The organism is Rothia nasimurium (assembly GCF_928381415.1).
In the GTDB taxonomy this organism is placed as follows: domain Bacteria; phylum Actinomycetota; class Actinomycetes; order Actinomycetales; family Micrococcaceae; genus Rothia; species Rothia nasimurium_H.
Genome location: NZ_CAKMSF010000008.1, coordinates 57,672 through 115,342 on the forward strand (window position 1 = coordinate 57,672; position 57,671 = coordinate 115,342).

The 57,671-nt window shown below is 60.5% G+C and carries 48 protein-coding genes and 1 tRNA gene (2 of these 49 cut by a window edge); 36 read left to right on the plus strand and 13 right to left on the minus strand.

Annotation, left to right across the window (positions count from 1 at the left end; translation table 11 throughout):
- Window positions 1–256, minus strand: partial view of an aminopeptidase P family protein gene (locus L7A20_RS10245; RefSeq protein ID WP_237223431.1) — the start only. Its footprint begins 1,295 nt before the window's first position; the window shows 256 of its 1,551 coding nt (coding positions 1–256); it begins with the start codon at window positions 254–256; its stop codon lies beyond the left edge, outside the window.
- 120 nt (window positions 257–376) lie between these two features.
- On the opposite strand from L7A20_RS10245, the gene L7A20_RS10250 reads away from it, so the two are divergent.
- A complete protein-coding gene (locus tag L7A20_RS10250) occupies window positions 377–1,198 on the plus strand; it encodes a PHP domain-containing protein (RefSeq protein ID WP_237223433.1) in 822 nt (273 codons plus the stop codon).
- A gap of 135 nt (window positions 1,199–1,333) precedes the next feature.
- Here the strand turns inward: L7A20_RS10250 and L7A20_RS10255 are convergent, their stop codons facing one another.
- Window positions 1,334–3,019 carry a glycoside hydrolase family 13 protein gene (locus L7A20_RS10255; protein WP_237223434.1) on the minus strand — a complete coding sequence of 562 codons (1,686 nt, stop codon included), beginning with the start codon at window positions 3,017–3,019 and terminating at the stop codon, window positions 1,334–1,336.
- 280 nt (window positions 3,020–3,299) lie between these two features.
- Here L7A20_RS10255 and L7A20_RS10260 point away from each other — a divergent pair, with 280 nt between their 5' ends.
- Window positions 3,300–4,733, plus strand: coding sequence for a GuaB1 family IMP dehydrogenase-related protein (locus L7A20_RS10260; protein WP_237223436.1), 1,434 nt, complete (start codon window positions 3,300–3,302; stop codon window positions 4,731–4,733).
- A gap of 225 nt (window positions 4,734–4,958) precedes the next feature.
- On the opposite strand, the gene L7A20_RS10265 is transcribed toward L7A20_RS10260, so the two are convergent.
- The 4 genes from L7A20_RS10265 to L7A20_RS10280 all read right to left on the minus strand — a co-directional run bounded on the left by L7A20_RS10265 (window position 4,959) and on the right by L7A20_RS10280 (window position 9,227).
- Complete coding sequence (locus L7A20_RS10265) at window positions 4,959–6,578, minus strand: DEAD/DEAH box helicase (RefSeq protein WP_237223439.1); 1,620 nt, start codon at window positions 6,576–6,578, stop codon at window positions 4,959–4,961.
- Between the two features lie 270 nt (window positions 6,579–6,848).
- The gene (locus L7A20_RS10270; protein WP_237185793.1) at window positions 6,849–7,076 is read right to left on the minus strand and encodes a DUF3107 domain-containing protein; all 228 of its coding nucleotides are present in this window, start codon (window positions 7,074–7,076) and stop codon (window positions 6,849–6,851) included.
- Window positions 7,077–7,214: 138 nt separating this feature from the next.
- Complete coding sequence (locus tag L7A20_RS10275) at window positions 7,215–7,871, minus strand: TetR/AcrR family transcriptional regulator (protein ID WP_237223440.1); 657 nt, start codon at window positions 7,869–7,871, stop codon at window positions 7,215–7,217.
- A gap of 63 nt (window positions 7,872–7,934) precedes the next feature.
- On the minus strand, window positions 7,935–9,227 hold the full coding sequence (locus L7A20_RS10280; protein ID WP_237223441.1) for a glutamyl-tRNA reductase: 1,293 nt from the start codon (window positions 9,225–9,227) through the stop codon (window positions 7,935–7,937).
- An 88-nt stretch (window positions 9,228–9,315) separates the two neighbouring features.
- On the opposite strand from L7A20_RS10280, the gene hemE reads away from it, so the two are divergent.
- From hemE to hemL, 8 genes are all read left to right on the plus strand, one after another.
- Complete coding sequence (gene hemE, locus L7A20_RS10285) at window positions 9,316–10,443, plus strand: uroporphyrinogen decarboxylase (protein ID WP_237223442.1); 1,128 nt, start codon at window positions 9,316–9,318, stop codon at window positions 10,441–10,443.
- Window positions 10,444–10,456: 13 nt separating this feature from the next.
- Window positions 10,457–11,911 carry a protoporphyrinogen oxidase gene (gene hemG / locus L7A20_RS10290; protein ID WP_237223443.1) on the plus strand — a complete coding sequence of 485 codons (1,455 nt, stop codon included), beginning with the start codon at window positions 10,457–10,459 and terminating at the stop codon, window positions 11,909–11,911.
- Window positions 11,912–11,969: 58 nt separating this feature from the next.
- Complete coding sequence (gene hemQ, locus L7A20_RS10295; protein WP_423817437.1) at window positions 11,970–12,845, plus strand: hydrogen peroxide-dependent heme synthase; 876 nt, start codon at window positions 11,970–11,972, stop codon at window positions 12,843–12,845.
- A complete protein-coding gene (locus L7A20_RS10300; RefSeq protein ID WP_237223444.1) occupies window positions 12,845–14,146 on the plus strand; it encodes a ferrochelatase in 1,302 nt (433 codons plus the stop codon). Before hemQ ends, L7A20_RS10300 begins: the two co-directional genes overlap by 1 nt.
- A gap of 444 nt (window positions 14,147–14,590) precedes the next feature.
- The gene (gene hemC, locus L7A20_RS10305; protein ID WP_237211870.1) at window positions 14,591–15,598 is read left to right on the plus strand and encodes a hydroxymethylbilane synthase; all 1,008 of its coding nucleotides are present in this window, start codon (window positions 14,591–14,593) and stop codon (window positions 15,596–15,598) included.
- A 4-nt stretch (window positions 15,599–15,602) separates the two neighbouring features.
- A complete protein-coding gene (locus L7A20_RS10310) occupies window positions 15,603–16,424 on the plus strand; it encodes a uroporphyrinogen-III synthase (RefSeq protein WP_237223445.1) in 822 nt (273 codons plus the stop codon).
- 32 nt (window positions 16,425–16,456) lie between these two features.
- Entirely contained in the window at window positions 16,457–17,464 is a 1,008-nt protein-coding gene (gene hemB / locus L7A20_RS10315; RefSeq protein WP_237223446.1) for a porphobilinogen synthase, read from the plus strand.
- A 4-nt stretch (window positions 17,465–17,468) separates the two neighbouring features.
- Window positions 17,469–18,794, plus strand: coding sequence for a glutamate-1-semialdehyde 2,1-aminomutase (hemL, locus tag L7A20_RS10320; protein WP_237204579.1), 1,326 nt, complete (start codon window positions 17,469–17,471; stop codon window positions 18,792–18,794).
- Window positions 18,795–19,025: 231 nt separating this feature from the next.
- Here the strand turns inward: hemL and L7A20_RS10325 are convergent, their stop codons facing one another.
- Both L7A20_RS10325 and L7A20_RS10330 read right to left on the minus strand, forming a co-directional pair.
- Entirely contained in the window at window positions 19,026–20,363 is a 1,338-nt protein-coding gene (locus L7A20_RS10325) for a threonine/serine ThrE exporter family protein (protein WP_237223447.1), read from the minus strand.
- A gap of 143 nt (window positions 20,364–20,506) precedes the next feature.
- Window positions 20,507–21,193 carry a 3'-5' exonuclease gene (locus L7A20_RS10330; protein ID WP_237223448.1) on the minus strand — a complete coding sequence of 229 codons (687 nt, stop codon included), beginning with the start codon at window positions 21,191–21,193 and terminating at the stop codon, window positions 20,507–20,509.
- Window positions 21,194–21,333: 140 nt separating this feature from the next.
- Here L7A20_RS10330 and L7A20_RS10335 point away from each other — a divergent pair, with 140 nt between their 5' ends.
- Window positions 21,334–24,810, plus strand: coding sequence for an ATP-dependent helicase (locus L7A20_RS10335; RefSeq protein ID WP_237223449.1), 3,477 nt, complete (start codon window positions 21,334–21,336; stop codon window positions 24,808–24,810).
- Between the two features lie 10 nt (window positions 24,811–24,820).
- A complete protein-coding gene (locus tag L7A20_RS10340) occupies window positions 24,821–28,501 on the plus strand; it encodes an ATP-dependent DNA helicase (RefSeq protein WP_237223450.1) in 3,681 nt (1,226 codons plus the stop codon).
- Here the strand turns inward: L7A20_RS10340 and L7A20_RS10345 are convergent.
- Window positions 28,490–29,440 carry a phosphotransferase gene (locus L7A20_RS10345; protein ID WP_237209833.1) on the minus strand — a complete coding sequence of 317 codons (951 nt, stop codon included), beginning with the start codon at window positions 29,438–29,440 and terminating at the stop codon, window positions 28,490–28,492. The two genes, L7A20_RS10340 and L7A20_RS10345, sit on opposite strands and share 12 nt — an antisense overlap.
- Window positions 29,441–29,493: 53 nt before the next feature.
- Here L7A20_RS10345 and nudC point away from each other — a divergent pair, with 53 nt between their 5' ends.
- The 3 genes from nudC to L7A20_RS10360 all read left to right on the plus strand — a co-directional run bounded on the left by nudC (window position 29,494) and on the right by L7A20_RS10360 (window position 33,186).
- Window positions 29,494–30,723, plus strand: coding sequence for an NAD(+) diphosphatase (nudC, locus tag L7A20_RS10350; RefSeq protein ID WP_237223451.1), 1,230 nt, complete (start codon window positions 29,494–29,496; stop codon window positions 30,721–30,723).
- 61 nt (window positions 30,724–30,784) lie between these two features.
- Window positions 30,785–32,611 (plus strand): ATP-dependent helicase, encoded by a 1,827-nt coding sequence (locus L7A20_RS10355; RefSeq protein WP_185174401.1) that lies wholly within the window; start codon window positions 30,785–30,787, stop codon window positions 32,609–32,611.
- A complete protein-coding gene (locus L7A20_RS10360; protein ID WP_237223452.1) occupies window positions 32,611–33,186 on the plus strand; it encodes a M48 family metallopeptidase in 576 nt (191 codons plus the stop codon). Before L7A20_RS10355 ends, L7A20_RS10360 begins: the two co-directional genes overlap by 1 nt.
- Before the next feature lie 29 nt (window positions 33,187–33,215).
- Here L7A20_RS10360 and L7A20_RS10365 read toward each other — a convergent pair whose 3' ends face one another.
- Entirely contained in the window at window positions 33,216–34,598 is a 1,383-nt protein-coding gene (locus L7A20_RS10365) for a zinc-dependent metalloprotease (protein WP_237223453.1), read from the minus strand.
- A 161-nt stretch (window positions 34,599–34,759) separates the two neighbouring features.
- Between L7A20_RS10365 and L7A20_RS10370 the strand changes: the two genes are divergently transcribed.
- The 3 genes from L7A20_RS10370 (at window position 34,760) to L7A20_RS10380 (ending at window position 39,271) form a co-directional block, all read left to right on the plus strand.
- Entirely contained in the window at window positions 34,760–35,845 is a 1,086-nt protein-coding gene (locus L7A20_RS10370) for a YlbL family protein (RefSeq protein WP_237223454.1), read from the plus strand.
- 167 nt (window positions 35,846–36,012) lie between these two features.
- Window positions 36,013–39,048, plus strand: a complete 3,036-nt coding sequence (locus L7A20_RS10375) for a UPF0182 family protein (protein ID WP_336603574.1) — start codon at window positions 36,013–36,015, stop codon at window positions 39,046–39,048.
- 146 nt (window positions 39,049–39,194) lie between these two features.
- A tRNA-Met gene (locus L7A20_RS10380) sits at window positions 39,195–39,271 on the plus strand.
- Here L7A20_RS10380 and L7A20_RS12125 read toward each other — a convergent pair.
- Entirely contained in the window at window positions 39,228–39,590 is a 363-nt protein-coding gene (locus L7A20_RS12125; protein ID WP_423817438.1) for a helix-turn-helix domain-containing protein, read from the minus strand. The genes L7A20_RS10380 and L7A20_RS12125 overlap by 44 nt on opposite strands.
- A 111-nt stretch (window positions 39,591–39,701) precedes the next feature.
- Here L7A20_RS12125 and L7A20_RS10385 point away from each other — a divergent pair, with 111 nt between their 5' ends.
- Window positions 39,702–39,932 carry a helix-turn-helix domain-containing protein gene (locus L7A20_RS10385; protein ID WP_237223456.1) on the plus strand — a complete coding sequence of 77 codons (231 nt, stop codon included), beginning with the start codon at window positions 39,702–39,704 and terminating at the stop codon, window positions 39,930–39,932.
- A gap of 30 nt (window positions 39,933–39,962) precedes the next feature.
- Here the strand turns inward: L7A20_RS10385 and L7A20_RS10390 are convergent, their stop codons facing one another.
- A complete protein-coding gene (locus L7A20_RS10390) occupies window positions 39,963–40,304 on the minus strand; it encodes a hypothetical protein (RefSeq protein ID WP_237223457.1) in 342 nt (113 codons plus the stop codon).
- 532 nt (window positions 40,305–40,836) lie between these two features.
- Between L7A20_RS10390 and L7A20_RS10395 the strand changes: the two genes are divergently transcribed.
- The 17 genes from L7A20_RS10395 (at window position 40,837) to L7A20_RS10475 (ending at window position 56,787) form a co-directional block, all read left to right on the plus strand.
- Window positions 40,837–41,034 carry a hypothetical protein gene (locus L7A20_RS10395; RefSeq protein WP_237223458.1) on the plus strand — a complete coding sequence of 66 codons (198 nt, stop codon included), beginning with the start codon at window positions 40,837–40,839 and terminating at the stop codon, window positions 41,032–41,034.
- Between the two features lie 903 nt (window positions 41,035–41,937).
- Window positions 41,938–42,468, plus strand: a complete 531-nt coding sequence (locus L7A20_RS10400) for a hypothetical protein (RefSeq protein WP_237223459.1) — start codon at window positions 41,938–41,940, stop codon at window positions 42,466–42,468.
- The gene (locus L7A20_RS10405) at window positions 42,468–42,743 is read left to right on the plus strand and encodes a hypothetical protein (RefSeq protein WP_237223460.1); all 276 of its coding nucleotides are present in this window, start codon (window positions 42,468–42,470) and stop codon (window positions 42,741–42,743) included. The genes L7A20_RS10400 and L7A20_RS10405 overlap by 1 nt, the downstream gene beginning before the upstream one ends.
- Before the next feature lie 14 nt (window positions 42,744–42,757).
- Complete coding sequence (locus L7A20_RS10410; RefSeq protein WP_237223461.1) at window positions 42,758–43,069, plus strand: hypothetical protein; 312 nt, start codon at window positions 42,758–42,760, stop codon at window positions 43,067–43,069.
- A 94-nt stretch (window positions 43,070–43,163) separates the two neighbouring features.
- Window positions 43,164–44,015, plus strand: a complete 852-nt coding sequence (locus tag L7A20_RS10415; RefSeq protein ID WP_237223462.1) for an RNA polymerase sigma factor — start codon at window positions 43,164–43,166, stop codon at window positions 44,013–44,015.
- A gap of 275 nt (window positions 44,016–44,290) precedes the next feature.
- Entirely contained in the window at window positions 44,291–44,518 is a 228-nt protein-coding gene (locus L7A20_RS10420) for a hypothetical protein (RefSeq protein WP_237223464.1), read from the plus strand.
- Window positions 44,519–44,532: 14 nt separating this feature from the next.
- Window positions 44,533–45,654 (plus strand): transglycosylase SLT domain-containing protein, encoded by a 1,122-nt coding sequence (locus L7A20_RS10425; RefSeq protein WP_237223466.1) that lies wholly within the window; start codon window positions 44,533–44,535, stop codon window positions 45,652–45,654.
- Window positions 45,651–46,328, plus strand: a complete 678-nt coding sequence (locus L7A20_RS10430; RefSeq protein WP_237223467.1) for a hypothetical protein — start codon at window positions 45,651–45,653, stop codon at window positions 46,326–46,328. Before L7A20_RS10425 ends, L7A20_RS10430 begins: the two co-directional genes overlap by 4 nt.
- 12 nt (window positions 46,329–46,340) lie before the next feature.
- On the plus strand, window positions 46,341–46,922 hold the full coding sequence (locus L7A20_RS10435) for a hypothetical protein (protein ID WP_237223468.1): 582 nt from the start codon (window positions 46,341–46,343) through the stop codon (window positions 46,920–46,922).
- Window positions 46,919–48,403 carry a hypothetical protein gene (locus L7A20_RS10440; protein WP_237223469.1) on the plus strand — a complete coding sequence of 495 codons (1,485 nt, stop codon included), beginning with the start codon at window positions 46,919–46,921 and terminating at the stop codon, window positions 48,401–48,403. The genes L7A20_RS10435 and L7A20_RS10440 overlap by 4 nt, the downstream gene beginning before the upstream one ends.
- A 1-nt stretch (window position 48,404) precedes the next feature.
- Entirely contained in the window at window positions 48,405–48,956 is a 552-nt protein-coding gene (locus L7A20_RS10445) for a DUF6668 family protein (protein ID WP_237223470.1), read from the plus strand.
- A gap of 124 nt (window positions 48,957–49,080) precedes the next feature.
- A complete protein-coding gene (locus L7A20_RS10450; RefSeq protein WP_237223471.1) occupies window positions 49,081–49,311 on the plus strand; it encodes a hypothetical protein in 231 nt (76 codons plus the stop codon).
- A gap of 103 nt (window positions 49,312–49,414) precedes the next feature.
- Complete coding sequence (locus tag L7A20_RS10455; protein WP_237223472.1) at window positions 49,415–51,277, plus strand: hypothetical protein; 1,863 nt, start codon at window positions 49,415–49,417, stop codon at window positions 51,275–51,277.
- Window positions 51,278–52,804, plus strand: coding sequence for an SCO6880 family protein (locus L7A20_RS10460; protein WP_237223473.1), 1,527 nt, complete (start codon window positions 51,278–51,280; stop codon window positions 52,802–52,804).
- 109 nt (window positions 52,805–52,913) lie between these two features.
- The gene (locus tag L7A20_RS10465; RefSeq protein WP_237223474.1) at window positions 52,914–54,512 is read left to right on the plus strand and encodes a hypothetical protein; all 1,599 of its coding nucleotides are present in this window, start codon (window positions 52,914–52,916) and stop codon (window positions 54,510–54,512) included.
- A gap of 24 nt (window positions 54,513–54,536) precedes the next feature.
- Window positions 54,537–56,291 (plus strand): type IV secretory system conjugative DNA transfer family protein, encoded by a 1,755-nt coding sequence (locus L7A20_RS10470; protein WP_237223476.1) that lies wholly within the window; start codon window positions 54,537–54,539, stop codon window positions 56,289–56,291.
- Window positions 56,284–56,787: a DUF4913 domain-containing protein gene (locus tag L7A20_RS10475; protein WP_237223478.1), complete on the plus strand. Its 504-nt coding sequence runs from the start codon at window positions 56,284–56,286 to the stop codon at window positions 56,785–56,787. The genes L7A20_RS10470 and L7A20_RS10475 overlap by 8 nt, the downstream gene beginning before the upstream one ends.
- Window positions 56,788–56,881: 94 nt before the next feature.
- Here the strand turns inward: L7A20_RS10475 and mobF are convergent, their stop codons facing one another.
- Window positions 56,882–57,671: the final stretch of a MobF family relaxase gene (mobF, locus tag L7A20_RS10480; protein WP_237223479.1), read on the minus strand. Its footprint extends 4,340 nt past the window's final position; 790 of the gene's 5,130 nt are visible here — the last part of the coding sequence; the start codon falls outside the window, past its right edge; the stop codon is at window positions 56,882–56,884.

The window sequence follows — 57,671 nt, forward strand, 5'->3', positions numbered from 1 at the left end:
CATTTGATCGCACCTTGAGGGGGCCAGCGGGCAGAACCAGGCGCTCGCCGGGGAAGAGCGCAGAAATCTTGGCGCGGCGCTCAGCTGCAAAGGCGGCTACACGGGCGCGGGCCGGGAGCTCGTCGGACGCCGGTGCCCAGTTGGCTGCCATAAAGTCAGTAAAAGCACTGGACTTGGGGGCAGCAGCGCGGTTGGTGACGCGCTCTTCGATGGGCTGGTCGTCGCCAGGGGTGGGGGTGTTATCGCTAGTAGTCATGCCTACCAGTCTAGTGAGCAGGGTAACGGCGCGTCTAGCTGAAGATAGTGGCACCGATACTTAAGGGCGGCTAATGGGTGCTACCTGTTACGGACGGGCCACCGCAGGTAGGCTGGTGCTATGTATGACCTGCACACCCACTCCCGCATTTCTGATGGCACCCAGCCGGTAGCCGAGCTGGTCGCCGACGTAGCCGCCGCCGGGCTTACCGGCTTCGCCCTGACCGACCACGACACTACCGCTGGCTGGGCAGAGGCTGAACAGACAGCCGGACGCCTGGGGCTAGACTTCCTGCCCGGCATGGAAATCTCGTGTTCGGCTCAGGGGGTGAGCATCCACCTGCTCTCCTACCTGCACGACCCGGCAGACCCTGCCCTCCTGGCCGAAATCAGCAGAGCCCGAGACTCCCGCGTAGGCCGCGCCCAGCGTATGGTCGAAAGACTCGCCGAAGACTACCCGATTACCTGGGAGACCGTCCAGGACCAGGTGCACGAGGGCGCTACCGTAGGCCGCCCCCACATCGCCGACGCCCTGGTAGCCCTTGGTGCTGTTGCCAACAGGTCAGAAGCCTTCGAAACCATTCTGACCACCCGCTCAAAATACTACGTACCCCACTACGCCGTGGACCCGGTGAAGGCTGTTGAACTGGTACGTGCGGCAGGGGGTGTTCCGGTCATGGCCCACCCTAAGGCGTCCGCCCGCGGAAAACTCGCCAGCAACGAAACCATCTACGCCATGATCGAGGCAGGGCTCGCCGGCTTTGAGGTCTACCACCGCGACAACCCCGAAGAAGGCCGCGCCTGGCTGCTCGAAACCGCAGCCAAACACGACCTTCTCGTCACAGGATCATCCGACTACCACGGTGCAGGCAAACCTAACCGTCTGGGCGAGAACACCACGCCCGGTAAGACAGTTGAGAGGATTCGTGAGTTGGCTAGATAGCCGGGTTATAGGGCAGGGCAGATACATCCCCGGCGGCGACCCTCTCATAGCTCGCGCCGGGGCGCTCGCTATGATTCACGCCAGCCCCGCGCCAGCCGCCGGGCGATGTACCTGCCCTACCCCCTAGTTCTTCGGCTACTTCCTAAGCCAGAGCGTAGCTGACCCGGGTACGGAACCTGCAGCGAAGGCGTCCGCGGCACCGGGGGCAGAGCCCAGAACGAACTCGGCGTCAGCCAGGTTAGCTGGTAGGGGTGCGGGCTCGGTGCTGAAGTTGGTCAGGTTGACCCAGCCGCCGGGGCGCTCAAAGGCCAGTAGGTCAGCCGAATCGGTGGCGAGCCAGGTCAGTTCCTCGGCGCCCTGGAGCTGACGGCGGGCTGCCAGGGCTGCCCGGTAGAGGTTGAGAGTGGAGTCTTCCTGCTCGTCCTCAACGGCTACAGCGTAGTCGGCGAACCAGACCGGCTGGGGCAGGTGCGGCGCCGTCGAACCAAAGCCGAAGGAGGGGCCGTCCGCCTCCCAGGGCAGGGGTACACGGCAGCCGTCGCGCCCGACGTTGACACCGGGGGAGTTGAAGAAGGTGGGGTCCTGGCGGTCTGCGTCGGGAATCTCGGCGACCTCGTGCAGGCCCAGCTCTTCACCCTGGTAGAGGTAGGCCGACCCGGGTAGGGCTAGCTCGAAGAGGGTAGCGGCGCGGGCGCGGGCTGAACCCAGTTCCCGGTCAAGTTCCTCGGCCGGGCCGCCAGCCAGTAGCCACTCGTGGCCTACCTTCTCGTTGGTCTTACCCTCCACGAAGGGCAGGCCGTAGCGGGTGGGGTGGCGCACCACATCGTGGTTCGACAGCACCCAGGTGCTCGACGAGCCGGATTCGGCTGAGAGTTCCAGGTTCTCTGCCACAATCTTTTGGAACTCGCCCGCTTCGAAGCGGGCGGTGAGCAGGTCAAAGTTGAAGGCCTGGCCCAGGCCCTGGGCGGACGCGTAGGCGGGGCGACGGTCGCGCTCCACCCAGGCTTCTGCCACGGCGGTGCGGGGCGGGGTGTATTCGTTGAAAACGGCCCGCCATTCCTTATAAATCTCGTGCACATCGTCGCGGTCCCACATGGGGTGGGTGCCGTCCTTGGGCAGAGCGTCGAGTTCTGCCTGGCTCGGTAGAACCTCTGGCAGGTCCTTGGCGATACCGTGGGCCACGTCAATGCGGAAGCCATCGACACCGCGATCTGCCCAGAAACGGAAAGTTTCTTTGAAGTCTTCATGGACCTCGGGGTTATGCCAGTTGAGGTCGGGCTGCTCTACAGCGAAGTTGTGCAGGTACCACTGGCCGTCGCCCACCGGCTCCCAAGCGGGGCCGCCGAAGATAGAGGTCCAGTCAGCCGGGGGCAGCTCGCCCTTCTCACCCAGACCGTCACGGAAGATATAGCGGTCACGCGCCGCCGACCCCGGTGCGGACGCCAGGGCCTCCTGGAACCAGACATGCAGGTTGGAAGTGTGGTTGGGCACCACATCAACAATGAGCTTCAGGCCTGCTGCATGCAGGGCGCTTGCCATCTCATCGAAGTCAGCCAGGGTGCCAATTTTCGGGTCAACATCGCGGAAGTCATCGACATCGTAGCCGCCGTCGGCCAGGGCTGAGGGGTAGAAGGGGGAGAGCCAGACAGCATCGACCCCCAGCTGCTTGAGGTAGGGAACCTTGGCAGTGATGCCCTTGAGATCACCGATTCCGTTGCCGTCGGCGTCCGCAAAGGACCGGGGGTAAATCTGGTAGACCACGGCCTGACGCCACCAGGTGGGGTCATCGGCTGCCGGAACCAAGAGGTTTGAATCGCTCATCGTTGAACCTTTCACGGAAGAAACTGTAGGGCGGGGCACCTGCCCCTGCCTACCAGCCTACGCCCCGGCGTCCGCGCACAGGGATGAGAAGAAGCTAGACGGAAAAATTGCCCAAAGCTGGCGCGACAAGACTAAGAAAACAGGTGTAGAGGGTTGCGCCGAATAAAAAATCGGGGTAGGGTAGACCTAATAACTTTTTAAAATAGGCTAAGACTGTGCAAAAATCAGCTCTTGGCGAAATGTTGTGCCCAGAAGCCGCTCATCTTTTAGAGTGGGAAGCATGCGCTTTCTTAACGATATGACTCCCACCACCGACCTGACCTACAACGACGTGTTCATGGTTCCCTCCCGCTCCGCGGTAGGTTCCCGCATGGGCGTAGACCTCTCCACCGCCGACGGAACCGGCACCACCATCCCCCTGGTTGTCGCTAATATGACCGCTGTTTCTGGACGTCGTATGGCCGAAACCGTTGCCCGCCGCGGTGGCATCGCCATCATTCCCCAGGACGTTCCCACCGATATCGTCGCTGAAACCATCAAGCGGGTCAAAAACTCCCACCTGATTTTCGACACCCCCATCACCGTCAAGCCCCACCACACCGCAGGCTACGTGCGCCACCTGCTGCCCAAGCGCGCCCACGGGGCCGCTATCGTTGTGGACGGCGAAGCCCCCATCGGCGTCATTACCCCCAAGGATCTGCGCGGGGCAGACAACTTTGACCAGGTACAAGACCTGATGAGTACCGAACTGCTCACCCTGCCCGACACCGTCACCCCGCGTGAAGCCTTCGATATTCTGCACGAGAAGTCCCGCAAGGTTGCCCCCGTTGTGGATGCTGACGGCAAGCTGGTCGGCGTGCTGACTCGCTCGGCCGCCCTGCGCGCCAGCCTCTACGAACCTGCCACCGACGCCAATGGCAAGCTCCGCATCGGCGTTGCGATTGGCATCAACGGCGATGTAGCAGGTCGCGCCGCCGCCCTGATCGAGGCTGGTGCCGATGTGCTCGTAGTCGACACCGCCCACGGCCACCAGGAAACCATGATCGAGGCCCTCAAGAAGGTCAAAGCCCTCAACCCCTCCATCCCCGTAGCCGCCGGCAACGTGGTCACCGCCGCGGGCGTCCGCGACCTGGCAGAAGCAGGAGCCGACATCATCAAGGTCGGCGTTGGCCCCGGCGCCATGTGCACCACCCGCATGCAGACCGGCGTGGGCCGACCCCAGTTCTCCGCCGTACTGGAATGCGCCGCCGAAGCCAAGAAGCTGGGCGTACACGTCTGGGCGGACGGCGGTATCAAGGACCCCCGCGACGTCGCCCTGGCCCTGGCCGCCGGTGCCTCCAACGTCATGGTCGGTTCCTGGTTCGCGGGCACCTACGAGTCACCCGGCGACGTACTGCAGGACGCCGACGGTCGCCTCTACAAGGAATCCTTCGGCATGGCCTCCCGCCGCGCGGTCATCAACCGCAACTCCAAGACCGAAGCCTTTGAAAAGGCCCGCCGTGAAATGTTCGAAGAGGGCATCTCATCAGCCCGAATCTACCTGCCCGAGGGGCGCGGCGGCGTAGAAGATCAGATCGACTCGATTATCTCGGGCGTCCGCTCATCCTTCACTTACGCCGGTGCTGCCTCCATCGAGGAGTTCGCCGAGCGAGCTGTTGTGGGTATTCAGTCGGCCGCTGGCTACGCAGAGGGCCAGGCCCGCGCTACCCGCTAGGGTAGGGTGACTTGTTCGCTGGCGGTTCCGCATGCTCACGCTCGCTGCCGACCCTCTCGCATGGTTCGCTTCGCTCACAAGGGCGATTCACGCCAGCCGCCGAGCCAGCAGCTTCGCTGCGAGCATGCTTCACCTTCATAAACGAATAAGCTCTTGTGAGTACCATTTAAATCAGAAATGACCAGCTAGTTGCTGGTCATTTCTGATTTAAATGGTACCTAGGGGTTAGCTGTCGCTGCCCTCTACCCGGCGGGTGCGGCGGCGACGGCGGCGCTGGCCTTCACCCTGCTGGCCGCCTTCAGCCGCTTCAGCAGGCTTCTGCTGGCGCTGGCGGCGGGCCGGACGCTCCTGCCCGGCTTCACCCTCAACCCGGCGGGTACGGCGACGGCGCGGCTTAGAATCAGCCTCCCCGCTCTGACCGCCACGCTGATCATCGCGCTTCTGCCCCCGGCCCTCACCGCCAGAGCGTGAGCCCTCGCGGCGCGGAGAACGGGAGCCCGACCGTCCGCGACGATCCCCGCGGCCACCGCGCCCCTGGCGCTTCTCACGAGCAGGTGCGCCACCAAAGTCCTCAGCCTCTTCAGCCTGCAGACCCGCTGCGGTGCGCTCCTCCTTAGGCAGACGGCCCTTGGTTCCCTTGGCAATACCCAGGTCAGTGAAGAGGTGGGGGGAAGAAGAGTAGGTTTCAACAGGCTCATCTACGCCCAGCTCCAGGGCCTTGTTGATCAGCTTCCAGCGGGGTACGTCCTCCCAGTCCACCAGGGTGACGGCGGTGCCTTCCTTCTCCGCGCGGCCAGTGCGGCCCACACGGTGCAGGTAGGTCTTCTCGTCCTCGGGACACTGGTAGTTGATGACGTGGGTGACGTCCTCAACGTCAATACCGCGGGCTGCCACATCGGTTGCAACCAGAATGTCAATCTTGCCGTTGCGGAAGGCCCGCAGGGCCTGCTCGCGGGCACCCTGGTTGAGGTCGCCGTGAATAGCGCCGGCCGCAAAACCTCGGGCGGTCAGCTCATCAGAGAGCTTGGCAGCGGAGCGCTTGGTCTTGGTGAAAATGACGGTGCGGCCCCGGCCCTCGGCGCGCAGAATACGGCCGACCAGCTCGTCCTTATCGAGGGGGTGGGCCCGGTAAATGACCTGGCGAATCGAGGCCTTGGTCATGGTCTCTTCTTCGCCGGATTCGGCGCGGATGTGCATGGGGCGGCTCATGTAGCGGCGGGCCATGGTCAGGACGGGCCCGGGCATGGTTGCCGAGAAGAGCATGGTCTGGCGCACCTCGGGGACGGCTGAGAGAATACGCTCCACATCGGGCAAGAAGCCCAGGTCAAGCATTTCGTCGGCCTCGTCGAGCACCACAATCTTGATCTGGGTGAGGTTGAGGTACTTCTGGCGGTGCAGGTCAATCAGGCGACCCGGGGTGCCCACGATCAGCTCAACGCCCTTTTCCAGTTCTTTGACCTGGGTGTCGTAGGGGCGGCCGCCGTAGAGGGTCGCTACTCGCACGCCGGTCTTTGAGGCAGCAACAGAGAGGTCATCGCCCACCTGGATAGCCAGTTCACGGGTGGGGACGATAATCAGGGCCTGGGGCGCGCCCGGGGCGGGAAGCTGGTTGAAAGCGTCCGAACCCGGGACAGCAACGCTCTGCAAGGCGGGCAGACCAAAGCCCAGGGTCTTACCGGTACCGGTCTTAGCCTGACCGATGATGTCCTGGCCAGATAGGGCCACCGGCAGGGTCAGAGCCTGAATGGGGAAGGGGGAGACGATGCCCTTCTCGGCTAGGGCATCTGCAATGTCTTGGCGCACGCCGTAGTCGGCGAAAGTTTTAGTGGTATCAGGGTTAGTCACGAATCGTGTTCCTTATAGAGTGAGGCCCCGGCCCGGGGCAAACGAGGAAGCCGATCGTGGGTTTTCATGCAACAAAGAAGCTCTATCAACCGCCGGGCGGACGCTTGCAGAGCGTTGGGCGGGAGAGCTAAAGGCAGGTGAGTCTATACGGATGGTACGACCGGGCAACCAAATAACTTCTTTATTCTACCGCCAAGTGCCGTAAATGTAAGAGGGGCCCGGGAGTTTTGCGTCAAACTCCCGGGCCCCTCTGGCTGAGTAAGCCCGGTGTTACTGGCCGATACCGAAGCCGATACGGTGCTTGGTTTCAGCGCCCAGCTCGACATAGCCGATGTTAGCGGCCGGAACCAGGGTGGTGGAGCCCTTAGAATCGGTCAGTTCCAGGATGCCGCCCTGTTCAAGAGCCGCAGCGACCTTGGCGCGGACGTCTGAGGCGGTTTCGTCGGTGTCGATGACGACCTGGCTGGGCACGTTGATAACGCCAATCTTGATTTCCATGAGGTTTCCTTTCGACGGTTCCCTACCTGACTGCAGGGGGTCTCTGCCCACCAGTTTACGTGAGTAGGGGCAGGAAAGGTGCGGGGTTTCGGTCTGAGCTGACAGGGGAGAAAAGGCTGCAACGGCGGGGGGAGAGAGTTACTCCCAATCTTCATCGATGATCGAGATACCGCCCCAGGCCAGCCGGAAGACCGCACGCTCAGCCATTGCAAGCTGCTGGGGTGAGGCGTCGGTGCCGATGACCATGTGGGCAGCTGCCTGCACCATGCCGGTGAGCATGCGGGCCGTCATCAGGGCCTCTTCAAAGGGCATGCCCGCATTGGGCGCTAGTACCTCGGCGATTCGCTTGGCGATGGTGATGTGCATGGTCTCAGTGCGTTCTTGCACCGCGTAGTCGTTCTGAATATCGGATTCAAAAATGACGCGGTAGCCTGCCACATTATTGCGGGCAAAGCTGAAGAAGGCGCCAATGACGCCCTGCACTCGTTCGCGGTTGACCTTGGTGGTGTAGAGGGGCTGCACCAGCTGGGTCATAAGGTTATTGATTTGCTCATCGAGCACGGCCAGGTAGAGGTCGCGTTTGCCCGTGAAGTGCTGGTAGAGCACGGGCTTGGTCACATTAGAGGCAGCAGCGATGTGATCCATGGTGGTGGCGTGGTAGCCCTGGGAGGCAAAAACTCGCACGGCGTTGCCGATAAGCTGCTGGCGGCGTAGGTCTTTAGGGAGGCGGGAGGCCCCGGACGGGTCGATGGGGTCGCCGGGGTCGGAGTCAGCTGAAAATATGGAGGTGGACATCGTTGCTGCCGAACCTTTGGGATGGTGGGCGGACGGGGTCGCGGCTGGTGGGGTGCCTGCCTGCTAGGAGGCGTCGGTTTGGGGCTCGGCCTCTTCGGGGGTTTCTTGCACTTCGATTCCGTAGAGGACTTCGAGGGCCGCTACATAGTCGTCTACCCGGCCTTCGCGTGCCATGTCTCGGGCGCGGACGGTCGGGGTGTGCAGGAGGGACTTGACCATGCGGCGCATTGCGAGTTCAAGCTGTTCAGTTGCTGCGGTGCACCCGTACTGGTTGTGCACCTTAGCGAGCTCGGCGTCGAGCACACTCATGGTGTGTTGTCTGAGAGCAACAATAGCAGCGTCGACGCTGCGCGCTTTCTCTTTGATGGAGAATTCTGCGGCGGCTTCGTCCACAATTGTGCGGGCAGTGTGTACAGATTCTACGGTCTCTTCGGGGGCGGCCAGGCGCACAGATTCGAGGGTAATGAGTTCTACCTCGGGTAGGTCTGCTACCTCGGGGGCGAAGTCGCGGGAGAGCGCTAAATCAAGGATGACGCGCTTGCCGGCGGGGATTTCGATGGGGAGCATGGGGGAGGCGCCACCCGAGCAACCGATGATGATATCGGCCGCTGCCATCTGCTCGTGCAGTTCCCCGTGGGGCACTGCCTGTACCCCGCGTTTGTCGGCAAAAGTGGCTGCACGATCTGAGCGGGAGTATATCCAGATATCGGTCGTCCCCCGAGAGTGCAGGGCAGCTACGGTGGCCCCGGCGTAGGCGCCGGTACCAAAGACCAGAACCCGGCGGTCCTCCCAGGTTTTGTCGGCGATGTCGTCGGCCATATCTAGGGCAACCGACACGATGGAGCGGCCCCGGGAGCCCAGCATTGTTTGCTGACCGACCCGGCGGGCGGTTTGGGCACCGTGTTCAAAGAGGCGCACCAGGTTGCCGGTAGCCCGCCCCTGCTCCTGGGAGAGAGCCAGGGCTCGACGAACCTGGCCGGTAATTTCGCGTTCACCCACAACAGCTGATTCCAGGCCGGAGGCCACGGTGAAGAGGTGGTGGGCAGCATCGGTGTTCACCAGCACATCAAAGCTGTTCTCTACCAGGTCATAGGAGAGCCCGGACCGCTGGGAGATGAGATCAAAAATGTGCTCGGAAGCGGAGGCAACGTCGTTGGCGATATTTTGGTCGGTGGCCCCCGGGTTACTGGGGATTTCTGCGTAGAGCTCTAGGCGATTGCAGGTAGACAAAATCACCTCACCACGAATGCCGGTGCGTTCAAGGTCCCGGTGGATCTTCTCAACGCCTTCGCTGAGGTAAGCCACGGTAGTGAGGTCGACGGAGCGATGCGATGCAACAAGGCTGAAAATAGTCACGACGACACTATTATAAACAGCTCCCTGTAGAGACTCTGGTGACAGGGTGTCTCTAAAGTTTTGCTTTAAACTTGGCAGAATGGAGTATATGAGTCAGACTGCGTCATCAGCGCTGCGTCAGCGCCCCCTGCTCACCGACGAGCAGCTTGCCCACCTGCCCGCTACCCACCCCCTTAAGACCGCCGGTACCGGCGAGTCAGCCATGATTCGCACCCTGACAGGGCGCGAGGCTGACCACGCTCCGGTGTGGTTCATGCGCCAGGCAGGACGCTCCCTGCCCGAGTACCGCGAAATTCGCGAGGGAATTCCCATGCTGGATTCCTGCCTCAACCCCGAGCTGGCCGCAGAGATTACTGTCCAGCCGGTGCGCCGCCACAAGGTTGATGCCGGTATCTTCTTCTCAGATATCGTCATCCCCATGAAGCTTGCCGGTGTGGGTGTTGATATTGTGCCTGGCCGCGGCCCTGTGCTGGATGCTCCCGTTCGCACCCTTGAAGACATTAAGAACCTGCCTGAACTTGAAGACGCCGCCCTTGATCCCATCCGCGAAGCGGTTGCCCTCACCGTTGAAAAGCTGGGCTCAACCCCTCTGATTGGTTTTGCCGGTGCCCCCTTCACTGTGGCGGCTTACATGGTTGAGGGTGGACCCTCCCGCGATTACCTGCGTCCGCGCACCATGATGCACGCCGACCCCGAGGCCTGGGAAGCCCTGGGTGCCTGGGCCGCCCGCACCTCAGCCCAGTTCCTGGCTGCCCAGATTGAGGCCGGTGCCTCAGCCGTGCAGCTCTTCGACTCCTGGGCAGGCTCCCTGGGCGAGGCCGACTACCGTCGCTTCGTTATGCCCCACTCCGCAGCGACCCTCGCAGCCGTTGAACACTACGGGGTGCCCCGCATCCACTTTGGTACCGGCACCGCCGAGCTGCTGCCCGCCATGCTTGAAGCCGGCGCCGACGTCATCGGTGTTGACTACCGCCTGCCCCTCTCCGAAGCCCAGCGCCGTTTGGGCGGCGGCATCGTGCTACAGGGCAACATTGACCCGGCCCTGCTCGCCTCGGGCTGGGAGGCCCTTGCCGCCCACACCGATGCGGTTCTTGAAGAAGGACGCTGCGCCCCGGCCCACGTGGTCAACCTGGGGCACGGGGTGCCCCCAACCACCGACCCCACCGTCCTGACCCGCCTGGTCGACTACATCCACACCTCAACCCGCAAAGGCTAGGAAAAAGAACCCCATGGCACAGCACCAGCACCTGCACAACACCGCCCTGGTGATTGGCGGCGGCATCTCGGGCCTGCTCGCAGCCCGCGAACTAGCCCGCGCCGGTAAGAAAGTCACCCTGGTTGAACGGGAAAGCCACCTGGGAGGTGCTGTAGGTGCCCACCAGCTAGCTGGCCTGGTGCTGGATTCCGGTGCTGAGTCCTTTGCAACCCGTACCGACGCCGTCCGCAACCTGCTGACCGACCTGGGGCTGGCTGACCGCATCGTGATGCCCGAGCCTCTTGGCTCCTGGCTCTACCTGCCCACCGGGCCCTACCCCTCACCGTCCACCGGTGTTCTGGGCATTCCCGGTAGCCTCGATGACCCGGCCCTCAAAAAAATTCTGGGCCGGGCAGGCTACCGCCGCGCCAAGCTCGATGCCGTGCTGCCGCGCTCAGCCGGGTCTAACGCCAAAACCCTGGGTGAGTTGGTGCGGGTGCGTCTGGGCCAGCAGGTACTCGACCAGCTGGTAGCCCCGGTGGTATCCGGTGTGCACTCGGTACACCCCGACCAGCTAGAAATCGCCACCATCGCCCCCGGTCTGCTGACCGGCCTCCGCGAGCTGGGCTCCCTCACCGCAGCCAGTGCCCGCCTGCGGGCAGCCTCACCGGCAGGCTCCCAGGTTGCCGGTATCGAAGGCGGCATGAACCAGCTCTCCGAAGCGCTCGTGGATGACCTGCTCCGTCAGCGCGTGCGTATCGTCAGCGGCTTCGACACCATCGCCGTGGACCGCGACCCCGTCACCGGCGGGTGGACGGCCATCCAGCGTCAGCCCGAATACGGCGAAAAATCAGCCATTATCCGCGGCGAACTGCTGGTGGTAGCCACCGACGCCCAGACCTCCATCCGCCTGCTCGGGCCCCACCTACCGGCGTCCGCCCTGCCCGCCGTTGCTCCCGGCCCCGAAGTCGCCCTGGTCTCTCTGGTGCTCGACCAGCCAGCCCTCGATACTGCCCCGCGCGGTACCGGTCTGCTGGTGAGCGAAGCTGCCACAGGCGTCCGCGCCAAAGCTCTCACCCACGCCACCGCCAAGTGGGCCTGGGTAGCGGAGCGGGCAGGGCAGGGGCGGCACGTGGTGCGGCTGTCCTATGGGCGCGGCAAGGACCATGACACCTCGCCCCTCTCAGAGCTAGCCCTGCACGATGACCAGCTGGTCACCCTGGGTCTATACGACGCCGCCCACCTTCTGGGTGTTCCCATCACCAAGAGCCATCTGGTTGCTGCGGACGTCGTGCGCTGGCGCAGTGCCCTGCCCTCTACCACACCGGGGCACAAGGACCGCGTCACTGCCTTCCGCACAGCCCTCACCGACCTGCCCGGTGCCACCGCCGTTGGCGCCTGGATCGCCGGAACCGGCCTGGCCGCCGTCACCGCAGACACCCAGAGCCACATCCGTCACTTTGTGCAGACCACCAGCACCAATCGGTAAGCAGCACTGATGGTCAGCAGCCACACACCACCGACTTCCCACATCGAAAGGTAAGACCATGTCACACCACGGTAACCCTGCAGAACACACCCCCACCTCCAGCTCCCAGGGCAGCACCGGCCACGGGTCAAGCTACGGGGCAGGCCACGGTGCCTACTCCCACGGCTCGGCAGGCCGCGGCCACGGCGGCCGTCCGCCCATGCCCACCGCCAAGGACGCGGCCGGCAAAATTCAGGGCCAGCGCCCCGGCGAAGTAGCCGAAGGCGACAGCCAGTTCCACTACGCCCTCTACACCGTCTTTGCCCGCGAAGGTGTAGCCGACCCCGCCGCTACCGGCGCTGAGGCAACCGCCGAACTCGAAGCCCTGGTTGCTGAGCTCGAAGCCAAGGGCGTGATTACCCGCGGCTTCTACGACGTCTCAGCCATGCGCAACGACGCTGACGTGATGGTCTGGGTTCACGGCGCTGTGCCCGAAGACCTGCAGGCAGCAATCCGCAGCTTCCGCCGCACCGCAGCTTTCTCGGGCACCAAGATTGTCTGGTCAACCATGGGCGTACACCGCGACGCCGAATTCTCAGCCGGTCACACCCCCACCTTCGCCAAGGGCATCGCCCCCGAACGCTGGGTCTGCGTCTACCCCTTCGTGCGCTCCTACGACTGGTACACCATCAACCCCGAAAAGCGCCGCGAGGTCATGAAAAACCACGGCATGAAGGGCATTGACTTCCCCGAGGTGCTGCCCAACACCATCGCCACCTTTGGCCTGAACGACTACGAATGGCTCATCGCCCTCGAAGCCCCCGAACTGGTACTCCTCGTTGACCTCATGCGCTCCTTCCGCAACACCGAAGCCCGCCACTTCGTGCGCGAAGAAGTTCCCTTCTACACCGGCTGCCGCATTGAGGCCGCCGAGGTTGCCCAGGTGATCGCATAATGACTGTCCAGCTCCCTAACGACATCATCCCCAACCAGACCGACCCGGCCAACACCGCCTCCAACGGCCCGGCCGTGCTCGATGAGAGCACCATCGGCACCTACACCAGCGAGCGTACTCTCACCCGCCCCCGCGCGTCCGCCCCGCAGGACTATGACCTGGTGATCCTGTCCTCCTTCGGCGGCCCCGAAGGGCAGGACGACGTCATCCCCTTCTTGCGCAACGTCACCGCCGGCCGCGGCATCCCCGACGAACGCCTGGAAGAAGTCGCCACCCACTACCGGGCCAACGGCGGCGTCTCACCCATCAACGAGCAGAACCGCGCCCTACTGGCCGCCCTACGCGAGGCTATGGCCGAAAAGGGCCCGGACATCGAGATCACCTGGGCTAACCGCAGCTGGGAGCCCTACGTCAACGATGTAGTCCAGAAGGCCTATGACGAGGGAAAACGCAAGATTCTTGTGCTGGCCACCAGCGCCTACCCCGGCTACTCCTCCTGCCGCCAGTACCGCGAAGACTACGGAATCGCCCTCGAAAAGCTGGGCCTAGACGGCAAACTGCAGATCGACAAGGTCCGCCAGTTCTGGGACACCCCCGGCTTCATCCAGCCCTTCATCGACGGCCTGGTTGAGGGGCTCGCGGACGTCCGCGCCCAGCTCGCTGCCGCCCAGCAGGCTGCCGCGGGTAACGGAAAAATCCGCATCATGTTCTGCACCCACTCCGTACCCACCAGCGCCGCCAACGAGGCAGGCCCCCGCGGCGTCGACTACGAAGGCGGCTCCGCCTACGTCGAAAAGCACCTGGAAGCTGCCCGCGCCGTCCTCGCCGGTGTACAGGCCGTTGACCCCGCCCTCCTCGATGAAGTCGACTGGGAACTGGTCTACCAGTCCCGCTCCGGACCGCCCTCCATGCCCTGGCTCGAACCCGACGTCAACGACGCCCTTGAAGCCCTCGACGGTAAGGTCGACGGCATCGTGCTCGTGCCCCTCGGCTTCGTCTCAGACCACATGGAAGTCAAGTGGGATCTCGACACCGAAGCCCTCGACACCTGCAAGCGCCTCGGCTTCGCAGCAACCCGCACCCCCACCCCCGGCACCCACCCCGCCTACGTTGAGGGCCTGCGCCAGCTGATTGCTGAACGCGTCGCCTCCACCGCCCCCGCCCAGGACGCCGACGGAGTACAGGCAGCTCGCGTCTCCGTCTGCGGCGGAAACGGCTGGTTCGACACCTGCAACCCCGACTGCTGCAAGTCCCAGCGCCCCGGCTCCGAGAAGCCGGTGATTGCTGATTACCAGGGGTAACACCTAGGGCGGGTCAAAGCTATGGTTAGGGTTGGTGGCTCGGGGGCTGCTGCCACGCTCGCAACCATTCTCGCCCCGCCTCTGGAGCTTGCTCGCAAGCTCGCATTGTAGCTCCAGACGCTGGGGCGATTCATTGCCAGGCCCAATCCACGCTCGCTTTCGGCAGCAGCCCCCGCGCCTTACGGCGCGAACCTTGGTTGCTCCAGCCAGCTGGCTTCATGAATGCCCCGCCGCCCGGTTGTCGCATAGGCCAGGAAAGCGGGCGGAGGGGAACACGCAGCAAGCTCGCGTGGATCGGGGCTGGCGGTGAATCGCGACGAGCCCCCAGGCGAGGAGCGAGAGCGGTTGCGAGCGCTGCGTGTTCCCCCGGAGCACGCGGCCCACGCCCCTCTGCAACACGGCGGCTTAAACATTTCAGATAAAGATTGCACGAAAGGACGCTCATTGGCAGCTCGAACATTTACCGTAGGTACGCGCGGGTCGGCTCTTGCGACTACCCAGACTGGCTGGGCTGTTCAGCGTATGCGGGAGGCGACCGGCATTGAGTTAGAGACCGTCACCGTCAAAACTGAGGGGGACGTGCTCACCGGCCCCCTGTCTCAGCTGGGTGGTACCGGTGTTTTTGCCGCGACCCTGCGCTCCCGTCTGCTTGATGGGGGAGTGGATGTGGCCGTCCATTCCCTGAAAGATCTGCCCAGTGCGCCCTGCCCGGGGCTGACCGTCGCTGCCACCCCGGAGCGGGAGGACCCCCGGGATGCCCTGTGCGCCCGGGACGGTCTGACCCTCGATACCCTGCCTGCTGGTGCCCGGGTGGGGACGGGGTCGCCGCGTCGGGCCGCCCAGCTGCTGGCTATCCGTCCTGACCTCACCATTGTTGATATCCGCGGTAATGTGGGTACCCGCCTAGCCCGTGTGGCTGGCAATGAGCACTACGGGGTGGGTGCGCACGGCCTGCACGGTGAGAAGAAGCTTGGCGCTATCACCGGTGACTGCGATGCGGTTGTGCTGGCTGCTGCCGGTCTGCACCGCCTGGGCCTTGCTGAGACCATCACCGAGTACCTGGGGGTTGACAGGGTTGTGCCCGCTCCCGGCCAGGGGGCCCTCGCTATCGAAATTCGTACCGACGATGCAGGCGAGCAAACAGAGCTGGGCCAGGCTGTAGCCGCCGTCAACCACACCGAGACCCAGCTGGCTGTGACCGCTGAGCGCGCCCTGCTCCGCCGCCTTGAAGCGGGCTGCGCCGCCCCCATTGGGGCTTACGCCCTGGTGGACACTGGCCAGCTCGTCCTTAACATCGCTGTGGCTAATACCGATGGCACCGAGCTGCTGCGGCATACCGTGCAGACAGAGACCCTGTCGGTAGAAGCCGCCGCCTTCCTCGGCACCCAGGCTGCCGATGACCTGCTGGGCATGGGCGCTGCCGCTCTCGCCGGTCTTGAAGGCGGTGCCTAGAGCTATGACTACCTATCTCATCACCCGCACCCCGGCTAAGGCCGCCACGCTGACCAGAGCTCTTCTGGAACAGGACGCCGAAGCGCAGCTACTCTACGCCCCCATCCTTGACCCTGTAGGCACCGAACCAGAAGACTGGGAAGAAGTCGCCTTCGCCCTGATTCGCGGGGAATTCTCCTGGGTTACCTTCACTTCGGTTAACGGGGTACTGGGCCTAGACGCCCTGGCACAGGGGCTGGGCCAAAGCCTGGTTGAGCTGTTAGGTGCTGCCCAGATCGCAGCCGTTGGTCGGGCTACCGAGGCGGCCCTGGTTGAGCGGGGCCTGCTGGTCGACTTCGTGCCCGAAACCCAGTCAGCAGCCGGAATGGTCGACGAATGGCTGATCGACGAAGAATGGGACAACCCCATGGACGAAACCATCTTGGCCGTCCAAGGAACCACAGCTTCACCGACCCTCGAAGAAGGACTCACCGACTACGGCTACACCGTAGCCACCCTACCGGTCTACGACATGCTGCCCTACCCAGCAGAGAACCCTCTGACCGGGCAGAACTCCGCTGACCTTGACGCTCCGTCAGGTTCCGCGCTCACCCTGGGCGAGGCCGTCACCGCGCTCGCTACCACCGACGTCCTGATTGCAACCTCGCCCCTGCTGTTGCAGACCCTAGCGGACGCCGCCGGCAGCACCCTGCCCCCCACCGTTGCTATCGGGGCCAGCACCGAAGCCGCCGCCCGCAATCTACCCGAGCAGCAGCGTCCTGCCACCATCACCGTGGCGGCAAGCCCCGCCGCCGCAGACCTGGCAGCAGCCGCCCTCGCCCTCTAAGCTAAAAAGACACCTACCTGTCAAGGAAGACCATGTTTGAACCCTCAGCCCTCCCGGTGCGCCCCCGCCGCCTGCGTACCACCGGCCCCATGCGGGCCCTGACCGCCGAAACCGCCCTGACCCCGGCTAACCTGGTGCAGGTGCTCTTCGTGCGCGACGGAATTGAGGAGCCCGTTGCCATCGAATCCATGCCCGGCCAGTACCAGCACACCCTGGAAACCGTCATCGGGGAAGTCCAGAAAGCAGTAGATGCCGGCGTGCGCTGCATTGACCTCTTCGGCGTGCCCCGCGATGAAGATAAGGACGCAGCCGGTTCAGCAGCCTGGGCCGAAGACGGTATTCTCAACCGGGCTATCCGCGCTGTGCGCCAGCACTTCGGCGACTCGGTGGTCGTCATGGCAGATACCTGCCTCGACGAATTCACCGACCACGGCCACTGCGGCCCCCTGATCGAAGATGCCTTCGGTAACACCGTCGTTGATAATGACGCCGCCGTGGAGTCCTACTGCAAGATGGCGGTTTCCCAGGCGCGCGCCGGTGCCCACACCGTCAGCCCCTCCGGCATGATGGACGGCCAAATCGCCGCCATGCGCACCGCCCTCGACGAAGCCGGCTTCACCGACGTTTCTATCTTGGCCTACTCCGCCAAATACGCTTCGGCCTTCTTCGGCCCCTTCCGCGATGCGGTGGGCTCCACCTTCACCGGCGACCGCAAAACCTACCAGCAGGACCCCGCTAACCGTCGGGAATCCCTCTACGAAGTCCAGCTCGATATCGAGCAGGGCGCCGACATGGTCATGGTCAAACCCGCTACCGCCTACCTGGACATCGTGCGCGAGGTAGCCGACTTGTCACCCGTCCCCGTTGCCGCCTACCATGTCTCCGGTGAATACGCCATGATCGAAGCAGCCGCCGCCCAGGGGTGGATTGACCGCAAGGCGGTTGCCCTGGAAGCCCTCATGGGTATCCGCCGAGCCGGTGCCTCCATCATCCTGACCTACTACGCCACCGAAGCCGCCACCTGGCTCAACGAAAGGTAAACCCTTGACCGTTTCAGAAGACCTCTTTGCCCGCTCTGCCCGCGTCATTCCCGGCGGCGTCAACTCACCCGTACGCGCCTTCAACTCAGTTGGCGGCACCCCCGCCTTCATGGTGGAAGCCTCCGGCCCCTACCTGACCGACGCGGACGGCCACAACTACGTCGACCTGGTCTGCTCATGGGGCCCGGCCCTGCTCGGCCACAAGCACACCGGCGTCATCGAAGCCGTGCACGCAGCGGTTGAACACGGCCTCTCCTTCGGCGCCTCAACCGCCGCTGAAACCGAGCTGGCAGAACTCGTAGTTGACCGCATCAACGCCGTAGCCCCCGGAACCATCGACCAGATCCGCATGGTCTCCACCGGCACCGAAGCAACCATGACCGCCATCCGCCTGGCCCGCGGCTACACCGGCCGCGACAAAATCATTAAGTTTGCCGGTTGCTACCACGGCCACGTCGACGCCCTGCTCTCAGAAGCCGGCTCCGGCGTCGCCACCCTGGCCCTGCCCGGCTCGGCAGGCGTCACCGCCGCTACTGCCGCCGAAACTATCGTCCTTCCCTACAACGACGAGGACGCCGTCCGCGCAGCTTTTGCCGCCAACCCCGGCGAAATTGCCGCCATCATCACCGAAGCAGCCCCCTGCAACATGGGCGTTGTGACCCCTGCTGAGGGCTTCAACGCCTTCCTGCGCGAGATCACCCGCGAACAGGGTGCCCTCATGATTTTTGACGAGGTGCTGACCGGCTTCCGCGTCTCGTCCGCAGGCTACTGGGGCTACTCCGCCCCCTCAGAAGGTAACTGGGCCCCCGATATCTTCACCTTCGGCAAGGTCATCGGCGGCGGTATGCCCATGGCTGCCCTGGGTGGTAAGCGCGAAATCATGGAATACCTGGCTCCGCTGGGCCCCGTCTACCAGGCAGGTACCCTCTCCGGTAACCCCATCGCCATGGCCGCCGGTCTGGCTACCCTCAAGGCCGCTGACGCCACCGTCTACGAAACCATTGACGCCCGCTCAGCCCAGCTGCAGGCCGCCCTGGTCGAAGCCTTCAACACCGCCGGGGTCAACCACTCCATCCAGACCGCAGGCAACCTCTTCTCCGTGGCCTTTGGCACTGCTGATACGGGCGTGCACAACTACGAAGACATCAAGGCATCAGAAACCTACCGCTACAATGCCTTCTTCCACTCCATGCTGAACTCCGGCATCTACCTGCCGCCCAGCGCCTTTGAAGCATGGTTCCTCTCGGCAGCCCACGATGATGCCGCCATGGACCGCATCATCTCGGCCCTGCCCGACGCCGCCCGAGCAGCGGCGGAGGCGACAGCTTAGGCTCATACCTTCTACGGGCGCGGCGCACTGGCCGGTAGCCAACTGGCTGGGTCTGGCATGAATCGCTAGTGATGAGCACCGAGATTCCGAGCGCGCGAGGAAACAAATCTCGGTGCGAATCTGGCGAGCTTGGGAGCCAGTTAGCGAGCCAGCGAGAAGGTTAGTTGGCGAAGGTCAGTGCGCCGCGCCCATAGTTATGCCTGCTTCACCTACTTCTGCGTGTAAGTTTCCTTATCTCATGTGCCCCTGCGGCAGGGTGGCCAGGTTCTGGGTGTCGCGGTCGTAGAGCCAGTTCTTGTCCATGAGCAGGCGGGAGAGGGCCAGGCCCATTCCTAGAGCAGCGAAGATAAGCAGGACCTGCACGAAGCTGGCTAGGGCCTCATTGACATCGCCGTTAGAGAAGTGGGCCATGGACATGTAAAACATGACACCGGGAACCATGGTGACGGTAGCTGGCACCGCCAGGGAGATGCGGGAAACCCTGCGGGCGTGGAGGGGAGCGATGATTTCTGAGAGTACCCCGGCGGTAAATACGGCCAGGGCAATGGCGAGGTGGGGCGCCCATCCGGCTTCTACTAACCAGATACGACCCGGGTTTACGATTGCGGCGATTGCCCCTGCCCAGGCGCAGGAGAGGGGAGTGGCTGAGAAGAGCATGGCGAAGCCGAAGGCGGCGGTGAAGGAGGCCAGCATCTGAAGGATCAGGAGCAGCCAGAACCCCAGGTGCGGGGCGGGGGCCTGCTCTAGGGGCAGGCTAAAGACCAGGGAGATGAGCCAGACCGAAAAGGACGCACTACCCAGGAGCAGGGCAACATAGGTGAGGCGGGAGATACCGGAGGAAAAGTCCATACGGGCTATTTCTAGCATGCCGGTGACCAGGGGAAAACCGGGCACCAGGTAGAGAATCGACGAAATAAAGCCCACCAGATGGTTATCGGCGATGAGACCGGGGGCGATGAGCGCTGACATGACTCCCACATAGATACCGGCTGAGAGCAGGCCGCAGAGCATCCAGACTGCCATATGGTTGAGACCCCGGTGGGCTAGTGTGGAGCGTAGGAGCTGGCCGGCGAAGGCCGCGATGAGAACGACTGAGCATTCAATGACCCCGCCCCGGTTGAGGAAGGCGAAGGCTGCACAGGCTAGGGCTGCAGCGAGAGCTAGGAGCCAGGGGGCGTAGAGGGGCTTTTCTTTCTCAATGCGGGTGAGCGTTGCGTCGGCTAGAGCTGGGTCGATGCGTTCGGGCAGGGACGAGACGAAGTCGCTGAGCAGGTCGATTTTGTAGGCGGAGATTCCCTTGACGCGGGTTTCTGCGATTTCGGTGCGGAAGTTGCCGCCGGAGTAGGCGGTGGTGGAGAGCTCGGTGAAGTGGACCTGGGCGTGGTGTTCCTCCAGTCCTACGGCTTTGGCTAGGCGGGACATGGAGGTTTTGACGCGGTAGGCGCTGGCTCCAGATTTCATGAGGAGCAGGCCTAGTTTGAGGACGACCGCCGATTGGGCTACCAGTTCTTTGTGCTGATTGCGGGTGGAGCCGAGGTAGATGCTGTTGGTGGGCGCGGGCTCGTTCACGGTCGTCCTTGCGGTTGTGGTGTATCTGCTTCTTTAAATCTAGTAGGGGGAGGGCAGAAAAGGACGCCGGTGGGCAAGTGACGGTGCTCAAGGCACCTACCTGCCTACCGGCGTCCTGACGGAGCGTTCACGCTACCTGAACCTTAGTCGGTGCGCACCGGCCAGGCGCCGCTGACGTCCGCCTGCTTGCCAATACGGTTGAAGTAGTCCTGCAGCTCGGCTGCCTGCTCAGCTGCCCAGGTAATCTGCTGCTCGTGCAGGGCTGTAGCAGGCTGTTCGATCTCTTCGTATTCAAAGCTCATAGCCGTCAGTAGGCGCTCAGCTGCCAGGGCATCGTCCTTCGAAGTGTGGGCGTTTTCCAGCTCCACGCTGTATTCGCTGGCCAGCACTTCCAGGGTGCGCTTGCCCTTTTTAAACTTGTGCACGTGCTTATTGATGACCAGGGGGTCAAGCACGGGGTAGCAGGTCAGCGGCGGGTACCCGTAGCGGGCCAGCTCAAAATGCAGCACCGAGAAATCGTAGGCAGCGTTAAAGGCGATGACGGGAACACCGTCGGCAAAGAGACCCCCCAGAGCCATAGCCACCTCGTAGGCCACCTGCTGGGCAGGCTTGCCGTGCTCGCGGGCGTACTCGGTGGTAATGCCGTGAATAGCAGACGCCTGCTCAGGAATCTCAATCCCGGGGTCAGCTAGCCATTCCCCGGCGCGCAACACCTCGCCGTCCGGAGAAACCAAGACCAAAGAAGCCGTGACGATGCGGGCAGTCTTAGGGTCGATACCGGTTGTCTCAAGATCGAAAGTGGCGCGGGGAAGCTCGGTCCATGAAGTCATACCTTCGATAGTAGCGACAGAAGTAGCGCCACAAAAATATTTGGGGCAGGTGGCGCCCAGGCTCTTAAAATGTCAGCCACCTATGATGAACTTGGAATACAGTGAGAACCTCGACCACGACAAAAGATGGGGAGTGCACGGTGACACACGAGCAGCTAGAGACTCAGGGCGCTACCTTGCTTCTGGGCGCGCCCGGCAGCGGTAAAACCCAGGCCCTGCTAGAGGCAGCTACCGAATTTATTGAGCAGGGCAAAGACCCTGCCCGCCTGCTGGTGCTCACCCCCTCACGCGTCAGCGCAACCAGATTCCGAGAAGCGCTCTCAGCCCGCATCATCGCAACAGTCTCAACCGCCCCGGTGCGAGCCTGGCAGGCTTACGCTTTTGACCTGCTACGACGGGCCCATATCGAGGGTTACCTACCCCACCTGGACTTCACCCCCAAGCTCCTTTCAGGCCCCGAGCAGGACGTCCTGATTAAAGAACTCCTTGACGGCCACCGCAGCGGCGAAGGCTCTGGCATTATCTGGCCCGATGACCTCCGTGAAGCCCTTGAAACCCGCGGTTTCCGCCACGAGGTGCGAGACTTCTTCGACCGCATGGCCGAATACGACCTCACAGCCTCAGCAGTTGCAGACCTAGCACAGCGCTTCGACCGCCCCGAGTGGCGGGCCCTGGCTAAGCTCTACACCGAATACCGCCAGGTGCGCGCTCTCCGCGCCCCGCATGCCTTCGACCCCGCAGCCCTTATCCACGAGGCCACCAAGACCCTGCTAGCCCACCCCGATGTGCTGAGCGCAGAACGCGCCCGCTTTGACCTGGTGCTCATTGATGACGTGCAAGAACTCACTCCCTCTATCTACCGGCTGCTGGCTGTTCTGACCGGCAGGGCAGCAGAGTATTTGCGTGCCACAGCCAGTAACTCACTGGCCTCTGGGGCAGATGGCGAACCCGCAGACCTAGACGGCCTCCTTGCCTCAGGCCCGGTAGTGGTCATGACCTGCTGCACCGATACGGTCGTGCAGGGCTTCCGCGGAGCCAGCCCCCAGCTGGCAGCCAACCTCCCCGACATCTTCCCCTCTCTCGTTACAGAAGAGCTCACCACGAGCTGGCGCATGGCACCTGTTATCGCCGAGCGCTGGGCAGAACTGGCCTCCCGCCTACCCATTGTGCCCCGGGCAGCCCACCGGCGCGTCCTTACCCCCGCTCCGCAGGAGCCCAGCGAAGAAGCCCTCCTGCCGGTCGGGGACGACGGCGCCCTGCTAAACCCCGCAAAAGCAGCAGAACCAGACCCCGAGGTGCTGGGACTGGTTGTAGAAACCCCCCAGCAGGAAAACCAGCTGCTAGCCCAAATGATCCTCGAAGATCACCTTTACCGGGGCAGGGCCTACCAGCGTAGCGCTATTATCGTGCGAAACGGCTCAGACGTCACCCGGCTCAAACGAGCCCTCATTAACCTGGGTGTTCCCGTACAAACAGCGGCTTCCATCACCCCCGTGCGCGATGAACCTGCCGCCCGCCCTTTCCTTGATGCCCTGGGGCTAATCCTGCACACCCGGCGTCTACGGGCTACGGAGCGGGCCACGAGCCCTCACGACGCAGAGACAGAGCTATCAGCTACCCAGCAAGCAAACACCTGGGGCCTGGGCGCTGATACCGCGGTTTCCCTGCTGACCTCCCGTCTGGGTGGGGCCTCGACCATGGACGTGCGTCGTTTACGCCAGCGTCTCCGCGCAGAAGAACTGCGCGCCGGGGGCACCCGCGACAGCGATGCCCTCCTAGTTGAAGCCCTAGTCAACCCCCAACTACTGCCCACCGGCGAAAGCAGCGCTGCTGCCCGCCGCCTGGGCCGGGTACTCACCGCAGGCGATAAAGCCCTCGACCAGCCCGGCGCTACCGCCGAAACCGTGCTCTGGGCACTCTGGGAGGCCTCAGAACTCGCCCCCCTCTGGAAAGCCCAGTCCCTCTCAGGCGGTGCAGGAGCCGACCGAGCCGGGCGAGACATCGACGCCATGATAGGCCTGTTTGAGGCAGCCGAACGCTACACCGACCAGATGCCGGGAGCCACCGCCGAACAGTTCTTGGCCTACATCGATGCCCAAGACCTACCCATGGATACCCTGGCAGAGCGCACCAACCACCGCGACGCCGTAGAAATCATGACCCCCGCTCTCGCCGCAGGGCGCGAATGGGACACCGTCTACATCGCCGGCTTGCAAGATGGCACCTGGCCGAACACCACCGTCCGCGGCTCCCTACTGGGAACCCTCGACCTTGTGGACGCAGCTACCGGGCGCCTGGATACAAACGGGCGCAATAACGGTGGGGGAGTAGCTCCCGGCTATTCGCTCCTTGAACGCCTACGCTCCAACCGTTTCGACGAGTTCCGTATGTTCGCCACAGCAACCTCACGAGCCCGCTCCCGGGTAGTCTGCACCGCTGTATCTTCTGCCGATCAGGCCCCCAGCGAGCTGATCGATATCTTTGCCCCGGCCCCCGGTGGCGAGCGTCCCCTCACCGAGGTCCGCCGCCCCATGACCCTGCGCTCGCTGGTTGCCGAACTGCGCCAGTGGTCAGAAGCCCAGCATATTTCACCGGCGAAAGCCGATGCCGCTGCCCGCCTGCTGGGCCGACTCGCTGACCCTGAGCAGACCTCCGGGCTGAACCTACCCGGTGCCCACCCCCGTTCCTGGTGGGGGTTGTTGCCCCTGTCCTCACTGGCTCCGGCCTTTGAAGGGGACGGGCCGATTCCGGTATCGCCGTCTCAGATTGAAAAGATTCACCGCTCGCCCCTGGACTGGTTTGTAGCTGCCTCCCGTGCTGAAGCTGCTACCGACGCCTCGCGATCGCTGGGCACTCTCATCCACGCCATTTGCGAAGATATGCCCGATGGGAACGGAACCGACCTGCGCGACGAGCTCCACCGCCGCCTACCCCAGCTAGGGCTTCCTGACACCTGGGAGAGCCAGAAGATGGTGGAGCGGGCCGAGGGCATGCTCCAGAAGTTTGCTGACTACGTGCGAGACCTCAAGGGTAAAGGACGCTCCCTGGTGGGTGTCGAGGGTTCCTTTAGTGTGCTGGTGCCCGGCCCCGCTAAGGACGCCCTGCTGTCGGGGCGTGTAGACCGCATCGAGGTAGACCAGGTAGGGCGCTTCATTATCATCGATCTAAAGACCGGTAAGAGTAAACCCAGTAAGGCAGATCTTGAACAGCACCCGCAGCTCGCTGCCTACCAGGTTGCTCTTGAAGCCGGTGCAGGGGCGCTGATGCAGCAGGCTCTACAGCACGATGCCCTAGCCCAGAAAGAGGGTGAGCAGCCAGCGAAGCCGCAACCGAACCAGGTGCCGGTACTCGACGGGCTCCACGAGCTTTCTGGCGGTGCCCTGCTTCTACAAATTGGTGGGACCACGAAGAGCTACTCCGAGCAGGAGCAGGCCCCGCTGACCGCTGAAAGTACCTGGGCTGTTGAACTTATCAACCGGGCTGCCGAACTGATTGCAGGGGAGCACCTGCAGGCTCGGCATACCGCAGGTGGCCCCTTCGGTATTGGCTGTGCCCTCCCCGATATCTGCCCCATCTGCTCACGGGGCCGCGCTATTACCGTCCGCCCCGCCCAGTAAAGGCAGAATCATGACTGAACAGAAGCCAGCAGAAACCTTTCTCAGCCCTGAAGATATTGCAAAAGCCCTGGGCCGCCCCCTACCCACAGCGGAGCAATCTGCCATTATCAGCTCCCCGCTGGTACCCCGCCTGGTCGTAGCGGGAGCAGGCTCGGGTAAGACCGCCACCATGGTGGACCGTGTGGTGTGGCTGGTTGCAAACGGGCTTGTGCGCGCCGACCAGGTACTGGGGGTGACCTTCACCCGCAAGGCCGCCGGTGAACTGCGGGAGCGTATGCGCTCCCGCCTTGAAGAGCTCCGCCGCCAGGGGCTCGTACGAGAAAACCCTGATCAGGGCGCGGACGGGGTCACGAGCGACCCTACCATCTCCACCTACCACTCCTACGCTAATACGCTGGTGCAGCAGTACGGGCTCCGCATCGGCGTAGAAGACGATGCCCAAATGCTGGGTGGCGCTCAAACCTGGCAGCTGGTTGCCCAAATCGTGGAGCACTATGAGGGTAAGCTACCTGAAAAAGACGTCGCTAAATCAACCATGGTGGAATCCATCATCAAACTCTCGTCCGAGTGCGCTGAACACCTGGTAAGCCCAGATACTGTCATCGACTGGTGCACAGAAACTCTGAAACAGGTAGATCACCTGGGTAAGCCCACGGTTAAGGGGGCTACCACTGAACAACGAGCCCTGGTGCAGGGGCTACAACTGCGTATTTTTTACGCTGAGCTGGTCAAACGCTATTCGTCCATCAAAGAACAGATGCAGGTGATGGACTACGGCGACCTCATCGCCAAGGCTGCCCACATCGCGAAGACCGTACCTCAAGCTGCGCAGACAGAACGGGAACGCTTTAGGGTGGTGCTGCTGGACGAATTCCAAGACACCTCCCATGCCCAGATGCAGCTCTTCTCCGATTTGTTCGGGGCAAAAGCAGATGCCCCTGCCCACCCCGTGATGGCGGTGGGCGACCCCAAGCAGTCTATCTACGGCTTCCGCGGAGCTTCTGACGGCCAGCTCTTTAGCTTCTACGACTACTTCCCAGCAGAAGACCGTACCGCCAGCTACCTCACCGTGGCCTGGCGAAATGACACTTCTATCTTGGCAGCTGCCAATCGGGTAGCTGAGCCCCTGAGCGTAAGCCCCGACTGGGTTCAGCGCACCCACACCATCGAGGTGCCGCCCTTGGCCGCGCGCCCCAACCCCACTGCGGGGCGGGTGCTGGTGGGGGAGTACCTCACCGACCTGCAAGAAGCCCGTGCCCTTGGCCAGATGATTGCCGAGCAACGCTCTAGCTTTGTCGGCCGCCCGCTCTCAGACATGCCGACCATGGCCGTCCTCTGCAAAAAGCGAGCCATGATGGAACCCCTGCAAGAAGCCTTTGACGAGCTGGGCGTCCCCTACCAGGTAGTAGGTCTGGGCGGTTTGCTCGATACCCCCGAAATCGTAGATCTGGTGTCGGTGCTCCGAGTGCTGAGCGACCCCGGCCGTTCAGATGCGCTCATGCGCATACTGGCTGGCGCCCGCTGGCGGCTCGGCTTATCTGACCTGCTAGCCTTTGGCGAATGGGCAGAAGCCCTTAAACGCCAGCGAGAACTTGAAATCAGGTTTGGCATTACAGCCCAGGCCGCTGCCCTGCGCGCCGAACAGGAAATCCTCGACGAGGTTGAGGGGCTGAGCGAAGCCGCTGAACGCGGTGCCACCAGTGCGAGGGACCTAAAGGACGCTGGTGAGCAGGTGCCCGCGTCCGCTGAAGACTACCGGCGCCTGCTCCAGGCTGCCGCCCCCGACGTCACCGACGGAGCCTCCCTGATTGAGGCGCTCGAAAACCTGCCACAGGAGGGCTGGGTCTCAGCCCGCAGCGGCCGGTCCATCAGCGCCGAAGGCTTGAAACGACTTCAGGCCGTATCGAGGGAACTGACCTACCTGCGCCAGTTCACTGCCGATGACCTCACCACCCTCATCAGCGAAATTGAGCGCACCCTCCTGCTCGATATCGAGCTAGCTGCCCGCCCGGGAGCACACGCCACATCGGCCCGCAGGCACCTTGACGCCTTCTACGATGTGGCCGCTACCTACGAGTCCACAGCCCCCCGAGTGAACGCCCTGCTCCTGGCCGCTGCCAACGGTCAGCCCCTGGAAGAGGGGGAGGCCGGCGTCCGTTTTGCCCTCAGCGCCACCGGCGCCTCGGCATCGGGGATTAGCGGCTTCTTAGCCTGGCTCGATGCGGCAGCCCAGCAGGAAGCCGGGCTCGAAATGGCAGCAGAGGCCCCCCGGCACGACGCGGTGCAAATTCTCACCGTGCACGCTTCAAAGGGGCTGGAGTGGGACCAGGTATACATTCCGGGTATGGCTGCCGGAGACTTCCCCGATGCTAAGGACGAGCGCTGGACCAAGCAGGGGGATACTCTGCCCTGGCCCCTGCGCGGGGACGCCGCCTACCTACCCGGCTGGCGGTCAGACTTTGATCATTTGCAGGATCTCGGTGATTTCATGGCCCAGCTCTCGGAGCAAGCGGTAGAACACCGCACCCTGGAAGAGCGCCGTCTGGCCTACGTGGGGTACACCCGTGCCCGATCCCTGCTCGTTCTGACGACCTCGGCCTGGAAGGGAACCATGGCTAAGCCCCGCCTCATGTCTGATTTCGTCGCCGAGTTACTCGATGCCCCGGTTGAGTTAGCTGAAATTCTGAGCGAGCTTGACCCTGAGCAGGTAGGCACCGTCAACCCCCAGTCAGCCACGATTACTACCGCCCTCTGGCCCTTCGACCCCTTCGACGGGCCCCATCAGATGACCTGGACCTCCCTTCAGGAACTCGAAGCAGCAGGCCCTGCACCCAGCCCAAACGAGAGTAAACAGGGCAACCTAACAGGGCTCAGCCCCCGCCAGATAGTCGAGCGTGCGGCCCGGAACGTGCTGCGCGGAGGGCTTGAGGCAGATGTGCTAGCTGAAGCTCTCGCTGCCCTCCCCGACCCCACCCCGGAGCAGAGCCAAGAGGCACGAGACGCTATCGAGGACTGGCAGGAAGAAACCGACCTGCTCCTGAGCCTGCTGGCCGCACCCGCGGAAAACAGTTCCTTCGAGCTACCCGGACACCTGTCAGCCTCCCTGCTCGTCAATCTGGTCAAAGACCCGCAGGCCGTCATCGACAACATGCGACGCCCCATGCCCCAAAAGCCGGGTATCGCGGCCCGCCAGGGAACCATCTTCCACAGCTGGGTTGAAGACCACTTTGGCACCAGCGGCATGCTCGATATGGACGAAGATTTCGATGACGACAGCACCGAAGAAGAGCTCAATATTCCGGCCCTGCGAGAGAACTTCCTCGCCAGCGAATGGGCAAGCCGTGAACCCTGGGCCCTGGAATACCCGCTGGAAACACCTCTTGCCGGAGTAACGGTGCGCGGCCGCATCGACGCCATCTTTACCCGGACGGACGGCGACGGCTCGACCGTCTGGCAGCTGGTGGACTGGAAAACGGGGCAGCCGCCGCGCACCAAGAAGGAACTCAAAGAACGGTCGGTGCAGCTCTCCCTCTACCGCCTGGGCTTTGCCCGCCTACAGGGGGTACCCGAAGAAAACGTAGAGGCCCATTTCTTCTACGCTTCTACCGGAAAAAGCATTGAAGTGACCAACTTCTCCACCCGGGCAGAGCTAGAGAAAGCCCTGGAACGGGCCGGTCAGTTAGCCGGCTAGGGCTCCAACAGCTCGCAGCTCAGCTTCGAGGTGGTCGAGCATAGAAACAGCCTCTGAAATCATGACCCGGTCTTCTAGCTCCACCCCGCGAATCAGCCACTGGGCCAGACCGAACTCGGCATAGAGGTTAGCTCGAGCTTCGAGGTTCCGGTCGGGTTCCTGGGGCATCTCTTCACGGTAGGCCGCAAAGACCCTCTCCCTAAAGAGGGGGTCTTCGCAGGCATAGAGCCAGGCGAAGTCAGCAGCGGGATCACCGACGCAGACCTCTGACCAGCCGGTGATCTCAACGATTTTCTTCTGATTAAGTACCAGGTTGTCTTCGTTGAGGTCCCCATGAATGACGCGGGGGCGGAAGTCCCACATCACTGAATCGTTGAGCTGCTCTTCCCAGCGGGTGAGCAGTCCGGAGGGTACTTTGCCGGTAGCGACAGCTAGGTCAAGCTCGGCAAGGCGGCGCTCGCGGACCTGCTGGCCGGTGTAGACCGGTAGGTCGGCGTCCTCAACGATGGTGGTGGGGAAAACGTGAATGGTAGCGATGTGGCGGGCAATCTCGTCCGCAATATTGGGCTGGCCCTCGCGGGTTCGGTGGGAGAGGTCCGCTAAATCGTCGATGTCGTAGTGGGAGCCGGGGTTGTGGGTGTAGATGAAGGCCTGCCGCCCGTCGAGGGGAACGGTACCCACAATGGTGGGTACGAGGAAGGGCAGGCGGGCGCGGAGCCCCGGCGTAAAGGACTGGAGGATGACGTGTTCCGCTTCGAGGCGCACGCTAGCTTCGGGGTGCTTGGGGGCGCGGACGCGCCAGCGCTTGTCGGCTGAGTCAATGATGATGGCTGAGTCGAAGTCGAGGGCGTCGTCGGCTGAGGGCAGGGCGGCTACGGGGTAGAGCCCGGGAACCCCAGCTGATACGATGGCGGCAAGTTGAAGCGGTGTTGAAGTCACACTTTTAAGGGTACAAGAGAAGTTGGAACGAACCCGATATGAATGCTGAAAATATGACTAATCTGTCGGCATCTAGTTCGCAGGACGATACGGACGCAGCACCCGGCACGAGCGGGCAGGGCTGGTTTTCGCCCCTGGGGCGGTTACCGCTGACTACTGACCGGGTGCGAACCAGCGGCGCCGTGCGGGAGCGTCCAGGGTTCTTCGCTCACCTGGGGCAGGCCCTGACGGGCGGGCAAGACACCACAGATAGAACACCCAGCGACCTTTACCCCTGGCTTCTTAGCCCCGCCCTGCTGGCAGTTGACCGGGGCAAGGTGCTGGTTCACCAGACCGGCCAGGGGCTAGAACCGTTGGACCTAGCGCAGGTTTTTGATCTGCATACTGAAGCTGTACTCGACTACACGTCCCGCGACCGTCACCAGCACCCAACCCTCATCTTCGCAGGAAGCCGGGTAGCGGCGTCCGCACCTACACAGAAGGGGGAGACAACCGAACAACCCGTGCTCGTAATCCTGGCTGACTTTGACCGCTTCTTAGACCTGGGAGAATCACCCCTGAACCTCCAGGGCTTTGAAAACCAGGAGCAAACCCTCGCTGAGGTGGTAGCTGCCCGCTCGGGCGGCGAGTGGGTGAACATACGCGACTACGCTGCCTACGCTTATGAGGGGCAGGGAGCAGCCTTCGCCTGGGGCGAGGTGCTGGCGGCTGCGGCGTCCTTGAGCACCTGGCATGCATCCTCTGGTTATGATGCGCGGACGGGCACCCCCACCTTCGCTACCCGCGGAGGCTGGGTGCGGGTCACTGAAGATGGTAGAGAGCTCTTCCCCCGCACAGACCCCGCCGTCATTACAGCCGTTACCGCTGAGACTGGGGGAGAGAACAAGATTCTGCTGGGGCAGGCGCGGGCCTGGGGAAAAGGGCGCTTTTCTACCTTTGCCGGGTTCGTTGAGGGCGGCGAAGCCCTTGAAACCGCTGTGCTCCGAGAGGTCTACGAGGAGTGCGGTGGGCGGGTCACCTCGCTGAGGTATCTAGGGTCGCAGCCCTGGCCCTTCCCCAGGTCACTGATGTGCGGTTATCTCGCTGAAATCTCCAACCCCAACCAGGTTGAAGCCGACGGGGCTGAAATTGAAGAAATTCGTTGGTTTAGCCGAGCCGAACTACTTGAAGCCCACCGGTCTGGCGCTGTGCAACTTCCCGGGCCCAGCTCTATTTCCCGCCGCCTGATCGAGTTCTGGCTGGGGCAGCCGCTGGGGCATCCCCAGACGCCTGCTGAGCGGTAGACTAGAAAGCTGGCGTGGCCCTCATCGGCCACAAGGACTGCGAGGGTAGGGGAGAAGCACCATGATTCACGATAAGCTCAGGGCCCAGCCCATTACCCTGTCTGCCCCCAACCCCGAGACTATCCTTGAGGGGCTTGACCCCGAACAGCGTCGGGTGGCTACCGAACTTGCCGGGCCCATGTGCGTGATGGCAGGTGCCGGTACCGGCAAGACCCGTGCCATCACCCACCGCATCGCCTACGGTATCGCCATCGGTCGCTACAACCCGCGGGCCGTCCTGGCTCTCACCTTCACCAACCGGGCAGCCGAAGAAATGAAGGTGCGCCTGCGCCAGCTGGGTGCCGCCGGGGTTGTAGCCCGTACCTTCCACTCAGCCGCTCTCGCCCAGCTACGCTATTTCTGGCCCCAGGCCATCGGCGGGGCGCTACCCGAGATTATCAAGAATAAGTCCCAGTTCATCATCGAATCAGCCCGCCGCCTAGGGCTGGCTACCGACCGGGCCATCGTGCGCGACCTTGCCAGCGAAATCGAGTGGGCTAAGGTTTCCATGCTCACGGCCGACTCCCTCATGCCCCACCTGGCTCACCGGGAGCTGCCTGCAGATATCAGCCCCATCGACATGGTGCGCCTCCTGCGTACCTACGAGGAGCTGAAGGACGAGCGCAACGTTATCGACTTTGAAGATATCCTGCTGCTGACCGTCGCCATCATCGAGGAAAACCCCGATATCGCCGCCCAGATTCACCAGCAGTACCGCCACTTCGTGGTGGACGAATACCAGGACGTCTCCCCCCTGCAGCAACGCCTACTGGACGCCTGGTTGGGGCGTCGCGATGACCTGTGCGTGGTGGGCGACGCCTCCCAGACCATCTACTCTTTTGCCGGGGCAACCAGCCGCCACCTGCTCGAATTCCGCACCCGTTTCGAGGGCGCCACCGTGGTTAAGTTGGTGCGTGACTACCGTTCCACCCCGCAGGTGGTCGACCTGGCTAACCGCCTGTTAGCTGCCCGCCGTCAGATGCCCGATTCCACCCGCTACTCCTGGGCCCCGCCCCTGCAGCTGGTCTCCCAGCGCGAGCCTGGGGCTAAACCCGAGTGGTTTGAGTACGCCGATGACGAGCAAGAAGCAATCGGTATCGCTGAAGACATCAAGGATCTCATCGACAAAGAGGGCGTTCCGGCAGCCGATATCGCCGTGCTCTACCGCACCAACTCCCAGTCAGCTGCCCTGGAACAGGCCCTCACAGACGCCGGAATCAACTATCAGCTTCGCGGCGCAGAACAGTTCTTTGACCGCCCCGAAGTCCGAGCCGCTATCAGCATGCTCCAGGGCGCAGCCAAGGGCGCTGAAGCCACCGACAGCGTCACCCAGCTCGTGAGAGATAACCTCAAAAACCTGGGCTGGTCAGCCAAAGCCCCCCAGCGTTCAGGCCAGGAACGAGCCCGCTGGGAGTCCCTTGAAACCCTGGTGTCCCTTGCCGACCGCCTCGCCGACGAGCGCAGGCAAGCGCGGGAGCGGGCGTCCGCTAACGGCGCCACCGACCTGCCCCCCGAATTCACCCTCTACGAGCTGGTCGCGGTGCTTATCCAGCGCTCCCAGCACCGCGATGCTCCCTCCCTCAACGGCGTCACCCTCGCCTCCCTTCATGCAGCCAAGGGCTTGGAGTGGGAGGCAGTCTTCCTGTGCGGCCTCAACGAGGGCCTTATGCCCATCTCCTTCGCCCAAACCAGCGACGAGGTAGACGAAGAACGCCGTCTCTTCTACGTCGGTATCACCCGCGCCCGCTCCTACCTGACCTTGAGCTGGTCGCGCTCGCGAACCCCCGGAGGACGGGCTGGGCGCAAACGCTCCCGCTTTATCAACGACATCGCTCCCAAGGGGGTCTAGTGGCTATTTCGCGTGAGATTCTGCCGGCAACGGCGTCCCGCCCCGAGATTGAGGTGGTGCGCTCTACCCGCCGCACCCGCACGGTGCAGCTAGCTCCACCGAACCAGAGCGGACGCCTGCGCCTGATGGTTCCCGCCACCTCCACCGATAGGGAGATTGAGGACTACCTGCGCCGCATGCTACCTAAGGTAGAGGCCCGCCGGGCCCGTAAGGACGCCGGTGCCCAGCGGGGTGCTCTCGATGAGTTTTTGCGGGAGCGAGCTGACTACCTGCGAGCCACCTACCTGCCGGAAGCCCCAGAACCGCTCTCAATCCGGTGGGTCACCAACCAGAAGCAGCGCTGGGCCTCAGCGACCCCCGCTGAGCGCACGATTCGCATCTCGCATACACTTCAGGGCGCACCGGAGTACGCCCTGGATTCAGTGATTTTTCACGAGCTCTGCCACTTTCTAGAGCCCAACCATTCACCGGCTTTTAGGGCCCTTGAAGCCCGCTACCCCCATCTTGAGAAAGCGCGGGGCTTCTTGGAAGGTGTTACTTTTGGGCAGCGGGCGCAACAGGCAGGAAGGGTCTAGAGAAGACTCTTCCCTAGACCGGTGCCTCTTTATTCTTTGTCTTCGGACCCTTCAGCGGGCTCGTCATAGCCGCCAGCCAGAAGCTTTTCGAGGGCTGCGTCGAACTCGTCCTCGCTGGCGTTGAGCAGGGCCCGGCGGGAGGTGAAGCCTGCGGGGTCGTCCAGATCCTCGCCGGTGGGTAGGGTCTCGGGGCCCTCCCAGAGCTGGTCGCGGGCCTCAAAGCCGTGGTTTTCTTCGTAGTGACGCCAGAAGGCAAGGGCCTCGCGCATCTTGCGGGGGCGCAGCTCAAGGCCAACCAGCTGGGCAAAAGCGTGCTCTGCGGGGCCGCCGGTGGCGCGGCGGCGGGCCATGGTCTCAGCCAGCTGCGGGGCCATGGGTAGGTTTTTGGTGGCCTGCTCGGTGACGAGGCTGACCCAGCCTTCGATCAGGGCCAGCAGGGTTTCGAGGCGGTCAAGGGCCAGCTGCTGGTCTTCGGTGAGCTGGGGTTTGAACATGTCGCCGGCGAAGGCGTCCATTATGGCTTCGGGGTTTGAGGGGTCGAAGTCGATGTCGTTAGCAGCTGCCTGCATACGCTCAATATCAACGTGAATGCCGCGGGAGAAGCGTTTGATGAGGTCGATGATGTCTTCACGCAGCCAGGGGTTGGTCTTGTGCAGGCGAATCAGGGCAGCTTCGCGCACGGCAAGGTAGAGCATGACCTCTTGGGCCGGGATTTCTAGGCCTTCGCCAAAGGCCGCAACACCGGCAGGTAGCAGGGCTGAGCGCCCCTGGGCCAGCGGGATACCAATGTCGGTGGACGAGACGACCTCTTCGGCCAGTTTGCCGATAGCCTGCCCCATCTGCATACCGAACATCATGCCGCCAAGACCGGCAAAGAGATTGCCGCCGCCGAGCATGCCGGCCATTTCTTCGGGCATCTGCTGCTGGATAGAGGAGGTCATGGCTGATGAGACTTCTTCGGCAACGGGGCCGGCGATGTCTTTCCAGGTGGCAAAGGAGTTCTCAACCCACTCGGCTTTGGCCCAGGCTTCAACGCCGAAGGCAGGACGCTCGAAGATGGTCACGGGGTCCAGCCAGAGATCTGCTAGGGCAGCAGCGTCACGGACTGCGCCTGCCTGGGATGAAGTTACCGAGGGGTCTTCGCCCATGGCCAGTACCTGGCGGGCATGCTGCTTGGCCATATCCCAGTTGACGGGCTCGTCGCTAGACTGGGCGCTCATCATGGAATTGACCTGGGCGAAGATGCCCGAGAGCATGGCCGGGTCGAGGGGGATACCCATGTTTTTGAGGGCATCGGCGTCGAAGCCCGCGGCCCCGTTCATGGCTGACGGAACAAACCCCTGCTCCTGTAGCTTTTTGAGGAACTCTTCAAGGGGGTCACGGCCAGCTGAGTCGTAGGGGTTGTTGGTCACGTTCTGCCTCGTTTCAATAGGGGGCTGCGGCGCCCGCCGCTACTGTTTCTCACTAGCCTACCGACCTCGTCGCGTACCCCGGGATGCTTTTAGCCCTGAGCCAAGTGGGAATTTGCTGGGGAGTGGGCTGGGCTGGGCGATTTTGCTAGTAGGCTAGTCCTATGGTTTTTTCGAAGAGGGACAAAGCAGCTACCCGCCCCCGTGAACGTCGGGCTGATTTGCGCACGGTGAGTGCGGTGGGGGCCCTGGGCCTGTCGATGTTTTCGCTGGTGATTCCGGTTGATTTCGTGACCGAATCACCCGGCCCTACCTTCAACACCATTGGTGAGTTCGATAGTAAGCCCCTGATTGAGATTGAGGGCGCCCAGACCTACCCGGTAAGCGGCAACCTCGATATGACCACGGTATCGGTTGCAGGCGGCCCCAACACTTCTCTCTTTGCGATTGAGGCGCTGGCAACCTGGTTGGAAGATTCTACAGCGGTGTTGCCCAGCGACCTCATCTACGATCCCTCAGTGACCAGCGAGCAGGTCACCGCGCAGAACAGTGCCGATATGTCCAACTCCCAGGAGGTAGCTCAGGCAGCTGCCCTCACCCAGCTGGGTATCGACTATACCGAAATTTTAACGGTGTCAGGTGCCGTTGAGGGTGGCCCCAGCCAGGGCATACTCCAGGAGGGCGACGTAATTACCGCTCTCAACGGTGAGCCGCTGGCAAGCTACACTGACCTGACCGAGCGGGTGAACGCGTCCGCCGGGCAGCCCGTCACCCTCACCGTGACCCGCGACGGCAGTGAACAGGAGGTCACCGTCACCCCCTCCTACAACGAGCAGGGGCAGCGCTACGTGCTGGGCCTCTACATTGCCCGGTCCTTTGAGTTCCCCATGACCGTTAACTACGGCCTCGAAGAAGTGGGCGGCCCGTCGGCCGGCATGATGTTTGCCCTGGGTATTATCGATGAGCTAACCGAGGGCGAGATGACCGGCGGAATTCACTTTGCCGGAACTGGCACCATCGACGCGGACGGCACCGTAGGCGGCATCGGCGGCATTGAACAAAAGATGCGGGGAGCTGCGGACGCCGGTGCTACGGTTTTCTTGGCACCGGCAGATAACTGCGGTGAGGTGGTCGGTAATGTGCCGCGTCGCCTGAACGTTATTAAGGTTGCTACCCTCGATGAGGCGGTAGATGCGGTGACCCGCATCGGCCAGGGTGAAGACCCCGTAACCTTCCCGACCTGTTCATAAGGGGCGGGGCTGGTCACCCCAGAGCTGAAATGCTAAGCCTACTCTCGAAACTCACAGCTTTCTTTGGCAAAATAGTGTCTTATATGTAGCGTCGCCCACTGTGCGGCGTCACCCACCACACAGGCCGCACCTTTGCGGCAGACACGAAACACAACTGAAGGATACCCGTGAGTACCGGAAGCACCCCTCCCCGTTCATCATCACGCGCTCCTCAACGTAGAAACCGGCCGCTGACCGTGACCGTGGCAATTATTGCCGCCCTGGTCGTAGCCTTTGTTTTTGCAACCCAGGTGTACACCGACGTCCTCTGGTATGACCAGCTGGGCTACCTCAAGGTTTTCATTACCCAAAACCTGACCCGCGGTGCCGTCTTCCTGGTTGCAAGTATCGTTGTAGGTATCGCCGTCTGGGCCAGCCTCTTCTACGCCTACAGGCACGGCCAATTACAGACTCCCAGCCCCCGTCGTCCTGCTAGTCCCCGACTAGATGCCAACGGCAACCCTGTACCCGACCCCTACGGCGATATGCAGGACATGTTCAACCAGAACATGGAGCGTTACCGCCAGGGTATTGAGCGTATGCGCAAGGTCCTTCTGATTGCTGTGCCGGTTCTTCTGGGTGCCTTCGTCGGCACCGGGGCCATGACCCAGTGGGAGACCGTCCTACTCTTCTTCCAGGGCGAAAGCTTTGGTACCACAGACCCCGAGTTCGGTCGCGACCTGGGCTACTTCATGTTTACCCTGCCCTTCCTCAACGTGGTGACCGGCCTGCTGAGCACCGCCATCATCTTCTCAGCGATGGCAGCCCTGGTCATGCACTACTTCTACGGCGGCATTGTAGTGGGGGAGCGCGGTATCACCACCACCGTGCATTTCCGCCGCCACATCGCAGTGCTCGGTGCCCTCTTCATTCTGCTGCGTGGCATCACCCTGTGGCTGGCCCGCTACAATGCAACCCAGGACCAGTCTGGCTCCTGGGCCGGTGCCATGTACAGCGACGTCAACGCCATTATCCCGGTCAACGCGATTCTGGCCATTGCCTCCCTGTTGGTCGCCGCCCTCTTCATCCTGGCCGCTGTGCGCGGGAACTTCCGTCTGCCCATCATCGGCACCGCCGTACTGGTGATCGCTTCACTGGTTGCCGGTGGCATCTACCCCTGGGTTGTACAGCGCTTCCAGGTCGTACCGAACGAACAGGCCGCAGAAGCCCCCTACATCCAGCGCAACATCGACGCTACCCGCGCCGCCTACGGCCTGGACCAGATCGACGTTCAGAACTACGACGCCACCACATCCACCGCAGCAGGTGCCCTGCGCGGTGAGAGTGAGACCATCTCTAACATCCGCCTGCTCGACCCCAACGTGGTCTCCGGAGCCTTTGCCCAGCTACAGCAGTTCCGCCCCTACTACCAGTTTGGGCAGAACCTCTCAGTGGATCGTTACTCCATCAACGGCACCGAGACCGACACCGTCATCGCTGCCCGTGAGCTGAACCCCGACCAGAATGCCGGGTCATCCTGGGTTAACCAGCACGTGGTCTACACCCACGGTTACGGCGTCATCGCAGCCTACGGCAACCAGGTTGAAGCCGACGGTAAGCCCAAGTTCATCCAGTCGGGTATTCAGGCAACCGGTGCAATTAGCGGCGACTACGAGCCCCGCATCTACTTCGGCCAGAGCTCACCTGACTACTCCATCGTGGGGGGCACCGCCGAGGACGAACCGCTAGAACTTGACCGCCCCCAGACGGCTGACGACGAAAGCGGCGCGGACGCCAAATACACCTTCAGCGGCAACGGCGGCCCCGTCATCGGTAACGCCTTTAACCGCCTGGCCTACGCCATCAAGTTCCAGTCCTCAGACATCCTGCTGTCGGACGCCGTCCGCCCCGAATCCCAGATTCTCTACGACCGTGACCCCTCAGAGCGCGTGAAGAAGGTTGCCCCCTACCTGACCGTAGACGGCAACCCCTACCCGGCTATCATCGACGGCCAGGTGCTCTGGATTGTGGACGCCTACACCACCAGTAACCAGTACCCCTACTCGCAGGCAGCCCAGCTTGATAATGCGACCTCTGATTCAGAGACCGCATCCGGCGTAACCCAGGCCCTGCCCAGCCAGCAGGTTAACTACATCCGTAACTCGGTTAAGGCCACTGTGAACGCCTACGACGGCTCGGTTACCCTCTACGCCTGGGACGACCAGGACCCGGTGCTGAAGACCTGGCAGAAGGTCTACCCCGATACCGTGCGTCCCTACAGCGAGATGAGCGCTTCGCTCATTGAGCACGTGCGCTACCCCCAGGACCTCTTCAAGGTACAGCGAGAGATTCTCAACGCTTACCACGTGACCAATGCAAATAGCCTCTACAACGGGGACGATCGCTGGTCGATTCCCAACGACCCCACTAACGACAGCGGCCGCCCGCTGCCCCCTTACTACATGTCCCTGCAGATGCCGGGTGAAGACTCAGCTCAGTTCTCCCTGACCACCAGCTTCATCCCCCAGCAGTCAGACAGCAACACCCGTAACGTCATGTACGGCTTCCTCTCCGCTAACGGTGACGCCGGTACCGGTAAGGACGGCGAAAAGGCTGAAGGCTACGGCAAGCTGACCCTGCTTGAGCTTCCCCGCTCATCGGTTGTTCCCGGCCCCGGCCAGGCTCAGAACGTATTTAACTCAGATACCGCTGTTTCAACCGAGCTGAACCTGCTGCGCCAGGGTGCCTCCGACGTCATCAACGGTAACCTGCTGACCCTGCCCGTGGGCGGCGGTATTCTCTACGTGCAGCCGGTCTACGTGCAGTCCTCCGGCGATGCCGCCTACCCCTCCCTGCGCCGCGTCCTCGTGGGCTTTGGTGAGCAGGTCGGCTTTGCCCCCACCCTGGAAGAAGCCCTGGATGAGCTCTTTAGCGGTTCCTCTGGCGCTGAAACCGCTGCCGATGCCGGTGTCGATGAAACCGAGGCCGCTCAGGCAGCTGACGGTACCGCTACCAACACCGATAGCGCCAGCCTGACCGGTGCCCTGCAGGACGCCCGCCAGGCAATGCAGGACGCGGACGCCGCCATGAAGGCCGGCGACTGGGCCGCCTACGGTGAAGCCCAGACCCGCCTAAATGAGGCCCTGCAGCGTGCCATTGATGCTGAAGGTATCGAGGGTACTGCCACCACCGAGGCAAGCCCCAGCCCCTCACCCTCCAACTAGGAGTTAGGCTGTAGCAGCCTTGGGTAGATAAGGACGCCGCCTCCCGCACCCAGCGGGCAGGTGGCGTCCTTTTGTGTAGAGTGCATCACAAATGCCAGTTTTGGCTTGCGCTGTGTTGATGAAGTGCGTATAGTTATATGAGTCGCCGCGGGGTGGAGCAGTTCGGTAGCTCGCCGGGCTCATAACCCGGAGGCCGCAGGTTCAAATCCTGCCCCCGCAACCATTTGATAAGTCGTCCCGTTCGGAATAAATCCGATCGGGGCGACTTTTTTCTTACCCTTTTCATCTTCAAAGTAATTTGGGGTAGGTGGGGTTGTAGTCATGATTGATGCTCCAAGTAGCTCATCAAGTGAAAGCCCCAAGGCTCCGGCAACAGTGAGTAGATCTTCAAGGCTAAAGGCGTTCTTGCCTCGCAGCTTGTCAGATACTGATGCTGTGGTAATGCCTAGAATCTGGGCTAAATCTTTCTGCTTCAGGTCAGCCCGGGCTATGGCTGACTTAACTTCTCGGGCAACTAGCTGATTTACTGAAATTGTTTGCATGGAACTATCTTTGCATGGCTCTAGCTCGGAAACAAGGGTGTACACGAAAAAAATTAGGTAAAACCTAAGATTCTGCTTGCTTAATCAGTTTTAACCTAATAGATTCAGAGTATGACTTATTCAGAACAGATTGCCGCCAATGTCCGCGCCGAAGTAGCCCGCGCAGGCCTTACACAAAAAGCGGTCGCCAGTCTACTCGGTCTTTCAACCGCATCAACCAGCGACCGCTTCAACAACCGCACACGCTTTGACCCAGATGAGCTTATGCTACTTGCTAATCACCTGGGCATTGATGTTGAAATTTTCTATAAAGTTCAAGCGCGCCAAGCGCAACCAGCGTAGTCAGGAACCGACCGGCTCACTAGCGAATCTCTACGGGTTCGACTGGCGAAAACCATCATCCTCATAAAGCTGTCTTAGTTGTTCCGCGCTAAGGGGGCGTATGGTGACGCCACCATCTGAAAAATTTGAATCTCCGTAATGGTAATCGTCAGTGGGTACGAGAGAAGACTCCATTGGCTCTTCGTAGTCAGAGGCCGTCATCTCTTCCTTATGGTCGGAGGCTCGCGTGGGAAATTTGGATCCTGCGAGGTTGCCTAACCAGACACCAAGAATACCCAGCCATGAAAACAGTTTCTGACAAAGCAGAACAGTAAGAAACAGTAGCCACTCAAAGAGGAAGCACAGACAAGCCAACCAGAAAATAATGGACATTCCCCTTCTCCAACGCCAATAGGCACTGAAGTGTTCAGAGGGAAAGGAGTCCAGGATTTTGGAAACGTACATAGCTTTTCTCTGATGATGGGGGCCATATGCAATAGATGCATCTACCAAGATGCTCGTTCCCGCTGGTGGCCACTGGTAATGAAACCAGGCGTCCTGGTTCCGTTTACCTCCCAGAACTGTGACAAAACATTTCTGACCTGTCCTAGCAACTTGGTAAGCCCTTCGAACCTGAATAATTTCCAGCTTGTGTGCAGAAGCGTACTGGTATGCAGAAGCCATCCTGCTGATACGCTCCGGCTTTCGCAAATGCGGTGGAGATAGAGCCATAGCCAGCCTTAAAACAATCGGAAATGCTGAATATTTTTTATCTTACTCCTGAGAGAAGAGAACGATGATTGGACACGAAAAAGAGGTAAAACCTCAACAGAGACCTGCGGAGGTGCTACCTCTCCGCACCCCAAAAACACGGCCCATCCAAACACTGGCCACCTACAAAGCAGGCACTGCCAGTAGGGAACTCATGGCCCAAATCAAGGCCTACGAAAAACGCGAGAAACTACCGGCCCTACGCCCTGGCAAACACCGCAACACCGCCCGCGTTATCCGATACAACCTCCTGCACGATGAAAAAGAACTAGCGGTCAAGACAATGGCCCACAACATCACCCACGCAGAAATCTGGATAGCACTAGCAGGCCTCAGTGGGGCGAAACCATGAGGGCACAAAAAAGCAGGCCACCTGCTTCAAAGGAGCAAACGGCCTGCTCACTGAAATCTGGAGAACCTCAGATGATCTTACCTATCGAAGAAACCAGACTCAGCCACGTAAAACCCTGCACCTCAGAGAGCTAACCCGCTGTGCTGAGGCACAAAGTATCACGCCCATCAATTCTACATGCACAATCACACCGCCTGATAGAAAGCTACACTCATGTCATCCAAGGCCTACGAATGGTCACTCACGCACGAGCTGAAAAGCCCAGCTCAATACCAGCTGTTGCACTTTCTCGGCATTACAGCAGACGATGAGGGCTACTTCTCAGACCGCGAAGGAATCAAAGGCATCGACTTCATCACCTACGTGACCGGTCAAAGCAAATCAACCATCATGCGAAGCCTGCGCGAGTTTGAAGAAGCGAACCTGCTGCACCGTGAACGCCGGTATGCTGCCGAGTTTGGTGCTCACCCCACAAACACCATCGTTTTGCATTTGTGGAATACCGGCACTAAGCAGCCTTGGTTCAGCTCCCGAGACCTCTACCTCATGCACAAGACCAGCCAAGCCCGCTTTGGAGTCACAGAAGAATCACCTAGTGGCATCGAGAGTGTCACTGTGACACCTCCGGTTGCTCCCCAAGGTGTCACTGTGACACCTCCGGGCAAAACCCCTAGTGAGCCCCAGGGTGTCACCCTGACACCTCCGGCAACCGCCCGAGGGCGTCACCCTGACACCTCCGGGGGCAAAATCAGTGTTTTGCCTAGTCGCCCCGAGGGTGTCACAGTGACACCAGAGTGTCACCCTGACACCTCTACGCGTGCGCGCGCGTTAAAAGGAAATCTTTTGACTGATATTCAATCAATCAGTCAGTCAGTCACCTCAAGTGCAGGCGCGCGAGAAAAAATGACTGACGGACTGACTGAGGCGAACCAGGCTTTGGAAAACCACCCGGCCCAGCCCATCGGGGCCATGCCCGCAGAAGTCGCCCAGCTCCAGCTACGAACCGCAATCAACCGCACCACCCCCGGCATGCTCGACACTGTGGACGGCCCAACCCTCGATGCCATCATGCGCCTGCTCGTTAGCCGTGAAGAGCGCCGAGGCAAGCAAGTGCAGAACCCCGTGGGCTTTTGCATCCGCGCCATCGGCAACGAACCTGGCGGCATCGAAGCACTCACTGCCCTGGCCAACATCGAACGCTACACCGCCCAAGAAACCCAACCAGCTGCCGCACCAGCCCCGCTGCCCTCAGCGCCAGTTGCCTTCTGCCAGGTACATACCCGTGAGTACACCGGCCACTGCCCCCTGTGCTTCAAAGAAGCCACCGGTGCACTAACCACCATCAGCCCCGAGACCCCCGCAGACGTTGAGGCTGGTAAAGCCCTGCGAGACCAGCTACGCGCCCGCCGCCAAGCAAAGAAAGAAGTCGCCTAGTGAAAAACCGTACGCCGCGTAAGTCCCTTGTCCTCATTGCTGTGTACGGGACAGTAATTCTTTCCCTTCTCTACATTTCCACGACTGGTTTTGTCATCAGCCTCAGAAGTGCGCTCCAAAATAACACTTTGACGTTGGGACAAACTGTTGAACAGACGTGGCTTGCAGTTCTGGATATAAAAAATCTAGCCACTTTCGTGCTGATCCTGTATATGTCGCTTTTCGTGACTGCTCTTGTAACTTCACCCCAGGGTGAAAACGACAGACTCAACTAAGGAGAAATATCACTATGCGCCTATCCCTCACAAATCGCCAGTTCAGAAGAAACATCGAAACAGCCCTGGTTGACATTAACGCGTACCTTCTGTTGCTCGAACAGTGGAGCCTTGACCCCCAGGGTATCGACATTCACCAGAAGAAGCGAGTTGGCCGGATGCTCGGTTCAGACATCAGATATCTCATCAAGGTAAGTAGATATACCCCTGGATATTTCTGGGTTGAAGATGAGCTCAAATCAACGATGAACCGATTGCAGATCCTGAGTTTGAGATGTCCTGAGCTTGACCCGTATCTTCCGCAATTGCCCGGCATTTTTATCTAGTCCACTGGTCAGTAACGGTTCGCGCCCTGCCCCATCACTCACCCGCACCAGCAGAGCACTACCACCGAAAACATCAACCCCAAAGAGAACAACCATGACACATACACAAACCGGCGCTGCCCGCGCCTGGACACCCGAAATGCTCGAAGACTGGCAGAACACCATCTACCTCATCCGAGCCCGCCTCACCAGCGCCTGCCCCGCCCACGACGCCCACGACGTGCACCAAAACACCTGGCTAGCAGCACACCAGCGCCTTGACTCCTACGACCCCACCAAAGGCCCCTTTGGCCCCTGGATTCGAGCTGTAGCAATCACAGAAGTCAAAACCTACCAGCGCAAAAAACTCACCGAAGCCCAGCACGATGAAACCTACAGCCACCTAGCCACTATCGGCATCAGCGAAACCCTCTCCCTGATTGAACAGGACATCGCAGATGGCATCATCGAAGAAGATGGCAACTACGCTCGCCTGCATCACATCATGGGCATCCTCGCGGCAATCATGGAAAACCCCGCCCACCTAGAGCGCACCCTGAAAATCGTTCTAGCCTTTGACGGCAACGTAGCTGCCGCCTCCAGGGCTCTGGGCATCGCCCCAAAGACCCTGCGAGATAATCAGGCCAACACTGTGCGCCTGGCCCAGGTTATCCACCGGGCCCTAGACGCTCATGAACGGCTAGCTGCCCAGGGCGGCACTGAGGCTGTCACTGTAGAAGACTTGCTTGACTGTCTGCCGGGCAAAGAAGCTAACCTGCCTGCTGGCTTTAGCGTGCTGGTCTCGATGATAGCTACCGGAACAGACCTCAACGCCTCTGCGGTGGCCGCGCTTGGTGAGCAGCTAGGCATCTCTCACTCGCTGAGTCGGGACTACTACAACCAGACCCTCAAGATGCTGTCGGTGGCCAAATTGGTGATTGATAGGGGACTTGCTGTTTATGCATAACATCATTCCATGTCATACAGAATCATGTCATATCACATTGTTTCATGTGGTGTGACATTGTTCTGCGCTTACAGTTATCTGACATGCTGTAATAGCATGTGATGTGCTGTGAAATGATGAAATATAAAACCATGTGATATGAAATGAAATCACACGATACGATGTGAGGCGCGGCTACAAACAATTCCAAAAAACCACAGCATCAGCCCGCCGAAACCACCAGCTAAGTGCATATACCTCTACGAACCCCACAAACGTAGACGAAAGAGCACACTATGGCTAAAGCCCCCACCCGCTGCACCCTCTGCACCGGCACCACCAAACTCACCACTATCACCGAACCTGACACCGGCACCAGCCGCCACATTTGCACCGGCTGCCACAGCCTCGTTACCTCCAACGCCATCAACCAGGAAATCACCCCCTGGCACGCTTACACCCAGCTTTTAGACCGTCTTGATAGACACTTCGGACGAGGTCTCCAGCTTGCCAGCATCAGATAAGCCGGGGGGACAGCATGAAAAATAAAGGCCTCCTCATAGGTGCAGGCGTCCTCATCTCAATGCTGGTTGGAGTCATTGCCCTGCTGCCTCTACTCTTTGGCGTCTTCGCCACTGTAATTACTCCCATCGAAACAGCGTCATCTAAATGCAGCCCCACAGTGACAACTACAAGTGATACCGGCGAGAACCTCATCAACGTTCCGGCTGAATATGTAGAAGATGTCAAAAAGGCCGGTGAAGACTCAGGCATTCCAGCAGAGATACTTGCCAAGCAGATTCAGCAAGAATCTAACTGGGATCCTAACGCCGTATCACCGGCAGGTGCTAAAGGTCTAACCCAGTTCATTCCCTCCACTTGGGAGGCAATCGCACCGGGCGAAGACCCCTTTGACCCGCACGCTGCAATCGCCGCCCAGGGCCGCTATATGAAGCAGCTCAAAGACCAGGTACAGCACCTAGCTAACGGGGACGCCAACCAGATTGTAAAACTCACCCTCGCGGCCTATAACGCAGGGCCCGGCGCTGTTTTGAACTACAGCGGTATCCCTCCCTATAAGGAAACCCAACACTACGTCGAAATCATTACCTCCGGGGCACAGGTCAACTTTTCAGCTACCTGCTCACAGGTCGATGGAGCAAAAGCCTGGGACGGCGACTTAGGCACCGGCGAGTGGACGAACCCCTGCCCAGGATGCGTCTTTACCTCCGGGTTTGGCATGAGAAATGTCTTCCCCCCAGGGGACTGGAAAAACAACCACGTAGGCGTAGACCTAGCAACCCCAGGCCTGGGCCAAGGACAAGCCGGTGTAGAAATCATTACCCCCACCGATATGACCGTAGTCGGCATGCTTGCAGATGACGGCTGCGTTATCGCCAAACAGAATGAAGCCCCCGGCTTCCAGTTCGGCTTCTGTCATCTTGACACTATCAACGTGGCAGTCGGCCAAAACCTCAAACGCGGCGATATCATCGGAATTGAAGGTGGCACCGGTGGTGGAGCAAGGTTCGCATTTGCAACCCACCTGCACTTTGAAATCTATGACCCTGAATCTCCCGTACCGGCCTACCCCTACAACGGGCACAACCTGAACCCCGAACCCATCCTCAAAGAGAAAGGCGCATGGGTGACACAATGACAGAAAAACAGCGCAACGGCGCAATCATCACCATCATCGGCCTGAGCGTACTGAGCCTGCTCTTTGCTGTCTACACCCTCTGGCCCAAACAAGACACCCAGGACGAGGCACCCACCGCTACCGCAACTACCAGCACCTCTGCTGCACCAGCTTCACCGAGCCCCACTAGCACAGCAGAGAACACCGCTGATGATATTGCAGAAGGTAGCTGCACTGACCCGGCCACCGTCGATAGGTCAGATGCCGAAGAGCTCATCAAGGGCTTTACCGAAATCGCCTTTTGCTGGGACAGTACCACTGACCCCAACACCACAGCAGCCCTGCTCAGGGCACAACCCTTACTCACTGAGGACTACTACAAGTCCCTTGACCCCAACGTTCGTAACGCTATGAGTGCGGATTTTCTGGCCGTATCAAAAAGCAAAGCCTACACCCTCCCGGTAGTTAGCTTTGCCCCAGAAGAGACAGAAGAAATGCCAGAAGGCTTTATCGCTAAAGACGTCATCGTTGAATGGACATGGCTAGGGAGAGACGGCTACGAATACAAAGGCGGCCGCTCCCTGGCAACTGTCGCAGCGGTAGAAGAAGAACCTGGGAAATGGGCTATCAGCGGAATGCAGATCAACTCAACCACCAGCGAAACCGGCATGCTCTACGGCAACACCAACCAGTAGAAAGGAATCACCATGAGCACCACTACAGAGAACCAGCAGCCCCTCAAGCAGCGTATCTCCATCAAAGCATGGGCCCTTATCCTGCTGACCGCCCTGCTTGCCCTGAGCACCCTGGTGCTGGGTATCGGCTACTCCAAGACCCAGACCGAACTCAAGACCGCACAGGATAACGTCGCCTCCTTGGAAAGCACCGTCCAGACCCAGCAGGCCACTATTGAAACCTACCAGGCAGACACCCAATACTGGAGCGTTGAAGAACAGGACAACGCTATCGCCGTTGCCGCTGCCGCCGTGGGCGTCGAACGTCGCGGGGCAGGGGAGGACTTCGCCTCCTACCTCTTCCATATTGCGCAGTACGGCACCGATAATTTCCGCACCCAGATTGACGGCACCAAGAACGCCATGAGAACTCGCGGTATCGTCCGTGAAGTTAGTTCAACTGACTTCTCACAGGCAGATAAAGCCATCATCCGTATCGGCTCATCAGGCACCACCGGCCCGCGCAAGGCTACCGGCTTCTACGATGTGACTGTCGTAAAGGCCGATGACGGTTCAATCCTGGTCGATTCATTCTCAGGGAGCACTTTTCAATGAGTAACGAAGACACAACAACCAACAAGCCACCAGAGCTACCGCTCTTTCCGGTCATTACGGTAGAGGTCGATGATGAGAACCATCAGCTCTACGCCTCAGCACCTGGCTCTACCCTTGTCACCCATTCCTACGATAGAGAACAATGGGCCGATGAAACCCAAGTAGCCTACCGCAACGAACAGGTTGCCAAGGTTGCCGGTGCCATCGCCCAGGACATCGGTATCAAGCACCCTGTGCGCGTGAATGTAGCGATGGATGATGAAAACATCTACAAGATGTGGATGGATCATCAAGGCACAGAACTACAGATGCTCCCAGAGTCCAGCCCTCAAGAATTAAAGCCCTCCAACGGTAAAACCTTTGGGGGGCTTTCCCCTAAGCTCTGGGGAGCAATCATCGCCTTCATCCTCTGCGTTGCAACCATGATTGGGGCAGTGCTATGGAAGAACGGCCAGGAAGAAGCCGCACCCATCTACACCCCGCCACCGGTACAGTTGCCCGTCTCAGCACCGGCTGGTTGGGACACGTTCGCGGACTACTCCCTAGAGGCCACCACAGCCTCACCGCTGATTGTCGGAGATAAGTTGCTCTACGCTCAGGGCGGCGAATTGAAAACCGCTAACTCCCTCGACGGGGTACAGCTTTCAGCTCACTCTGTAGGCTTTGACATCACCTCCATCACCACCGTGACAGGACTCGGGGAGAACATCATCGCTGTTGGCGGCGCTAACTCCCAAGCCGCTATCGGCACCCTGGGAGGGGAGCTACACACCATCAGCCGCCCCACCCAGCAAGCTACCTTGCACTGGGTATCAGGCGTGCCGGTCTTTACCAGCACAGGCGCGGTGTGGGTGCCTAACACCAACGGCGAACTGACCAAGCTCACCGCCCCAGCTGATACCGTCCCCGCTGCCGTATTCGGTGGCACCGTCTGGATGGTCTCAACTGTCGATACCCAAGCCTGGCTCATCTCATCGGATGCACCTGAACTGCCGGCTCCGGTCAGTATTCCAGCCCCTGGAGATTACACCTACCAGGGGTTTATCGCATCAGTTAATAACCACCTGGCCTTTGCCTTTAGTAATACCGAGTCACGCGAACAGGTCATTGTTCTAGCTGATGCCACTGAGTCAGGCACCTTAGAGAACGGCCGCACCGTCAAGGGAAATTACAACCAGACACAGGTTTCTGTTGACCTGGCCCGTAACCTGCTGCTGACCGGCTCAACCCTCGTGGACGTTGCCGCAAACCAGGCAATGAATGTTGGGTCGAACGCCTCTTACGGCGGTGGTTACGCGTGGGCTCGTGGCACTGAACCACAGCGCATTAGCGTCACCGGCGATGTCACCAGCTGGGCTACTAGCTCCGCTAACCCTGTTATCCCGGCAGATGTTGATAGCCAAGGCAGGGCCGTGGTGCTGTATAAGCCCTCAGCCCAGGATGTGCCCTCAAAGCTCTACGTCCTACGAAAGGAGAACTAGCATGGCAGTGTTCTCACGCCGCCAAGCGGTATTAGAAAAACCCGCCCCAGCTAACCCCTTTGTAGCACCGCCTACAAAGAAAGAAGAAGTTGAGGACATCGGCGTTAGCGACTTGTTCGATAACGACGTATCCAAGCACTTTGAAGCCCCCAGCTTTGGCTCTTCGTCCATTGGGCTCTACCCGGTAGCTGGGGGAGTGGGCTTATCCACGATGGTTCGCTACGCACGCGGTGCTCTGAGCGAGAATCACCAGGTTTGTGATGCGGTCATTCTGGTAAGCACCACAGCTGCTGACCACCTCTACAAGGCCCAGAATCTACTTCGCACCGGCACCACTGCCAGCGGCCAGCAGATTATCGGAATCGTGCTGGTAGAAGACCGTCCCAAGCTCTCGAAAGACACTATCAAGGAGGCCAAAAAGACTCTTCGCATGACCAAGCACAGCTGGGGCATCCCCTTTGTCAATGACCTACGCGAACCCAAGGACGTGACCAAGCTGCCCTACCGCTACCGCAAGGCGCTAGAGAGCCTAAGCAAGGTAGCAAGCTCCTAACATACTGCTGCACCGTGCTGGTGCAGTTGCCCCTATCTACACCCCCAGGCGCTGGGCCGGTTGCAGATAGGGGCATTTTTACACCCAAAATCACCATTTCTTCACGAATAGAAAGAACAAACCAATGAACGTAACCCCCACCGCATTCCCCGGCGCAGAAAACCTCAACACCGTTATCGGCTGGATTATGTACGGCGGCATGATGTGCCTGCTGGCTTTCTTCATCATCGGCATTGTCAAGGCGGCCCAGTCTCGCCGCCAGCACGCAGAAGAACGTGTTGAGGCACCGACTTGGCCTCTGGTTGGTGCTGCCTTGATGGGTATGGCTGGCACCATCTTCAACTTCTTTATGTAAAAAATGCCCTGAATTTTCTGGCTCCTAGACCAGAAAACATAGAGCGGCGCTACCTCAGACAGGGGTAGTGCCGCTCTTCTCCCTAGAAAGGAAAGGTGAGCCTATGGACTTCTTTAAAGATGTTCTTAGCGGCGTCTTTGGGCCAGTATTCAAAGGCATTGAAGCTATCACCAGCTCTGCACTGGGCAAAGCGTTTGAGGCCTTAGTCCAGATCATCTATAGCTGGCTCGTAGGTATTCTCGAAACCATCGGTGGATGGTGGCTAGAAATTGACCCGGTTGGGGCCAGCGCTAACTCAGGCGTGGTCAATACCATCAGTGACACTACTCGCCCTCTAGCTGCCATGCTTGGCACCATCGGCCTTATCATCGGCTTCGTCCGGGTAGGCCGCTCCCAGGGCTCAAAAGAAGATACCTCCATGCTGATTGAGGGACTGATGCGAGTAGCTATCGCCGGTGGCGTAGCTATACCCGGCACCCAGTTGCTCATGGGCTTCTCATCAGCCTTTGCCCCCTGGGCTTATAAGACTATTGTCAGTGCCGCCCACGATGAGGCGGCCTCGCTGATGTCTCTTCTGCCTCAGAACCTTGATAACGCAGTGGTCGGCCTGGCTGGTCTGTCCATCCTCTTCATCGGCCCGCTCATGCTTTTTGCCTCCATCATTCAGGCCATGATGGCAATGGGGACAGATATTGCTGCGGCTGTACTCTCTGCACTTCTTCCTATCACAGCCGCTACCTCTGTCACTGCTCAGGGTAACAAGGCCTTTTGGAAACAGGTCGGATGGATTATCGCTTGCGTTGCCTTCAAGCCAGCTGCCGCTATTATCTACGGCTTTGGCGTTGCTATGGCCATTGGTGGGAACCTGAGCACCACTGAGGGCACCTCGAACCCGGCGCTGTCCATGATAGCGGGGCTTATGGTCATCGTTCTTGCTTGCTTCTCCCTGCCCTCGCTGGTCTCGATGGTTGCTCCTATGGCCGGTGTACTTGGCTCATCGGGTGGCCGGTTTATGGCTTCAGCTGGTGGCGCTGCCGTGGGTGCCGCTGTCGTGGCTGCTGTTGGTGCTGCCTCGGCTGGTGCTGGTGCGGCTCCTGCCGCTGCTGCTACCGGTGCTAGTGGAGCTGCTGGCGGCGCGGCGGGCGGTGCTGCCGGTGGTACTGCCGCTGGTGCAAGTACAGCCACTGCTGGCACAGGTGCAGCAAGTAGCGCAGGTGGTAGCGCTGGTGCTGAAGCTGCTGGAGGCGCAGGCTCAGAGCTCACCGCTGGTGGAGCCCAGGCCTCTGCAGAAGGCTCAGGCGCTGCCGGTTCGGCTACTGCTGGTGCTGGTGAATCAACCGGTGCTAGTGAACTCGGTGCCGATGAAGCCTCTGCAACAGGCGGCACACCAGGGGTAGATGCTGATGCTACTGGTTCTAATCTTGGTGCCAGTGACGCTGATGCTGCCGGTGCTGATAGCTACCCAGCTGACGGTGTCCCTGCATCCGATACCTCTGCCCCCGATAGCTCTACTACTGAACCAGCCGGGGCACAGAGCGGGGCAAGCACCGATGCCCCCGATACAGGTGCAAGCGCCTCTGACGCAGCAGGAGCTAGCGCACCCGATACAGGTGCCAGTGCTCAGATGCCAGCTAGTGGGGCCGACTCAGACACTAGCTCTAACGCAAGCGGTGCTGCCGGTTCTACCAGCTCAAGTACCGGGGCAACCTCCGCTGAGGCCTCGGGCACATCAACAGGTTCCGATACCTCTGCAAGCTCAGGTGCCAGCCTCTCATCAAGCTACTCAGACGGCGGCTCACCCTCAGCGCCCGCCGCTGCCAACGGGGCACCTACCACCACCAACAGCACCTACCGCCCACGCGGGGGAACAGCCGCCCACGACGCCGCACGGTATCTGCAAGATATGACCCGCGCAATTGGGGACGAAACCGAAGGCGCTATCAGACCAGAAGGAGCAGGCCAGTAAATGAGTACCACAGAAGAAACCCGTACCCGCTACGGCAACATCATCATCCCACCAGACTCAGGGTTCTTTGGCATCCCCAAAGCGGTCTCGAACCTAGCTGTGGGCATCATCTTTAGTGCCTTTGCCCTCTGGTTCCTCCTCTCCCTCATCCCCGCCCTGGCCCGCTACTCCATGTGGGTGGTGCTTATCTACATCACTATCTCCGGAATCTACATCCTGCGTCGCCTCCGCAAGGGCGTTGCAGGACGCTACAAATGGCAGGAAAAGAAGATGAAAAAGCTCTTTCTCAAAGCAAAAAAGGAAGGCCTGACCTCCTACCGTCCCGGCCCCTCTGGCGATACCCCCGATGGCTCCTACCGTCTACCGGGTGTACTGGCTAACACCGAATGCTCGGACTACATCGACTCATTCCATGAGCCCTTTGGCCTGGTCTGGGATCCTAAACGCGAGGTCGGCACCGTCTTCATGTCTGTTGCCGCCCCCGGTCTACAGCTCCTAGACCAAAAGTTTGTCGATGGCATGGTAGCCCAGTGGGCCGCGTTCCAGCGACAAGCAGGCACCAGCGCCAACCTCATTCAGGTTGCCGCATCCGTTGTCTCCACCAAAGACTCCGGCATGCGCCTGCCCCTGGCCGTGGCCAAGCACCGCACCTACGCCGGTGACTCCCCAGTACCCCTAGCTGCTCGGGAAATCATGGATGAGGTACTGGAACTGGAAAACCAGGCCCTGCCGCGTATCGAGCACACCGTCTCACTGACCTTTTCAGCTCGGGCCATGAACGAAGAGGGCATTGCTGCGCGTACCAAGGACGAACTGGCGGATGAGGTCTCTACGGTTATCAAGAGCTTCAAGGACACCCTCTCAGCTGCCGCTGCCGGTACAGTGCGCTTGATGGATGCTCAGTCAATCACTGACAGTTTCTACTCCGCCTATAATCCCGGCCAGGCACACTCTATTGATGTTGCCCGCATGGCAGATGGTGGCACCAATTTGCGCTGGGAAGAAGCCGGGCCCACTTACCACGATGCCGAAAAGGACTACTACGCGCACTCGGGCTATTACACCAAGAGCTTCCAGATGTGGAAGCCCCCGGCCACTCTCTTCATGGAAGATTCGCTCCGGTCTCTACTCTCACCTGATGCCAACCTAGAGAAGAAGCGCGTGACCCTTATCTACCGGCCCCTAGCCCAGGATAAGAGCCACGAAATCGCCCTGAGCACTGTCAACGATGCCCTCTATGAAGGCAACCAGAAAGGACGCAAGGGAGGCTCCCGCTCTCGCGTGCTGATTCAAAAGGCAGAGCAGACCGAAAACGAGATGGCGCACGGGGCCACGCTGGTGCCCTTCACCATGATTGTCAGCGCTACCACTGATAACCCAAAGAAGTTCCCGCGTATCTCCACTGATGTGCGCCGTGCTGGGGCCACCGGGGTCAACCTGGGCTTGCGTGAAGCTACCTACACCCACGATGCAGCCTTTGCCCTGGGCCTGGGAGCTGGCATCATCCCGCGCGAGTTCAAGCTCTAACCCCGCGCACCTCACCGTTTACCGCGTCCCCCTGGGCCCCAGATGGCCCTGGGGGACGCACCCCTTATATACCTCAAAACATCACCCACCACGTTAGGCAGGCAGACACATGGAATTCCTCGTCGACTGGACTATCAAAGTCCTCGATAAATTCAACGGCTCCAAAAAAGACTTTGCCCCCGAAGAAGCCCCGGCACCAGAAGCAAAATTCAGCGAACTGACCTCCCGAGGATTCAAAAAATCAGGTGGCGGCTACATGAGCATCATCGAACCACCCGTAGAATTTTCAGCCTCATCCCAACAGGTCGCCGGTCTCTTCCCCTTCTGCGTCGGTTCCTCAGAACCGCTCATTGGCACCATCTTGGGCCGCTCTTTGACCAACGGCCAGCCCGTTACCGGAGATCCTGTTTCCCTCTACCTTGCCGGTATTATCTCTGCCCCCTTGGCAATCGTCATGGGCCTCAACGGGCGCGGCAAATCAACGCTAGTACAACGAATGATGCTAGGAATTGCCGATGCAGGGTTCTTGATTATGGCCCTGGGCGATGTGAAGCCCGACTTTAGAAAAACCATCACAACTCTGGGCGGGCAGGTCATTGAACCAGGCCCCGAACTGGACGCCATCAACCCTCTGGACGCCGGGCCTTTGTGGCACCGCATCAAAGACCTCGAAGCCTTTGACGCCGCCAATGGCACCCGCCACGCAAAGACCCTCAAGGCAGAGATCCACACCCGCCGCGTCTCTACCATGCAGTCCCTCTTCCGGCTCTCAGGTGATGAAAAGGCAACCCGAGTTGCCAACGACTCTCTGTTGCTCTCACTTGCTATCGACCAAGCAGATGCACAGTGCATGGCAGAAAACCCGCCCCGCCAGCCTCTGATTGAAGATGTACGTCAAGCTGTTCTGGCAGGCAACGAAGCGATGCGAACCGCGCTACTGACTGAAACCACAGAAGAATACAAGGCCGCTTCACGCGATTTGGTGCTGGCTTTGAACGTCTTCAACACCGGTGGCGCGTTCGGTGACGTATTCTCTCGCCAGACCACCACCGAGATTGACGTGACCCGCTCAGTTGACTTTGACATCTCATCGGTACGCGAGTCTAAAAACAAGAACCTTCTCGCTGCTGTCCAGATTGTCTGCTGGGCCTATGGTCAGGCTGCAATTGGCGCGGCCAAACGTCTAGCTGATGTGGGCCTGGAACCTCAGCGGAACTATTGCGTGGCAATGGATGAGCTGTGGGCACTGCTAGAGATTGACCCTGAGATGATTCACCATATCGACGAAATCACCCGTCTGAACCGTACCTTGGGTATTGCCCAGATTCTCATTACTCACACCCCCAAGGACTTTGTGTTCAATGACCCTGGCCTGACTGAAAAGGCTAAGGGCTTCCTTGAGCGCTCACCCATGAAGCTCTACGGGGCGCTGGCTGAGACCGACATGGAGGCCCTAGATAAGGTCATGCCCATGACACAGCGTGAGAAGAACACTCTCATCTCCTGGTCTCCTGCCGGTCACATGGATCCTGAAACCATGCAGGTCTCACCTCCCATCGGACGCGGAAAATTCTTGCTCAAGTACGGTGAGGGCCCTGGTAAGCCTTTCCAGCTGACCATCACACGGGGCGAGAAAGAAATCTTTGAATCTGATGGAGCATGGGGCCAAGCTATCTCTCGTGCCCGCTCACCTATGCGTGCCGCCTAAGAAGTAGTAGAAAGGACACACCTTATGTTCCGCTCACGTTCATGGGTGGGGCTCTACACACTGGTACTAGGCTTTATCGGTCTGGCCGTTGCCCTCCAAGTAGGGCAACGGCTCACCGGGGCCAAAACCACAAGCCTCAACCCCCTCATCGGCATTCTCGAACTCATTACCGGGCGCATCAAAGCCTCACCCCTTAGCTGGGTTCTCGTTGCCCTGGTCATCATCGGCTGCGTTATTTTCTTCGTGGTCTTTGGGGAAGAACCTAATGAGAAGTCGCCCGAACGCAAGAACCAGCTGCTGGGTGCTCATAAGCTAGAGAAAACCGCCACTGGCAAAAACCTCTCCAAATACGCTACTCTCACCGGGCTAACCATCGGACGTATCATCGGGTCAGGAAAATGCGTTATCCAGAACTGGGAGTCAGTTGGCCTGTACTTTATGGGCCCCCGCATGGGTAAAACTAGCGGTATCGTAGTGCGCCACGCAATTGAGGCACCTGGGGCCTACGTCTTTACGGCCAATAAGCCTGATGGGGTTGCTGAGATTATTGCCGCCCGTCAGCATATGGGCCAAATCTGGTTATGGGATACAGAACGTCTGCTACCTGTGCCTGTAGCTGACGGCCAAGAAAAGAAGCCTCTGATGGTCTGGGACTTCCTTGGTTCTATCACCTCTCGCTCTCGCGCTGAAGCCTACGCAAAGATCCTCAATGACTCATCCAAGCTCTCAGGCGAAAGCGATAACGTCTCATCGGATGCTTTCTTTGAGCCTCTAGCCCAAAAAGTCGTTGTCGCTTCCTTGCTTGCTGCCTCATCACGCGGGTACTCGGTGGTGAAGATGCTGGAAATGACTCAGGAATCCACCCTCACCCAGCTCTATTCCATCGTTCAGCAGGACTTCCCTCTGCTGTCTGCTGATGTCAAGAAAGTGGCCGAACAGCCCGATAAGACCAAAGAGAACATCCTGGCAGGTGCCTCTCGTATTCTCTCGGCGCTCTCTAACGATGAGATTATCCCTTGGCTCGACTCCAGCACCGTCCGCAAGCACGAGCTCTTTGACCCTGCCAAGTTCGTCCGCACCCGTGACACCCTCATCATTCTGGTCAAGGACGGCGGCTCTTCTGCTGCCACCTTATCCTCCCTGCTTGCTGAGGCTGTCATGAATGCCGCCCTGGACGCTGCAAGCCCACGGCTTGACCCGCCCTTGGTCTGCGATTTTGATGAAGCGAACAACACTGTTCACATTCGTACTATGCCTAAGCGGTACACCTATTTTGGTTCTCGCGGCATCATCGTCAATCAGTATTTCCAGACCTACTCAGACGGGGCCAGACTCTACGGCGAAAAGGGCTTTAGGGCTCTGCTGTCTGCGGCTACCGTCAAGGTCGTTGGTGGTGGCATTGATGAAGAGCGCGAGTTAACAGCTATCGCTAAGACTCTGGGCACTTATGAGAAGAAAACCGTTTCGTCCTCAGCCTCACGCGAGGGCGGGTTCAATACCGGGGCCACTTCAACCTCTATCTCACGCCGCAAGGAAGAGATTATGTCGGTGGCCGAACTCAGTAACTTGCCCCAGTTCCGGGCCGTCTGCCGTATCTCAGGTGTAGGGCGCGGCCTGGTCGAAACCACCCCGTGGTTCAAAGATGAAGCACTCAAAGAGAAAATTGACCCCACAGAAGTAGAACGAATCGCTAACAGCCTGGGCTACAGCCTGGGCCTAGCTAAAGAGAGCTCATCGTCCCCGTCCCCAGATAAGAAGGAGCCCCTGCGCCTTGTATAACCCCCAAGAACCGAACCGGCTACTGACCCTTAGCCCCGCCCAACAGGACGAGTTTGAGAACTTTGTGCAATGGTACTTCCAGGTTCTCGAGTCCAACCGCGCGCACCAACCCTGCATCAAGTGGTATCTGCACCCCGAGGCAGTAGACCGCCTCATCGCCCTGTGGGCGGCCTCCCTGACCGTGAGTATTCCCGACGTCGATATGACCGGCACACCGGTGGGGGATGAGGACGCCTTGAAACAGGCCACGAGCCTGCGGGAATGGTGGCGAGAAGCTGACATCCAGAACAAAATGCTCTTTGATGGTTCGTCCTCCCCGTTCTCAAACTGCACGCCCTATAACCACGTTGAGCCTCACACCTATGAACGGTCAATGACCGAGCCCAGGCCCTTTCCCAAGATTGATTGGGATGTGCTCTACCCGTCAGAAGAAGAACCCACTCAGATGCTAGAGAGCCCCTCAGATACAGAAGAGAAAGAATCTACCGGTAGCTAGTAGATAGACTCCGCCGCCAGCAATGGCCAGGGGGTAGTCCACAGATCCTGTGGACTACCCCCTTTTTTTTATGCCCTTGCTCAGGGGTAACCTGCTAGCGGGTAGTGCCCCTTTGGCTCACTACCTGCTGGCGGTTCAGACGGTCAGCGGCGCTTTCACGCTTGGCCTGAGCATCAAGAGCCACAGCAATCTGACGGCTACGATGCTGACGCGCCTGCACCGTCTCCTGCAACTTACCCAGCTTCACCTGAGCGTCCTTGCGAGAGCTACGAGCCTTCATCACCTTTAGCTTCAAATCCTGACCCTGCTGCTCGAACTGCTCCAGCTGCTCCTTAGCCTGAGCCAAAGCGGCCTGGTTCAGCTCGAACCGCTCCTTGGCCTCACGCACAATACCCTGGGCAGGAACCCACTGCGCTTCAACCTCTTCAAGAGTGGTGAACCCATCATAGGATGCAGCAAACTTGGCGGTGGCCTCATCTACCTGACGTGCGGCCTTGGCGCGGCTGAAGAAGTTAGCACCCTCCAGCGCTGCCTTAGCCTCCTTGACCGGGCGGTAGGCCTTCTTCGCACCAAAGAACACACCAGACTGAGCCTTGAGCAACTCCACACGGTACTGCTGGTGCAAGGGAGTGAGCTCTTCTACCAGCTGTTTGAGCTCACGGGTCTTGCGGGCCACCTCATCGCTTTGGGCAGATAGATTCGCAAGTTGCTCATCAAAGGATCTGACTTGCTCCTGGAGGTAAGCCACCTTCTCGTCACGGTTCTGCACATCCAGGACGTACTCAACCTCTGAGCGGTTCTCGCGGGTTTCTTGCAGATGCTCGGCACGCTGGGCAATCCTGGCGGACTCTTCAGCAGAGAGCAGAGTCGATGACAGGCGGGAG

Coding starts and splice junctions, on each gene's coding strand:
- L7A20_RS10250 (WP_237223433.1), top strand. CDS start 377: ATGTATGACCTGCACACCCACTCCCGCATTTCTGATGGCACCCAGCCG.
- L7A20_RS10255 (WP_237223434.1), bottom strand. CDS start 3,019: ATGAGCGATTCAAACCTCTTGGTTCCGGCAGCCGATGACCCCACCTGG.
- L7A20_RS10260 (WP_237223436.1), top strand. CDS start 3,300: ATGCGCTTTCTTAACGATATGACTCCCACCACCGACCTGACCTACAAC.
- L7A20_RS10270 (WP_237185793.1), bottom strand. CDS start 7,076: ATGGAAATCAAGATTGGCGTTATCAACGTGCCCAGCCAGGTCGTCATC.
- L7A20_RS10275 (WP_237223440.1), bottom strand. CDS start 7,871: ATGTCCACCTCCATATTTTCAGCTGACTCCGACCCCGGCGACCCCATC.
- hemE (WP_237223442.1), top strand. CDS start 9,316: ATGAGTCAGACTGCGTCATCAGCGCTGCGTCAGCGCCCCCTGCTCACC.
- hemG (WP_237223443.1), top strand. CDS start 10,457: ATGGCACAGCACCAGCACCTGCACAACACCGCCCTGGTGATTGGCGGC.
- hemQ (WP_423817437.1), top strand. CDS start 11,970: ATGTCACACCACGGTAACCCTGCAGAACACACCCCCACCTCCAGCTCC.
- L7A20_RS10300 (WP_237223444.1), top strand. CDS start 12,845: ATGACTGTCCAGCTCCCTAACGACATCATCCCCAACCAGACCGACCCG.
- L7A20_RS10310 (WP_237223445.1), top strand. CDS start 15,603: ATGACTACCTATCTCATCACCCGCACCCCGGCTAAGGCCGCCACGCTG.
- hemB (WP_237223446.1), top strand. CDS start 16,457: ATGTTTGAACCCTCAGCCCTCCCGGTGCGCCCCCGCCGCCTGCGTACC.
- L7A20_RS10330 (WP_237223448.1), bottom strand. CDS start 21,193: ATGACTTCATGGACCGAGCTTCCCCGCGCCACTTTCGATCTTGAGACA.
- L7A20_RS10340 (WP_237223450.1), top strand. CDS start 24,821: ATGACTGAACAGAAGCCAGCAGAAACCTTTCTCAGCCCTGAAGATATT.
- nudC (WP_237223451.1), top strand. CDS start 29,494: ATGACTAATCTGTCGGCATCTAGTTCGCAGGACGATACGGACGCAGCA.
- L7A20_RS10355 (WP_185174401.1), top strand. CDS start 30,785: ATGATTCACGATAAGCTCAGGGCCCAGCCCATTACCCTGTCTGCCCCC.
- L7A20_RS10370 (WP_237223454.1), top strand. CDS start 34,760: ATGGTTTTTTCGAAGAGGGACAAAGCAGCTACCCGCCCCCGTGAACGT.
- L7A20_RS12125 (WP_423817438.1), bottom strand. CDS start 39,590: ATGCAAACAATTTCAGTAAATCAGCTAGTTGCCCGAGAAGTTAAGTCA.
- L7A20_RS10385 (WP_237223456.1), top strand. CDS start 39,702: ATGACTTATTCAGAACAGATTGCCGCCAATGTCCGCGCCGAAGTAGCC.
- L7A20_RS10390 (WP_237223457.1), bottom strand. CDS start 40,304: ATGTCCATTATTTTCTGGTTGGCTTGTCTGTGCTTCCTCTTTGAGTGG.
- L7A20_RS10395 (WP_237223458.1), top strand. CDS start 40,837: ATGGCCCAAATCAAGGCCTACGAAAAACGCGAGAAACTACCGGCCCTA.
- L7A20_RS10400 (WP_237223459.1), top strand. CDS start 41,938: ATGACTGACGGACTGACTGAGGCGAACCAGGCTTTGGAAAACCACCCG.
- L7A20_RS10410 (WP_237223461.1), top strand. CDS start 42,758: ATGCGCCTATCCCTCACAAATCGCCAGTTCAGAAGAAACATCGAAACA.
- L7A20_RS10415 (WP_237223462.1), top strand. CDS start 43,164: ATGACACATACACAAACCGGCGCTGCCCGCGCCTGGACACCCGAAATG.
- L7A20_RS10420 (WP_237223464.1), top strand. CDS start 44,291: ATGGCTAAAGCCCCCACCCGCTGCACCCTCTGCACCGGCACCACCAAA.
- L7A20_RS10425 (WP_237223466.1), top strand. CDS start 44,533: ATGAAAAATAAAGGCCTCCTCATAGGTGCAGGCGTCCTCATCTCAATG.
- L7A20_RS10430 (WP_237223467.1), top strand. CDS start 45,651: ATGACAGAAAAACAGCGCAACGGCGCAATCATCACCATCATCGGCCTG.
- L7A20_RS10435 (WP_237223468.1), top strand. CDS start 46,341: ATGAGCACCACTACAGAGAACCAGCAGCCCCTCAAGCAGCGTATCTCC.
- L7A20_RS10440 (WP_237223469.1), top strand. CDS start 46,919: ATGAGTAACGAAGACACAACAACCAACAAGCCACCAGAGCTACCGCTC.
- L7A20_RS10445 (WP_237223470.1), top strand. CDS start 48,405: ATGGCAGTGTTCTCACGCCGCCAAGCGGTATTAGAAAAACCCGCCCCA.
- L7A20_RS10450 (WP_237223471.1), top strand. CDS start 49,081: ATGAACGTAACCCCCACCGCATTCCCCGGCGCAGAAAACCTCAACACC.
- L7A20_RS10455 (WP_237223472.1), top strand. CDS start 49,415: ATGGACTTCTTTAAAGATGTTCTTAGCGGCGTCTTTGGGCCAGTATTC.
- L7A20_RS10460 (WP_237223473.1), top strand. CDS start 51,278: ATGAGTACCACAGAAGAAACCCGTACCCGCTACGGCAACATCATCATC.
- L7A20_RS10465 (WP_237223474.1), top strand. CDS start 52,914: ATGGAATTCCTCGTCGACTGGACTATCAAAGTCCTCGATAAATTCAAC.
- L7A20_RS10470 (WP_237223476.1), top strand. CDS start 54,537: ATGTTCCGCTCACGTTCATGGGTGGGGCTCTACACACTGGTACTAGGC.